We start from the raw sequence: 57,542 nt of genomic DNA, 5'->3' as shown, positions 1-57,542 counted from the left end.
TGAAGTTGGCCCTGTGGCTCACCTGTACTCCCGCGGTGGTCGTTTTGAAACCATGGAGAGCGCCTATGACAAGGATAAGCTCGGCCATGCCTGGAAGCGCCCCTTGTGCGTTTACAACGAGGCTGTGGGCACGGCAATTGACAGCTACAGTGGAAAGCGACTGGTGGGGACACCAACGCACCATGCGCCAAGGTTCTGGGATGGCTCTCTGTTAAGAGACCACTACCCCGAGAACGAATGGCCATTGCTGGCTTTCTCGTTCAAATCGAACCTGATGAACTCCTACGCCATTGGCCTTGAGCGCCTGCGCATGATCAAGCCTTATAACCCGGTGCTTTTGCACCGCAACGATGCTGAGAAGTTCGGTGTGAGTCACGGAGATACCATCAGTATTGAAAGCCCTGGAGGCAAGGTTCTCGCGCTGGCGTTGGTGGGGGATAACGTGCACGAAGGCGCACTCGGCATTGAGCATGGCTACGGGCATCGCGAACTGGGTGCTGCGAGCCATATCATTGATGGTGAAGAGCGCGCCGGGAATCCCTACCTTGCAGCGGGTGTGAACATTAACGATCTGGGCTTCTCGGACCCCACCCGCAAAGACGGCACAGCGACCTGGCTGGAAAACGTCAGCGGTGCATCTGTTCGGCAGGGATTGCCGGTACGGGTGCGTGTGGTAGAGGGTATGGCCTGATACTTGTGAGGGTAACGGCCCAGCAACGCTGGGCCAGAATCTCTGCATGGATCAGGGTTTCGGGCTGCCCATGATGGCTTCCATTTCATCGGAGCGCGGCGCACCCTGTTTCATCTGGATGGAGCCATCAGCTCCCTTGTAGTAGGTGCTTGGTGTAGCACTCAGCCCCAAGTCAGACATCAGTCGGTTGTTCTGTCTGATTTTTTTCGCATGCGCACTGACGATGTTGCGATCTACTTTAACGCCACCCTGAGCATGATTTTTCTGGTTTTCCTTCAGAGCTTCACCGGGGTTGTCTGAGCCCAGGATTGTCGCGGCCTTGGGCAGGCTGTCCTGTGCCAGTATGCCCACCATTACATGCCGGAGTTGCACCTTGCCCGCATCAATCCAGGGCTCCGCGGCTTGACGGAATCTGTGGCAGAACGGACAGTTAGGGTCGGTAAAGGTATAGACAATAATCGGTGCATCGGCATTGCCATCACGCACCCAATTGGCTTTCTCAATCTCACCCCAGGCTTTCTCGTTCTGAGGCCCCAGCACCAATTCCTGTATTTTCGGAGCCGTCAGGTTCTCGCCGCTACTATCCAGCATGTTGCCTACGATTACGTGTTCCTTGTCTGGCGTTAAATAAAACGCAACTGGGCCACCCTGCATGCTGCCAACATAACCGGTTATGCCTCCGGGGCCTTCAAAGGTCGCCTCGATAGTAACGCCACGGTCAACCAGAAGCTGAACCGGGTCAGGAAGTTTCTCTTGCGCCAGCACAGGAAGGCTTAACAGCCCACTGGTGATCAGCGCCGTTGCAAGCAGAGATCGCTTCTTAGAGAAATTTAACAAGCGCATAGTCGGTCTCCAGGTCAGGTTCAGTCCGCGCTAAAGCTTCGGAGATTGTGAGCAAGGGATGCTTTCGACAGCTCGCCCAAGTGGGCATTTACCTGCTTGCCGTCAGCATCGTAGAAGAGGGTTGTTGGTAAAGCCTGGCTCCCTGTTGTGCGGCCAAGGCTGGCGCCGGTGTCAGTCAGGACATTGTTCAGCGAGAGTTTGTGCTGGCCCATGAACTGAGTAATGGTTTCAGGGTATTCGCCCTGATTTACAAACACAAAGGTAATGTCCGGGTTTTCCTGCTGGGCTTGTTCAAGTACGGGCATCTCCCGGATGCAGGGTGGGCACCAGGTTGCCCACAGGTTGACCACAATGGGCTTGCCTTTGGCCATTTCCTGAAGCGTTACCGGCGTGCCGTCCATCAGGCTGAAACTACTTTGGGGCATGCTTCTGGAACTGCTTTCTACCAATGTGACCAGCAGGGATATGGAGCCCCAGGTTAGCATGCCGGTTGCTACAGCAATCGATAATGGTTTGCGGATACTGGCGTGTCGCCAGAGTTTCCAGGCAGTCAGCGCAATGGCGCCGAGCACGCCGGCGACAATATGAAAGCCGCCATCCCGAATATCGACGATGCCCCACAGGTTATCCTGATAGTACTCGAAGTACTGGATTACAAAGCCGACTCGCGCCGCAACCATGGAGGCCAGAAAAATATCAGATAGGGTTCCGGCGATAGGCACGCCATGTTTTCGCCCGCTGATAGCGCCAACAACCAGCGCAAGCACGAAAGCGCCAAGCAACAGAACATGCCCCAAAGACAGGCTTAGCGGGCCTAAACTAACCGATAGCATCATCGCTCCTTGTTTATAACTTTATAACTGGCGGGCATACGACCCGAAGATCTCCCATGAGTTCCTTTTTCAGGCTATTGTTAGGCTCAATAGTTTGTTTTTTAAGGATGACTGGATACAAGCATGTTGTTGAATTGCGATATTGGTGAGAGTTTTGGTGCCTGGACGATGGGGCTGGATGAGCAGGTTATGCCCTATATTGACCAGGCAAACATTGCCTGCGGCTTTCATGCCGGTGACCCCTTGGTCATGCACAACACCGTTCGCTTGGCGTTGCAACATAATGTGGCTCTGGGCGCTCATCCTGCTTACCCGGACCTTCAGGGTTTTGGCCGTCGCCCTATGGTATGTAGCCCGGAAGAAATCCACGCCATGGTGCTTTACCAAGTGGGCGCTTTGGGCCAGATAGCGGCAGCGCAGGGTGCCAAGCTCAGCTACGTTAAACCCCATGGTGCACTCTATAACGACATGATGCGGAATGAAGCGGTGCTCAGGGCAATTCTTGGAGCGCTTGGTCAGACTACTGGCAAGCTTGCACTCATGGCGATGACAACTGCTGACAATGAGCCGTTAAAGGTGTTGTGTGCGGAGTATGGCGTTGAGCTATTACTGGAAGCCTTCGCGGATCGTGCATACGACGAAAACGGCTACATTGTTCCTCGCAGCATTGCGGGAGCCGTGCATCACGATTCGGACGTTATTCTGAGCCAGGCAAAAGCGATTGCCGAAGGGGGGGTTATCCAGACGATTAGCGGGAAACCGCTTACTCTGGAAGCGGATACCCTGTGTGTTCATGGCGATAACCCCGAATCGGTTGCCGCCGTGCGAACTATTCGTCAGGCGTTGATGGCCTGACGAATAGCTCATGCAGGCAGGGCTGTGCACTTCCGGGAACAACCTTTACCACATCAGGTCGTCGGGAATTTCATAGCCTGCGTATGGATCATCGTCACCCACATCGTCTTTCTTGCGGTCGTGGAGTACGACTACTGCCTGGGCATCACGCTCGATAATTTTGCGCGCCACACCTTCAGCGACAATCTCATACTGATCATTTACTGCCACGATGGCCAAGCGGCCCCGGGAGAGTTGATCGGCCATGGTGTCGTCGACATACATTTTTTTGATCTTTTTATCGTGAACAAACTGGTATGAGGTTTCACCCCGGCTGCGGTCCAGTCGGTTGGTCTCCACCAGCTGGCGAATTTGGGCCTGGACGGCTTTCTTCTCGACTTCCTGTTGGCGTTTAAGGTTCAGCTGACGGTCGCGCTCGGCTTTTTCCTCACGGGCCTGGCGAGCACGGATCTCGGTCTCATTGACCTGCACTGCACCTTTTGGCTGCTGTTTGCGCTGCTTATGTTTTTCATTGCGAATAGCTTTGGCCTTTTTCTGATCGGCCAGGCCCGCTTTCAATAGCTGATCCTGCAGGGACGCCATGGGATAACTCCGTTAATTGGTCATGAATTCTGGTATTCTATGGCGCTAGTATACGCCCTCGTGCTTACCTTCTTAACCAGCAACCGCTGATTCCGGGATTTTCTTGTATGCCTTCCTTTAAAGATCTTGATCTGTCTGCAGCGATGCAGGCCAATCTCGCCCAGTTGGGTTTTTCACAACCTACGGACATTCAGGCAAGAGCCTTGCCTCATTGCCTGGCGGGACGGGATGTGATCGCCATGGCGCAGACCGGCAGTGGTAAAACCGCCGCTTTCGGTATCGGCCTGATTGAAGGCCTCAAGCCGAAACTGTTTGCGGTTCAGGGCCTGGTGCTGTGTCCCACCCGCGAGCTGGCAGATCAGGTAGCGAAGGCCCTGCGGGAAATGGCGCGGGCACAGGAAAACGTAAAAATTCTAACCCTCTGTGGCGGCGTATCCATTGGCCCACAAATTGGCTCTCTGGCCCACGGTGCTCATATCGTTGTAGGTACACCCGGGCGAATCGCCGACCATCTGCGCAAAGGAACCCTGGACCTGAAGCGTCTCACGACCCTGGTTCTGGACGAGGCCGACCGGATGCTCGATATGGGATTCCAGCCCGCCATGGAAGAAATTTTGAGTTACACGCCCAAGCAACGCCAAACGCTGATGTTTTCAGCTACCTGGCCGGATTCGATCCGTAAGCTCAGCGCAGGGTTTCAGCGGGAGCCGGTGGATGTGCGGGCGGAGTCGCAAAGCATCAATACCGACATCCGAGAGCTGTTTTACGAAATTCCAGCCCCGGAGCGTACTCGAGCCATAGTGAGCCTGTTGTCTGAGCATCAGCCTGCGTCCTGTCTGGTGTTCTGTTCCATGAAGCAGCAGTGCGACGAACTGGCGGCAGAGCTTGGCGCTCAGGGCTTCTCGGCGTTGGCGTTGCACGGAGATCTTGAGCAGCGTGAGCGCGACAGCGTATTGGTGCGTTTTGCTAACCAGAGTTGCCAGGTTCTGGTGGCAACAGACGTTGCAGCACGGGGTCTGGATATCAAGGCGTTGCCATTGGTGATTAATGCCGAGCCCGCGCGGGACCCGGAAGTGCACACTCATCGGGTAGGGCGCACGGGGCGTGCAGGTGAAGCAGGGCTGGCGGTTACGCTATGCAGCCCGGCGCAAGGTCATAAGATTAATCGTCTTGAGAGTGAACGGGGGCGCCCGGTTACCTGGGGGGACACCGAGATTCTGCTTTCAGTGCCAGTCGAGCCGGTTGCCCCTGCCATGAAAACTCTTTGTATCGCCGCTGGCCGCAAGGAAAAGCTCCGCCCGGGAGATGTGCTTGGTGCACTTACCGGAGAGGCCGGCCTGGATGGTAAATCCGTGGGAAAGATTGATCTGTTTGAGTTTCAGTGTTTCGTCGCTGTAGAGGCAGGACAGGCCAAACGTGCACTTAAGCGCCTTGAAGATGGGAAAATAAAGGGTCGCAAGCTAAGAGTCCGGATGGTCTGAGAGAGCGTTGCCGTGGGCTTTCCCTGTGGGTTGGGGAGGTGGCAAAACGCTCGGAAAGTTCGTATAGCCATTTTCGATTTGGTTGCTCAGCGCGTCCGAAACCGGTAAATTACGCAGGATTTTGCCTCCCGGTTTATTCCGGTGCCCCTTAAAGCTCAAGCTTTAGGCGCTTCGGTTCCCCGGAAAAATCCACAAATAAATCACAGGTAGCTATTCAATATGGATGACCTGATGTCACAAGCCGTCGATCTGATGGTTGCGGGTATGGGCTTTGTGTTCGTGTTCCTGATTATTCTGGTGTTCGCGACCATGCTTATGTCCAAACTGCTTATCCGGTTTGCACCGCCTGAGCCGGTAACCCCGGCCAAAAAGCCCCGTGCCAAGCCAAAGGCACCTGTTTCAGTTGATCCTGATACAGCAGAGGCGATTAAACAGGCGATTGCCAAATTCCGGTCGCGCCACAAGAAGTGAGCCGGTAACCGATTAGATAGAACCTTTAAACAGAAGGCTGACACGATGACTGACACAAAGAAACCGCTGGGGATTACGGACGTTATACTACGCGACGCCCACCAGTCCCTGCTTGCCACCCGTATGCGGCTTGACGATATGCTGCCCATTGCCGAGAAACTCGACAAAGTCGGTTTCTGGTCTCTGGAATCCTGGGGTGGAGCTACCTTCGACTCCTGCATTCGTTACTTGGGGGAAGATCCCTGGGAGCGTATTCGGGAACTGAAAAAAGTAATGCCCAACACGCCTCAGCAAATGCTGCTCCGTGGCCAGAACCTGCTGGGATATCGGCATTATGCGGATGACGTGGTAGAGCGTTTCGTTGATCGTGCTTCCGAAAACGGCATTGATGTATTCCGCATTTTTGATGCGATGAACGATCCCCGCAACCTGGCAACCGCCATCAAGGCCGTCAAGAAAACCGGCAAGCACGCGCAGGGCACCATTTCTTATACCACCAGCCCGGTGCACACCATCGAGATGTGGGTAGAGCTGGCGAAAGAAGTTGCTGACATGGGCGCCGATTCCATCGCGATCAAGGACATGGCCGGTATTCTCAAGCCTTATGTGGCTTTTGATCTGGTTAGCCGCCTGAAGAAAGAGCTGGATATCCCGATTCACATGCAGTGCCACGCGACCACTGGCATGTCTACCGCGACAGCTATTAAAGCAGCAGAAGCCGGTATTGATAACGTGGATACGGCCATCTCTTCAATGAGTATGACCTACGGCCATTCGCCCACTGAGGCGGTTGTTGCCATTCTTGAAGGCACCGAGCGCGACACCGGGCTGGACCTGGTGCTGCTGGAAGAAATTGCCAGCTACTTCCGTGAAGTTCGCAAGAAGTATGCGAAATTTGAAGGCAGTCTCCGTGGTACCGATTCCCGCATCCTGATTGCTCAGGTACCGGGTGGCATGTTGACCAACATGGAAGGCCAGCTCAAAGAACAGAATGCTGCGCATCGTTTTGACGAAGTGCTGGCTGAAATCCCCAAGGTTCGCGAAGACCTTGGTTTCATCCCGCTGGTAACGCCAACGTCGCAGATTGTTGGTACTCAGGCTGTTCTGAACGTTCTGACCGGCGAGCGTTACAAGTCTATTTCCAAGGAAACCTCTGCAATCCTGAAAGGTGAGTATGGTTCTGCGCCAGCGCCATTCAACAAAGAGCTGCAGGAACGGGTTCTGGAAGGTAAGGAGGCTATTACTTGCCGTCCGGCTGACAATATTGAGCCGGAAATGGACAAACTGACCGACGAGCTGAAAAAGCTGGCGGGCGAGAAGGGCATCAAGCTGGCGGATAACACCGTTGATGATGTTCTGACTTATGCTCTGTTCCCGCAGATTGGACTGAAGTTCCTGGAAAACCGTAACAACCCGGATGCCTTTGAGCCAGTGCCGACAGCTGAAGACGCGCTTCCGGCCAAGAAGGCCAGCGGCCCGGAAACTTACACCGTTGATGTTAACGGTAAAAAGTTCGTGGTTGCCGTTACTGAAGGTGGTGAAATCACTCAGATTCAGGGCGAGGGCGGTGCTGCATCTGCTCCTGCGGCGTCTGCTGCGCCAGCTCCAGCTGCCGGCGAAGGTGAGCCTGTTATCGCACCTCTGGGAGGCAACATCTTCAAGGTGCTGGTTTCACCAGGTGATGCCGTTGAAGAAGGCGATGTGCTGATTATTCTCGAGGCCATGAAAATGGAAACCGAGATTCGTGCACCAAAAGCCGGCACTGTCGGCGAAGTCTTCATCAAGGTCGGTGATGCCGTCTCCCCTGATGATGAAATGCTGACAATCGCATAAAGGGCCAGCATTCCATGGATAAGTTAATGACGTTATGGACAGGTAGTGGCCTGTTCAATATAGAGTTTGGTCAGGTGATCATGATCGCCGTTGGCCTGCTTCTTCTGTTCCTTGCGATTCGCAAGGGGTTTGAGCCATTGTTGCTGGTGCCTATCGGGTTCGGCGGTATTCTGGCGAATATTCCGGAGGCAGGGCTTGCTCTGACTGCGGCGGAAAATGCAATCCATTTCGCTTTGAATGGCGGTAAAGGTGAGCTTTTGGCTGCGCTTGCGGCGCCTTTGGATGTTGCCTATCAGGCTGGTCAGGCGATTACGCCTGAGCTGAAAGAAGCCTTCAAGGTAGCCGTGAAAGAAGCCAGCTATTCCGAAATGGCAGCAGTTAATGCGGTTGCTCAGGATGCCGGCTACGGTAACGGCATGCTGTATAACTTCTATTCTGTGGTTATCGGCAGCACCATTGGTCCTCTGGTGATTTTCATGGGTGTTGGCGCAATGACGGATTTCGGTCCGCTGCTGGCGAACCCGAAAACCATGCTGTTGGGCGCCGCAGCCCAGTTCGGTATCTTCGGAACGGTTTTGGGTGCCGCATTGCTTGACTGGCTTGGTATTCTGGACTTTACCATTCTGGAAGCCGCTGCTATCGGTATCATTGGTGGCGCTGATGGTCCTACGTCGATCTACGTTTCCAGTGTCCTGGCTCCGCATCTGCTGGGTGCAATTGCTGTCTCTGCGTACGCGTACATGGCGATGGTCCCAATGATTCAGCCGCCGATCATGAAAGCTCTGACGACTGAAAAAGAGCGGGCTATCAAGATGTCCCAGCTGCGCCCTGTCAGCAAGCGTGAAAAGATTGTTTTCCCGCTGGTTGTTCTGATCGCTGTGGTTCTGTTCTTGCCAGATGCTGCGCCTCTGCTGGGTATGTTCTGCTTCGGTAACCTGATGCGCGAATGTGGTGTGGTGGAGCGTCTGAGCGATACCGCGCAGAATGCCCTGATCAACATCACGACGATCTTCCTGGGTTTGTCTGTTGGCTCGAAGCTGATGGCAGACAAGTTCCTGGATGGCCAGACTCTGGGTATTCTGGGGCTGGGTATCGTAGCGTTTGGTGTGGGCACAGCGTGTGGTGTTCTCATGGCCAAGCTGATGAACAAGTTCAGTAAGGATCCGATCAACCCGTTGATTGGTTCTGCCGGTGTATCTGCGGTGCCGATGGCGGCGCGGGTTTCCAACAAGGTTGGTCTTGAGGCGAATCCGCAGAACTTCCTGCTGATGCACGCTATGGGGCCGAACGTTGCTGGTGTTATCGGTTCTGCTGTTGCTGCGGGTGTGATGATCAAGCTGCTTAGCTGATTGTTGCTCTTGTAGTGCTTTACAGAAAACCCCGCCTTTGTGTGGGGTTTTCTGCTTTTAGGGGCGTGACTTTGGGAGTATGAGCCGGCACGGGGCCGATTTTCAGGAACCGCTACGAGCACATCCCTGTGCGCTTGTCTCCGGCCGTCCATGGCCTCCGACATTCCTGAAAATCGGCCCCGCACCGACTCTATGAACTCCGGTGATATTTCCCTTTAATTCAGCGTTGGCAACACAAGCTTAGTGAAAATCCCGTGAGTTAACCGGAAGGGCCTGAATGAGGTGGCTCAGGTCCGAGAGTTTCCCCGCCATTACGTGAACAATCTCCCCCTCTCTTTCCAGAATGCCTTTTACGTGTAACAACCGTGCGGTGAGTAACGGCTTGCGCTGCCGGCGGGCGGTTTCCAGCCAGACGACTACGTTCACGTTGCCGGTTTCGTCTTCCAGGGTAACGAAGGTAACGCCGGAGGCGGAGCCGGGGCGTTGGCGGCCGGTTACCAGGCCGGCTACCTGTACCGGGATGCCGGCTTTGGTGGTTTTTAGTTGTTCGGCGCTTAGGCAGAACTGTAGGTGGCCTTGTTCCCGGAGCAGGGCCAGTGGGTGGCGTTGGAGGGTCAGGCCCTGGCTGGCGTAGTCGGCGAGGACGTTCTGGCCTTCGGTGGGTTCTGGTAGTTGGCTGCAGGTTTCCAGTTCGTAGTGTTCGTCTTCTTCTGCCGCAGCGAAGAGCTCTGAGGGCTTTTCGTGGCCCAAGAGTTGCCAGTAGGCCTGGTGGCGGTTAGCCGCGAAGGCGGGCATGGCGTTGGCGCCGGCGAGGAGTTCCATTTCGCGCTGGTTGAGGCCTGCCAGGCGGCGTAATTCGGCGGAGGATCGGTAGCCGGTTTCGGGACGGTTTTGGTGTAGGCGCTCGGCGGCACTGGCTGGGAATCCCTGGATGATTCTCAGGCCCAGGCGTAGTTGAAGGTCCGGGCCTTCCAGAGTGTGGTTCCACTGGCTGTTGTTGATGTCTGGAGGTAGTGTCACTACGTTGTGGCGTTTGGCGTCCTGTAGCAGTTGCGATGGGGAGTAGAATCCCATGGGCTGGCTGTTGAGTAGGGCGCAGTAGAAGGCGGCTGGGTAGTGGCGTTTTATCCAGGCGGAAACGTAAACGAGCAGGGCGAAGCTGGCTGCGTGGGATTCCGGGAAGCCGTAGCCGCCGAAGCCGCAGATTTGCAGGTATAGGCGCTCGGCAAAGTCCGCATTGTGGCCCCGTGCCAGCATGCCGTTGATGAGTTTTTCCCGGAAGGGGGTCATGTCGCCGTGGGATTTCCAGGCGGCCATGGCGCGGCGGAGTTGGTCGGCTTCGCCAGCGGTGAATCCGGCGGCCACCATGGCCAGCTTGATGACTTGTTCCTGGAAAATGGGCACGCCTAAAGTGCGTTCCAGTACGCCACGGATGGCGTCGTTGGGATAGTCCACCGGCTCAAGCCCGTGCTTGCGGCGCAGGTATGGGTGCACCATGTCACCCTGGATGGGGCCGGGGCGGACGATGGCCACTTCGATGACCAGGTCGTAGAAGGTTTCGGGTTTGAGCCTGGGCAGCATGTTGATCTGGGCGCGGGATTCCACCTGGAATACGCCGATGCTGTCGCCTTTTTGCAGCATGTTGTAGGTGGCCGGGTCTTCCTGGGGAATGTCCTGCATGCGAAAGGGCTGGCCTTTCTGCTGGCTGATCAGCTCCAGGGCTTTGCGGATGGCGGTCAGCATGCCCAGTGCGAGCACGTCTACTTTCATCAGGCCCAGGCTTTCAAGGTCGTCTTTGTCCCACTGGATAACGGTGCGGTCTGCCATGGCGGCATTTTCTACCGGCACCAGTTCGCTCAGCGGGCCCGAACTGATAACGAACCCCCCCACGTGTTGGGAAAGGTGCCGGGGGAAGCCGAGCAGGGTGTTTACCAGAGCAAAGAACTGGTCTGCCACTTTCGGGTTGCGGGTCAGGCGCTTGTCGAGAATCTGCTGACGCCAGTTGGTGGCTTTGTCACGCCAGTCGATGCCTTCCAGTAGTTGTTCCACCAGTGCAGGGTCAAACCCCAGGGCTTTGCCAACGTCGCGAATAGCGCTCTTTGGGCGGTAGCGGATAACGGTTGCGGCCAGTGCAGCCCGCTCCCGGCTGTAGCGTTGGTAGATGTACTGAATCACTTCTTCCCGGCATTCGTGTTCAAAGTCCACGTCGATGTCCGGCGGCTCGTTTCTGTCTTTGGAAATGAAACGTTCAAACAGCAGGTCGACCTGGGCCGGGTTTACTTCGGTAATGCCCAGGCAATAGCACACGGCGGAGTTGGCAGCGGAGCCACGGCCCTGGCACAGAATGCCCCGGCTGCGGGCGAAGGCAACTATGTCGTGGATGGTGAGGAAGTAGTGTTCGTACTTCATCTCAGAAATCAGCCCCAGTTCTTTGCGTATCAGGGCCTGAACAGACAGTGGTGTGCCTGCCGGGTAGCGTCGCCGTTCACCTTCCTGGGTCAAGCGCTTCAGATAGGCGGCCGGGGTGTCCCCCTTGGGTACGAGATCAGGAGGGTATTCGTAACGCAGGCTGCCGGGCTCAAAGGTGCACTGTTGAGCAATGTGTAAAGATTCTTTCAGCCAGGCTTCGGGAAACAACCGTTGCAGAACCGGTAGAGGGCGCAAGTATCGTTCACCGTTCTGAAACAGGCAGTGGCCGGCGTTTTCCAGGCTGGTGTGGTTACGCAGGGCAGTTAAGACATCTTGCAATGGCTGGCGTTGCCGGCTGTGCATGTGCACTGCGCCGGTGGCGGTTACCGGGCAGCGCAAATGCTCGCAAAGCCAGCGAACCCGGGCCAGTTGTTGCTCTTCACCGGACTCAAGGGTGCGGGCGGCGGCAATCCAGAGGCGGTGCTCAAACAGCCGGAGCAACCATTCGCCGCAGGCCAGCGCTTGATCTGCATCGGCTTCAGCCGGTGAGGGCGGTAACCACAGGCACAGGCAGTCATCCAGGGCATGGGTTTCCGCATCACTATGAAAAAGCTGATATTGGCCTTTTTCTGCCCGGCGCCGACCGGTGGTTATAAACTGGCAGAGCTGGCCATAGCCTTTGCGAGTGCGGGCCAGAAGAATAAATCGGGGTGTGCTGGCATCGGGTGGGCTGTCGGCCAGCTCAAACCAGCTCCCGGTAATCAGTTTAACCGGGCTTTCTTTCAGTGCTGCCCAGGCTCGGGGGATGCCCGCAACCGAGCAGGCATCGGTAATGGCCAGTGCTGTATACCCAAGCTCTGCGGCGCGCTCCGCAAGCTCATGGGGATGAGAGGCTCCAGTCAGGAAGGTGAAGTTACTGAAGCAGAACAGTTCGGCATAAGAAGATTCGCCCATCAGCCAAACCATCCGTGTATAAACCAGCCTTCCCGCATATCCCGGAATACCCAGGCCAGTTGTCCGCTGTTCAATTGGGCAATGTAATAATCCCGGTGTACTCGCTGGCCGTCCCACCAGCCCCCGCTAATCCGTTCCGGGCCGGTAAACCAGGCTTTGGGGGTTTCTGTTAGCGGCTGTGGGCCTTGCAGAAGCCACAGAGGGCGACGGGGCAGTTGGCCTGTCGCTGCTATGGTTGCGCGGTTTGATCGTCGCACGTCTGAGGTACTCCATGCCCGCTCGGGCCGGTGGTCATCCGTGGGTGCCAGCTGTTTAAGTGCATTCTCCCCAAGCCTTGCTTGCAGGCGGCTTATCAGGGTGTGCCAAGCTTCATTCAGGTCCTGGCTTTCGCCTAGCAAATCTTGCCCGCCGTGCATTTCCCGGCCTAGAAACCGTTTAACCGTCAGGCGCAACGATGCGACCGGAGCTTTAAGCGGCTGTTGTTCAAAGCGTAGGGTGATGAGGCTCAAAAATGCCTCCGCGCGGTGTTCCGGGCCGGATGTACGAATGCGAAGGTGCGTAGGTTCCCCGTTTCTGTGCTGAAGCACTAGCAGTAAGCAATCGGTATCCTGCTGGCGCCAACACAGATCTTTTTCCAGTTCAGAAAGCATGCGATGCAGTGGGAAAAGCAGCCCCTGTGACCGTTCAATATCCTGAACAAAGTCTGCTTGTTGCCGGAAGTGATGTGATGGTTGCCAAGGGGGTTGAGGATCGGCTCTTGACCCCTGAATTTTCTGGATAGTCGCCAGGGTTTCGGGGGATAGCCGCCGCGCCATCTCTGCCGGGGGTAAACCGAAGACTTCACCAAGGGTGCTCAAACCAAGCCGTTTCAAGCGTGTGCTGGTGCGCGTATCAAACTCCGCGGCTTGCAGGGGTATTCTGCCTAGAGTCCGGAGGATTTGGGCTGTATCAGATGTGCATTCACCCATGCCGTTGCGTGCGATAAGGCCCGCAGCCAAGGGGGTGTGGCCAATGCCCATCCAGGCAGTAAGCTGACGCTCGTGCAGTACTTCTTCTATTGTTCGCCAAGCTGCCGGAAGGCCGCCGTACAATCGCTGCAGACTGCCTATTTCAGCTAGCAAACCGTTAGGCGGAACCAGAACAATATGAGCCGCATAGCGGTACACCCAAAGGGCCTGGTCTTCCAGAATACGGGTTTCCTGTGCCTGGTCTGCTCTTACTATTCCCAGATCTGGCGCAAGACTAATGGCCGTTTTTAGCCGCATGCCAGCTTTCACGCCCAGATCCCGGGCAGCGGGGCAGGCCTGTATTACCTGTTGCCCGGAGCCCTCCACAATCGCCAGGGCAGCGACGTTTTCACCGGAACGGCGAATGTGATCCAGTAGCAGGTGAGGAAAGTGTAAATGCAGCCAAAGCATGGAAGTTACCGTGCCGCCGTAGGCCAGGGGCCTTGAACCACTCGGGGTGTTTCATGGTGGGACAGACTTGCCCGATGAGCTATGGCAAGCGAGCAGCGTTGCCCCGGCCAGCTACCGCGACGTTTCACTACATTCACTTTCAGGCTCTGCTGATGGTCAGGCTCCAGCTCAAGGCGCAAGGCAGCCGGGGAGTTTTGTTCGGCGTAATGGCGCTCACGAAAAAGCACGCAAACGTTGCTTCCGGCCTCAGCCGCCAACTGCAAGCGCCGGATTTCCCGGGCAGCCAGTTTGCCGGGCCAAGCCATTACCAGGCCGGTAACCGGGGAGCGCAGGCAGTTTTCCAGAGTCCATAGAAAATCGCCCTTGTCTTCAGTGTGGATCATGATGACCTGATCCAGGTTGATGCCTTCTCTCGCCAGCGCCGGGGCATAGGGCGTGTGTGGCGGGTTCAGCCAGAACACGGTTTTGCCATCTTGCGAAAGCCTCTGCATTAGAGGCACTAACAGGGTCAGCTCACCGATACCGGGCGCGTCCAGCAGGCACTCGCTCAAAGCACCACGGGGCCAGCCAAGTCCGCCAAGCTGGTTATCCAGAGCCTGGTAACCGGTCGGTTCTGCCGGTTGAGTGGTTTTGTTGTGCCTGTGTCCCTGCCAGACACGGGCGTCCTGCATTAGCGTATTAATAAGCTCGCTCATGGCATATTTCCGAAATACTGTTTAAATATACAGTATTCCGAAGAGAGGCTGATTTCAAGACGCCGGTTGATAAAATGAGTGAGCGGACCCATCTTGTATTATCTATAGCGGTAGGAAATTCGGATATCAGCTCGGAGGTTATGCATGAGTGGACTGGCTGAACAGCATTGTGAGGCGTGTAATGCTAGCGCCCCCAAGGTAACCGATGAGGAGAAGCGCTCACTGCACAAAGGCGTTCAGGATTGGGAAATCCTCAGCGTCGATGGCGAAGAGCAATTGCGCCGGGCATTTAAATTCAAAAATTTCGCTCAGGCTCTGGCGTTTACCAACATGGTGGGCGAGCTGGCTGAGGGAGAGAATCATCATCCGGCTATCTTGCTGGAATATGGGAAGGCGACAATAAGTTGGTGGACCCACTCAATCGGTGGGCTGCACAAGAATGACTTCATCATGGCTGCGAGAACAGACGCGGCTTACCACTGATCGTCTTTTTTTTCCTCGGCTTCAAGCTCTGCCTTGCGCTTACGGATTTTCTCCAGCTTGTCTTTCGGAATATGCATTTTGCTGGCTGAGTCCCGAAGCATGAACAGACTGCCCAATATCAGGCCCAGGGCAGCGAGTATAAAAATCCAGCCTATCATTGGCATACGCCAGGTTCCCTTTTGGTTGGTATCGTGTTGTTGAAGTGTTTTCTTCTATAGTGGAATGTCCTGGCCGGCTTGGCAGAACGTTCCATGTCTTATTAAGCATTATGGCAGCGTCTGCCGAAAACAGGAGTTCTATCAGATGGCAAAGTTATTACAGGTTGATTTTCCTTTTACTGGTCCTTTTGGTGCAGAAATGGCTGAGGCGCTAAAAGATCTTGCTGTTTCTATCACTGAAGAGCCCGGCTTTATCTGGAAAATATGGACAGAGAACGCATCTGAAAATGATGCTGGCGGGATTTACCTTTTTAAAACAGAAGAAACGGCTCAGGCTTATCTTGAAAAGCACACAGCAAGACTCAAGGGGCTTGGTGTTGAAAAAGTTCATGGCAAAATTTTTGATGTGAACCTGGACTTGTCGAAGATCACAAACGGGCCTGTTTAAGGTTCTGAAATCGGCGCAAAATACATTCATTAGCAAACAAACAGTGTTCAAGGAGCCCGTCATTATGAGCGATTCCAGCTACGTCCCGCCCAAAGTCTGGAAATGGGAGTCTGCAAGCGGTGGCGCTTTTTCAAATATTAACCGCCCCATTGCTGGCCCGACTCACGATAAAGAGCTGCCAGTTGGTAAGCATCCTTTTCAGCTTTATTCACTGGCTACGCCAAATGGTGTGAAAGTTACGATAATGCTGGAGGAGCTGCTGGAGCTGGGTATTAACGAAGCGGAGTACGATGCCTGGATCATCCGCATTAATGAGGGCGAGCAGTTCGGCAGCGGGTTTGTGGATGTGAACCCCAACTCCAAAATACCCGCGCTGATGGACCGGTCTCAGGATCCTGCTGTTCGCGTATTTGAATCTGGTTCCATACTGCTTTACCTGGCGGAAAAATTTGATCGGTTCCTGCCATCGGATATCAAAGGGCGCACCGAAACGCTTAATTGGTTGTTCTGGCAGATGGGCAGTGCGGCTTTTGTGGGTGGTGGCTTTGGACATTTCTTTGCCTATGCACCTGAAAAGTACGAGTACCCCATTAACCGCTACACCATGGAAGTGAAGCGGCAGCTGGATGTGTTGGATCGTCAGTTGGCCAATAACCAGTATATTGCCGGCGATGAGTACACCATTGCCGATATGGCAGCCTGGCCTTGGTACGGCGCCCTGGTGACTAACGCCGTATACGATGCCGCAGAGTTTCTTGAGGCGCACACCTACACCAATGTGATGCGCTGGGCACTGGAGATTAAAAAGCGCCCGGCTGTGCAGCGTGGGCGTATGGTGAATCGCGCTTGGGGTGAGCCAGAAACCCAGCTGCATGAGCGCCACGATGCGAGCGACTTTGAGTACAAAACCCAGGATAAGATTGGTGGGGTTTCCGAAGGCTCCTGATTAATTAATTCAGGCATTTTGATGATTTCTGACATTGCCTACATCGTTGGCCTGACTGCTCTTGCCGGTATCTGCATCCCACTTGGCGGATTACTGGCAAGGGTTGAACGCATCGGTCCCAACTGGCTGGAACAGGAGTTTCGGCACTTTCTGATCGCCTTGGGCGGGGGCATTTTGCTGGGTGCCGTGACCATTGTGCTGATACCGGAAGGGCAGTCGAGCATTGGCGATTCTTTCTGGGCTATTCCCGCCATTATTGCCGGTGGCCTGCTGTTTTTCTGGATTGAGCGGATGCTGGGCGTTCATCATCGGGAATCGCCGCAGTTGATAGGGGTGATGCTGGATTTCGTGCCCGAAGCCGCCGCCTTGGGTGGGCTGATCATCGTTAACCCAAGCCTTGCGCCCTTGATGGCTGTGCTGATTGCTATGCAAAACCTGCCGGAAGGCTTTAACGCCTACCGCGAATTTCTGGACAAACCGGGTTATACATCAAGGAAAACCCTGGCAGTCATGACTGGACTGGCAATGGCTGGGCCGGTTGCAGGGTTGCTTGGGTACTTCTTCCTGTCTGAGCAGCCCGTGGTTCTGGGAACCATCATGCTGGTGGCATCTGGCGGTATTCTGTACCTGATTTTTCAGGATATAGCGCCCCAGTCCCGATTGGACAAGCACTGGGGGCCTCCACTTGGTGCGGTGTTAGGGTTTTGCCTGGCATTGTTCAGCGATATGCTGGTTACGCAGGCTTGAATTACTTCGGCCTCCGATCACCCTCCATAATCTTGGCAACAAAAACCGACTTTCCGTAGGTCTCGAATGACCACCTCATGGCGTCTGAGAGTACCTTCATAACTTCGTCGTACTCGCCGAAGATTTCGGTGCTCATACGACCGGCGACAACTTGCAGGCCGGTCTCTTCCAGCCGGGCGATGAGGTCCCAGATGGGTTGTTTATAGTCATCCTTGAGGGGATAACAGCTCAGTTGTACAGACAGAAACATAATAGATGCCTCCAGTTTGTCTATTGAGTTAGTAGCCCATGGCCGAAGACGTGCTGCGCCTCGGGTCTGCTCCGCCATATAGCGTGCCATCTTCTCCAATCATAATACTCTGAATGGCACCCATAGCCGAGTTGGTGACCACCTTGTGCCCCCGGCTTTCCAGCAGGCGTATAGTGTCCTTGCTGATACCTTGTTCAATGCGAATTTCATCCGGCAACCACTGGTGATGTATGCGTGGCGCGTTGACGGCGGTTTGTATATTCATGCCGTGGTCAATCACGTTCATGATCACTTGCAGGGTTGTAGTGATAATGCGCGAGCCGCCAGGGCTGCCGGTGACCAGAAAGTTGCGGTCACCTTTGCGCACAATGGTGGGCGACATGGAGCTGAGCATGCGCTTACCAGGCTCCACTTTGTTTGCTGCGCCGCCAATCAGGCCGTAGGCATTGGGCACGCCCGGCTTGGCGCTGAAATCGTCCATTTCATTGTTGAGCAGAAAGCCGGCACCTTGTACGGTGATGCCTGAGCCATAACTGAAGTTGATGGTGTAGGTGTTTGATACCGCATTGCCCCACTTATCTACAACCGAAAAATGCGTGGTTTCAGGGCTTTCGTAGCTTGCTGGTTGGCCGGGACGAACCTCACTCGCCGGGCGAGCCTTGTCCATCTTGATGCCTTGCCGCAATTCGTCGGCATAAGATTTACTGGTCAGTCCTTTCAGTGGCACGTCTACATAATCCGTATCGCCCAAATATTCAGAGCGGTCGGCATAGGCCAGCTTCATGGCTTCGGCCATATAGTGAATCGTATCCGCCGAGTTGTGGCCCAGCTCTGAGATAGGGAAGCCTTCAAGAACATTCAGTATCTGCACAATGTGAGCGCCTCCAGAGGAGGGCGGTGACATGGAATAGATATCGTAGCCCCGGTAGTTTCCATGCACAGGGGCGCGCACAGCCGGCTGATAGTTTTCAAGATCCTGTCGGGTAATGAGGCCGCCGTGCCTTTCCATTTCTTCAACAATCAGCCGTGCAGTTTCCCCTTCGTAAAAACCTTTCACGCCATCATCTGCAATACGCTGCAGGGTGTCTGCCAGTTCCGGTTGACGAAAACGCTCGCCGGCTTGCCAGGCGGAGCCGTCTTCCTTGTAAAAAGTTGCCTGGGTTGCGGGCCAGCGCTGAAGCCGCTCGCGGGCTTGTTCAAGACCTTCGCTGAAGCGCTTAGGAACAATAAAACCCTCCCGGGCAAGTTTGATTGCCGGTGCCAGTGCCTGCTTCAGGGATATAGTGCCGTGGCGTTCCAGTGCCAAGGCAAGGCCGGCAACGGTGCCGGGGACACCCGCAGCCAGGTGGGTAAACCGGCTGCGATCCTTGACCACTTCTCCGGATTCATCCTGATACATGGTTTCAGTGGCGCCTGAGGGCGCTTTTTCCCGGTAATCTATGGCTTCCGGTTCAGAGCCATCGCCTTTTGAGATCAACATGAAACCACCACCACCGATGTTTCCGGATCTTGGCTGGGTGACGGCCAAGGCAAAACCGGCAGTTACAGCGGCATCCACAGCGTTGCCGCCGTTTTTCAGTACGTCCAGAGCTACCTCTGTAGCCAGGGTGTGGCTGGTTGCCACCATGCCGTTAGACGCGCTGGCGGGGTAAAAGCGCTCGCCCTCCAGAATGGCCTGGCTGAAAACCGGTGATGCCAGAGTTGCAAGGTATACAGTCAGGCTTGCCATCAGGGTGAGTGCGCGTAGCCTGCCTGAGGGTACAGTGAGTCGGGCTTTTCGAATTTGCTGGTGCGGGCCTCTGTCCATGTCTCCATTCCTCGTTTCTGATGTTCAGATAGGCTATAATAGCCCGTCATTTTATAGGGTGCGTACCGGCTAACCCTGGTTCCTGTTCGGGTTCCTGTTCGGGTTCCTGTTCGGGTTCCTGTTCGGGCTGCCGTTTCCGGCAAGAGTTTTCGTCGCATCCGCTTTCCCGTTTGTCAGTTAAGGAAAGGCTTTCATGGAGCATACCTACCGTCTTGTGATTTCCTGCCCCGACGGGGTTGGAATTGTCGCCAAGGTGAGTAATTTTCTGTCCACTTATAATGGCTGGATAACCGAAGCAAGCCACCACTCCGATACCCATAGTGGTTGGTTTTTCATGCGTCACGAAATCAAAGCTGAGTCTATCCCGTTTGGCCTTGAGCAGTTCCGTGCGGCATTTGCGCCGATTGCCCGGGAATTCAACATGAATTGGCATATCGCCGATTCGGCCCAGCCCAAAAAAGTGGTTCTGATGTGCAGCAAGGAGTCCCACTGCGTGGCTGACCTCCTGTACCGCTGGCACAGCAATGAAATCAACGCTGAAATTGTTGCTGTTATCTCCAATCATGATGATTTGCGTAGCATGGTGGAGTGGCATGGTATTCCATACCACCATATTCCGGTGAGCAAGGCTAATCGTGAAGAAGCGTTTGCCCAGGTCGACGAGTTTTTTGAAGGCTACAAAGCCGATGTGGTGGTGCTTGCGCGCTATATGCAGATTTTGCCTGCCGAGCTTTGTGCAAAGTACTCAGGCAAGGTGATCAATATTCATCACAGTTTTCTGCCGTCCTTTGCCGGGGCACGTCCCTATCACCAGGCATACAGCCGCGGCGTGAAGTTGATCGGCGCTACCTGCCATTACGTGACTCAGGACCTTGATGAAGGGCCGATTATTGAGCAGGACGTTATTCGCATCAATCACAGCGACACCATCGAAGACATGGTGCGTCTGGGTAAGGATGTAGAGAAAAATGTTCTCGCACGGGGATTGCGCTCTCATATCGAAGATCGCGTGATTACCCACGAAAACAAGACGGTAGTATTTGATTAAGGCTGACGCACAGTTGCCCCCAGCAGGGTGCGACTGTGGTAGAGTTGGCGGTTTGACGAAGAATAATTATGGGGCCGGGAAGCGGCCCTGAAACGACTTCCAGATAACGCAAAGGAACCTTTCTCGATGGGTGAATTAGCCAAAGAGATCCTGCCGGTCAATATTGAAGACGAACTGAAGCAGTCTTACCTCGATTACGCCATGAGCGTAATTGTCGGGCGAGCACTTCCTGACGTGCGGGATGGCCTCAAGCCGGTTCACCGTCGTGTTCTGTTCGCTATGTCCGAACTGAACAACGACTGGAACAAGGCCTACAAGAAGTCTGCCCGTGTGGTGGGTGATGTTATTGGTAAATACCACCCGCATGGTGACTCTGCTGTTTACGACACCATCGTTCGTATGGCCCAGCCTTTCTCTCTGCGGTATCCGCTGGTAGATGGCCAGGGCAACTTTGGTTCTATCGACGGTGATAACGCGGCAGCCATGCGTTACACCGAAATCCGCATGAAAAAAATTGCACACTCGTTGCTGGCGGATCTCGAGAAAGAAACCGTAGATTTTGTTGATAACTACGACGGCACAGAGCGCATTCCTGAAGTTATGCCTACCCGGGTTCCTAACCTGCTGGTGAACGGCTCTTCCGGTATCGCTGTAGGCATGGCGACCAACATTCCGCCCCACAACCTGACCGAAGTGGTTAATGGTTGTTTGGCGCTGATTGATAATCCGGATCTCACCTGCGATGAACTGATGGAGTTCATTCCGGGTCCGGATTTCCCGACAGAAGGTATCATCAACGGCCGTGCCGGCATTGTTGAAGCCTATCGTACCGGTCGTGGCCGCATCTACATTCGCGCCCGCCACGAAATCGAAACCGATAAGAAAACCAATCGTGACGCCATTATTATCACCGAGCTGCCGTATCAGCTGAACAAGGCTCGTCTGATCGAAAAGATCGCTGAGCTGGTGAAGGAAAAGCGACTGGAAGGCATCACCGAGCTGCGGGATGAGTCCAACAAGGAAGGTATTCGGATCTTTATAGAGCTGCGCCGTGGTGAAAACCCGGAGGTTGTGGTCAACAACCTGTTCAAGCACACCCAGCTGCAGACGGTATTCGGTATCAACATGGTTGCGCTGATCAACGGCGAGCCAAGAATACTTAACCTTAAAGAAATGCTGGATGCGTTCGTGCGCCACCGCCGTGAAGTGGTCACTCGCCGTACTATCTTTGAGCTGCGTAAAGCCCGTGAGCGTGGCCACATACTTGAAGGCCTGACTGTTGCGCTGGCCAACATCGATGAGATGATCGAGCTGATCAAGGCCTCCCCAAGCTCTGTGGAAGCCAAGGAAAAGCTGATGGCCCGTGGCTGGGCGCCAGGTGATGTAATGGCGATGCTTGAGCGTGCTGGCGAAGATGCCTGCCGCCCGGACGATCTGCCAGAAATCTATGGCCTGCGCGATGGCCTGTACTTTATGTCTCCGGAACAGACCCAGGCTATCCTGGATATGCGTCTGCACCGCCTGACGGGGCTGGAAACTGAAAAGCTCCAGAACGAGTACAAGGAAATCCTGGAAAAAATTGCTGGCTTGCTTGAGATTCTGGCTGACCCTGATCGTTTGATGCAGGTTATCCGTGAAGAGCTGGAAGCCGTAGTAGAAGAGTTTGGTGATGAGCGTCGCACTGAGATAACTAGCTCACAGCGTGACCTCACAATCGCCGACCTGATTGATGAAGAAGAGCTGGTTGTAACTATCTCCCATAGTGGTTACGCGAAGACTCAAGCAGTTGAAGATTACCAGGCTCAGCGCCGTGGTGGCCGTGGTAAGGCTGCGACCTCCATGAAAGACGAAGATTTCGTTGAAAAGCTTCTGGTGGCCAACTCCCACGATACCATTTTGTGCTTCTCAAACCGGGGCAAGGTGTACTGGTTGCGAGTGTTCGAGATTCCTCGTGCCAGCCGTGCGTCTCGTGGCCGGCCGATGGTGAACATTCTGCCGTTGGATGAGGGTGAGCGTATCACCACATTCCTGCCGGTGCGTGATTACCCCGAGAACCAGTTTGTCCTTATGGCAACGTCTGCCGGCGTGGTCAAGAAGACGGCTCTGCCCAACTTCTCACGCCCACGCAGCAGTGGCCTGATTGCCTTGTCTCTGGATGAAGGCGATACATTGATCGGCGCGGCAATAACCGAGGGCGATGCGGAAATCATGCTGTTTTCTTCAGCTGGCAAGGCGGTTCGCTTTAATGAAGAAGCCGTTCGTCCGCTGAGCAGAACAGCCCGTGGTGTGCGCGGTATCAGAATGCCAGAAGGCCACCAGGTGGTCTCCCTGATCATTCCACAGGAAGGCGGCGTTATTCTGACCGCGAGTGAGAATGGTTATGGCAAGCGCACTGCACTTGAAGAGTTCCCAACCTACGGCCGTGGCAGTCAGGGCGTTATTGCCATGCAGTGCTCCGAGCGTAACGGCAACCTGGTAACGGCACTGCAGCTGTTCGAAGGCGACGAAATGATGCTGATTTCCGACAAGGGCACGCTGGTTCGTACCCGTACGGATGAAGTATCGGTTCTCAGTCGGAACACTCAGGGTGTACGTCTGATCAGATTGAGCCAGGAAGACGAGCGCCTGGTCGGTGTGGAGCGGATAGCTGAAACCGACGATGACGACATCGAAGATGCTGATGTAGATGTTGAAGATACAGATATCGAAGGCGAAGACGTTTCAACCAACGAAAGCGAAACTAACAGTCCGGAACAGGATGCTGGCGAGGAATAAGCCAGCACTGCCGAACACCGAATCCGCAAGACGTGAGAGACCACAGGAACATGAGCAGGGCGTATAACTTTTGTGCAGGTCCGGCAACCTTGCCGGAAAGTGTGCTGGCACAGGCACGGGATGAAATGCTGGACTGGCGTGGCACAGGCATGTCCGTAATGGAGATGAGCCACCGTAGTGATGCGTTCGTTGAGATCGCCGAAACTGCTGAGCGAGACTTGCGTGAATTGGCTGGTGTATCAGATGATTACGCCGTACTTTTCATGCAGGGTGGAGCATCAAGCCAGTTCTCCACGATTCCTCTGAACCTGCTTGGTGACAAAACGTCTGCGGATTATGTAAATACTGGAATCTGGTCGAAAAAGGCCATTGATGAAGCCAGACGCTACGCCGGTGTGAATGTGGTTGCGAGCTCGGAAGAGGGCGGCTTCGTCAGCATTCCTGATCAAGCCGCCTGGCAGACCAGTGCCGATGCCGCATACCTGCATTACACCCCCAACGAAACTATCGGTGGACTGGAGTTTGATTTTGTTCCCGATAGCGCCGGCGTTCCATTGGTGGCAGACATGTCTTCTACCATGCTTTCGCGCCCGGTAGATGTTTCAAAGTTTGGTCTTATCTACGCAGGTGCCCAGAAAAACATAGGCCCCTCCGGCCTGGTTGTTGTCATTATCCGGAAAGACCTCCTTGGCAAAGCCCGCAAGGACACGCCAACCATGATGAATTATCAGGTGATTGCGGATAACGGCTCCATGTACAACACGCCTGCAACATACTCCTGGTATCTTGCGGGGCTGGTTTTCAAGTGGTTGAAAGCCCAGGGCGGCGTAACTGCCATGGGCGAGACAAACCGCAGGAAAGCAGAAAAGCTGTACGGCTTTATTGATGCTAATGAGTTTTACGCCAACCCAATCGACCCACGCTTCCGTTCCTGGATGAACATTCCCTTCACCCTTCAGGATGACGCCCTCAACGGTGCTTTCCTTAAAGGAGCCGATGCGCGGGGCTTGTTGAATCTGGCAGGGCACCGCTCGGTGGGAGGTATGCGTGCCAGTATCTATAACGCCATGCCTGAAGCAGGCGTAGATGCCTTGATCCAGTACATGACTGAATTTGCGAAGGAGCGGGGCTGATCATGAGTGATGAGCAGACTCGCTTAGGAGAATTACGGGTAGAAATAGACAGCCTTGATCAGCAGATTATGGAGTTGATCAGTGCTCGTGCGAAATGCGCACAGGAAGTGGCCCATGTAAAAATGGATGCCAACCCTGGGGAGGATGTGTTTTTTTATCGCCCGGAGCGTGAAGCCCAGGTGCTGCGCCGTATCAAGGAGGCCAACCCCGGCCCATTGCCAGATGAAGAAATGGCGAGACTATTCCGGGAAATCATGTCGGCTTGCCTGGCGCTGGAAAAGCCCATGCATATTGCCTTTTTGGGTCCTATCGGCACTTTTACCCAAGCTGCAGCGCTCAAGCATTTCGGTCACTCAGTAGTGAGTGTGCCTTTGCCGGCGATTGATGCGGTTTTCCGCGAGGTAGAATCCGGAGCTGCTCATTATGGCGTTGTGCCAGTTGAGAACTCCACGGAAGGCATGATCAACCACACCCTTGATATGTTCATGACATCTCCGTTGAAAATTTGCGGTGAGGTGCAGTTGAGAATTCACCACCATCTGATGGTGTCGCCGGAATTCCGGGATCAGGAAATTACCCGCATATACTCCCATCAGCAGTCTTTTGCCCAGTGTCGCCAGTGGTTGGATACCCATCGCTACGGGATTGAACGGGTAACCGTTTCCAGCAATGCTGAGGCGGCTCGCCGTGCAGCCAAAGAGCCGGGTACAGCAGCAATTGCTGGCGATATGGCCGCAGAGCTCTATGGCCTGGAAAAACTGGCGAACAGCATTGAGGACCGGCCGGACAACACCACCCGGTTCCTGATTATTGGCCGCGAAGATGTCCCTGCTAGCGGGCACGACAAATCATCCATTCTTGTCTCCATGAGAAACAAGCCGGGCGCTTTGTATCAACTGCTTGAGCCGTTTCACAGTCATGGTATCAGCCTCACGCGGATTGAAACCCGGCCGTCACCAAGTGGCACATGGGCCTATGTGTTCTACATCGATTTTGAAGGCCACATGAGCGATGAGCAGGCTCGCAAAGTGCTTGCCGAGGTAGACGAAGAAGCCGTCGAGCTCAAGCGCCTGGGTTCCTATCCCATCGGTGTTCTTTAGTAGATAGTTTTAAGGAAGGTATATGGCCATCGATTATCAGAGCCTTGCGGTAGAAGGCGTTCAGGCTTTGTCTCCCTATCAGCCGGGCAAGCCAATCAGTGAGCTGGCCCGTGAGCTGGGGCTGGACCCCGCCGAAATTATCAAGCTTGCCAGCAATGAAAACCCTTTGGGCCCCAGTAAAAAAGCAATTTCAGCGGCCGAAAACGCGCTGAAGGAACTTTGCCTGTATCCCGATGGCAATGGGTTTGAACTGAAGCAAAAGTTGTCTGCATATCTCGGTGTGAACCCGGGCCAGATTACGCTCGGAAATGGTTCAAATGACGTGCTCGAAGTGATTGCCCGTTGTTTTGCCGGTGCGGATTCGGAAATTGTATTTTCCCAGTATGCGTTTGCTGTTTATCCAATTGTTACTCAAGCTATTGGCGCCAAAGCGGTTGCCGTGCCGGCCAAAGACTGGGGTCACGACCTGGATGCCATGGCGGCGGCAGTCACAGAGCGCACTCGCCTGGTCTTTGTAGCCAACCCGAACAACCCTACGGGCACCGTGCACGATTCAGACGCGATTGAAGCATTTTTGGGCAAAATTCCGGCCGATGTGTTGGTAGTCCTTGACGAGGCCTACTACGAATACATGACCGGAGAGAAAGACCCGGATGGTGTTGCGCTACTAAGCCGTTTCCCCAATTTGATCGTGTGCCGTACCTTTTCCAAAGCCTGGGGCCTTGCTGCTCTGCGCGTTGGTTACAGCATCAGCTCACCGGCGATTGCCGATATCCTCAACCGCGTGCGCCAGCCTTTCAATGTAAACTCCACTGCTCTTGCGGCCGCCGCCGCGGTGCTGGAGGACACAGATTATCTGCAGCGCTCCCGCGCTGCCAACACCGCTGGCCTGAAGCAGTTGCAAGAAGCCTTCGATCAGATGGGTCTTCGGTATATTCCCTCATCGGGGAATTTTGTGGCCGTTGAAGTGGGGCCGCAAGCTATGGGGGTATATCAGGCATTACTGAGCCACGGAGTCATTGTGCGCCCTGTAACAGGCTACGGCATGCCCAATCATCTTCGGGTGTCCGTGGGGTTGCCTGAACAAAACGAACTATTTCTCAACGCCCTCGCAAAAGCGTTGGCGGCAGCAGGGCAGGGAGCCTGAGGTGCCAGTGCGCGAGCCGCTATTTCAGCGTGTAGCCATAATCGGGTTGGGCCTGATAGGTGGTTCGTTGGCGAGTGCCATCCGGAAAAACAACCTTGCTCGGGAAGTGGTTGGGGTGGATCAGCGCAAAGAGGATCTTCTGTTAGGTCAATCGCTGGGTGTAATTGATACGGTTGCGGAAACCACTGCAGAGGCAGTGCGGGGCGCAGACCTTATCGTACTGGCGGTGCCAGTGCAGGCGACCCGCAAGGTGTTAGAGGAGATACGCCCACACCTTGCAGCAGATGCCATTCTTACTGATGTGGGCAGTACCAAGTCTGGCTTTGTAAAAGATGTAGAGGCGGTATTTGGTGAGTTTTCGCCTCGCGTTATTCCCGGGCACCCGATTGCGGGATCAGAGCGAAGCGGCATTCGTGCGGCCAATCCGGATCTGTTCAGCAATCACAAGGTAATACTGACGCCTCCGGATAACGTCAGCGCCCCTCATCTGGAAAGGCTCCAGGCCTTGTGGGAAGCCTGCGGTGCCACTGTGCTCACCATGTCTGTGGCGTATCACGATGAAGTGTTGGCGGCGACGAGCCACTTGCCCCATCTGATTGCCTTCTCGCTGGTGGATACACTGGCTGGAGAAGACGAGAACATGGATATTTTCCGGTATGCTGCAGGCGGGTTCCGTGATTTTACCCGCATAGCCGCGAGTGATCCGGTTATGTGGCACGATATTTTTCTTTCCAACCGCGATGCCGTTCTCCGGGTTATTGACCACTTTACCCAGGATCTGGATCAGCTGCGCACAGCAATAGCGGATCAGGACGGCGCCACATTGCTGCGAGTGTTCGGCCGCGCCAAAGCAGCACGCGAACACTTTTCAAAAATGCTTTCAGGACAGGCTTACGTGACAAATAACAGTGAAAATCAGGTGACGTTCCGTCTTCAGCCCGGCGGCTCAGTAAATGGCGACATTCGGGTGCCCGGCGATAAATCCATTTCTCATCGCTCGATTATGCTCGGAGCGCTTGCAGAGGGCATAACTGAGGTAAAAGGTTTCCTCGAAGGAGAGGACAGTCTTGCAACGCTGCAGGCTTTCCGTGACATGGGTGTTGCCATCGAAGGGCCGGATAACGGCTTTGTGCGCATTCACGGCGTCGGAATGAACGGCTTGCAGGCGCCTCGTGGGCCAATATACCTCGGCAATTCAGGCACCGGCATGCGCTTGTTTGCGGGACTGTTGGCGGCGCAGCCATTTGCGTCCGAACTGACGGGTGATACCAGTCTTTCCGGACGGCCCATGAATCGTGTTGCCGATCCGTTAAGAGCCATGGGTGCTGTTATTGATACCGCCGAGGGCGGTCGCCCGCCTCTAAAAATTCACGGTACTCAGGATAAGAAGTTGACCGGTATTCATTACGATATGCCGGTTGCCAGTGCTCAGGTTAAATCCTGCCTGTTGCTTGCCGGCTTGTATGCCGATGGCACTACGTCTGTTACTGAGCCTGCACCAACGCGGGATCACACCGAGCGTATGCTGGCGGGCTTTGGCTACAAGGTAGAGCGTGAAGGTCCCACAGCCAGCGTTAAAGGTGGTGGCAAGCTGAAAGCCGGCGTGATTGATGTCCCGGCAGATATTTCATCAGCGGCCTTCTTTATGGTTGCCGCGAGCATTGCTCCGAATTCTGATCTGTTACTGCGCCATGTGGGCATGAACCCGACACGGGTAGGGGTAATTAATATTCTGCGCCAGATGGGTGCCAATATTGAAGTTATGGCCGAGCGTGAAATTGGTGGCGAGCCAGTGGCCGATTTGCGCGTTCGCTCAGCAGAGCTCAAAGGCATTGATATACCGGTAGACCAGGTGCCCCTGGCCATCGACGAATTCCCGGTGTTGTTTATTGCGGCTGTCTGCGCAACTGGCCGTACGGTTCTGACCGGCGCTGAGGAACTTCGGGTAAAGGAAAGTGATCGCATTCAGGTGATGGCTGATGGCCTTGCAACACTTGGGGTGGAAACCACGGTTACGGAAGATGGCATTATTATCGAGGGCGGGCAAACCATTAAAGGCGGCTCTGTTTACAGCCATGACGACCATCGCATTGCTATGTCTTTTGCAGTGGCCTCGTTGCGCGCCACCGAAGAGATCGAAATTAACGGCTGCGCGGTTGTGGCAACATCCTTCCCGGGCTTTGTGGAGCTTGCGAAGGAAACGGGTATCCAGATATCCGCCGAGGGGGCCGAAGGCGGCGCTGAACAGGGAGCACATTAATGTCGAAAGGCAAGGCACCAGTCATCGCAGTGGATGGCCCGGGCGGATCGGGTAAGGGCACAGTTACTCAAATGCTGGCCAAAAAACTGGGCTGGCATCTGCTCGACAGTGGCGCGCTATATCGGCTGACCGCGCTTGCTGCCATTCGCCAGAACGTGGCCCTGGATGATGAGGCACAACTGGTGCGCGTAGCGGCTTCGCTGGACGTTGCTTTCGAGCCCACCCCTGAAGGTGAGCCTGCGAAAGTGATTCTTGCAGGAGAGGATGTTACCTCGGAAATTCGTACCGAAACCTGCGGGGATAATGCATCGCGCATTGCTGTAATGCAGCCGGTTCGGGATGCACTTTTGCAGCGTCAGCGGGATTTTCAGCAAAGCCCCGGGCTGGTTGCTGACGGTCGCGACATGGGCACAGTGGTGTTCCCGGATGCCACCGTTAAAATTTTCCTGACGGCCAGCGCAGAGGAGCGCGCACGCCGGCGTTTCGGCCAGTTGAAGGCAGCGGGTGTCGATGTTAGTATTGACGCCCTTTTAGAGGAGATACGGGTTCGTGATGAACGGGATATGAACCGTTCCGCAGCCCCTCTCAAGCCCGCAGACGATGCGCAAGTCATTGATTCTACGGGGTTGAGTATACAGGAGGTGCTAGACAGGTGTATGGCCGCAGCAGGTCAGACCTGACTACACCTTTTTGTCGTTGAAATACCGGGAGCAGCGTAATCTGCCAGCCGCTGGCTGATTCCGGAATTTATTAACAGACCGTGTTGCTGGCGACACGGAGCATACTTGCATTGAACCTATAGGACTCATAATGAGCGAGAGCTTTGCGGATCTTTTTGAAGAAAGCCTAAAAGAAATTGACATGAAACCAGGTTCCATCGTCCAGGGAACCGTAGTTGATGTTGATAGCGACTGGGTCACAGTTAACGCCGGGCTGAAGTCCGAAGGTGTTATCCCCGCCTCCCAGTTCCTGAATGAAAAAGGCGAGTTGGAAGTAGCTATTGGCGACGTAGTCGACGTAGCACTGGATGCAGTGGAAGATGGTTTCGGTGAAACCCGTCTTTCCCGTGAAAAGGCCAAGCGTGCTGAATCCTGGAAGGTACTCGAGAAGTCCTTCGAAGCGGAAGAAGTCGTCAAAGGTATTATTAACGGCAAGGTTAAGGGTGGTTTCACCGTTGATCTGGCTGGTATTCGTGCGTTCCTGCCAGGTTCCCTGGTAGACGTTCGTCCGGTTCGCGACACTGCGCACCTGGAGAACAAGGAGCTCGAATTCAAAGTTATCAAGCTGGACCAGAAGCGTAACAACGTGGTTGTTTCTCGCCGCGCCGTTCTGGAAGCTGAAAACAGCGCCGAGCGTGAAGCTCTGCTCGAAACCCTGACAGAAGGTCTGTCAATTCAGGGTATCGTCAAGAACCTGACCGACTACGGCGCGTTCGTAGATCTGGGCGGTGTTGACGGCCTGTTGCACATTACCGATATGGCTTGGAAGCGCATCAAGCACCCGAGCGAAATCGTAAACGTTGGTGACGAGATCAACGTTAAAGTACTGAAGTTCGATCGTGAGCGTAACCGTGTATCTCTGGGTCTGAAGCAGCTGGGTGAAGATCCCTGGGTTGATATCAAAGGCCGTTACCCTGAAGGTACCAAGGTTACTGCACGTGTAACCAACCTGACCGATTACGGCTGCTTTGCCGAGCTGGAAGAGGGCGTTGAAGGTCTGGTTCACGTATCTGAAATGGATTGGACCAACAAGAACATCCACCCATCCAAAGTCGTTAATGTTGGCGACGAAGTGGGCGTGATGATTCTGGACATCGATGAAGAGCGTCGTCGTATCTCCCTGGGTATCAAGCAGTGCGTATCCAACCCATGGGAAGATTTCTCCGGCAACTTCAACAAGGGCGACCGCATCTCCGGTAAGATCAAGTCAATCACTGACTTCGGTATCTTCATCGGTCTGGACGGTGGCATCGATGGTCTGGTTCACCTGTCAGACATCAGCTGGAACGAAACAGGCGAAGAAGCCGTTCGTGAATACAAGAAGGGCGACGATGTTGACACCGTTATCCTGTCTGTAGATCCCGAGCGTGAGCGTATTTCCCTGGGTATCAAGCAACTCGAAAGCGATCCGTTCGCCGAGTTTGTTCAGCTGAACGATAAAGGCTCTATCGTCAAGGGCACTGTTTCCGCCATTGATGCCAAGCAAGCTACTATCGCTCTGAACGACGAAGTTGAAGCGATTCTGAAAGCTTCCGAAATCAGCCGTGACCGCGTTGAAGATGCGCGTAACGCTCTGAAGGAAGGCGAAGAAGTCGAAGCCAAGATCATCAGCATCGACCGCAAGAACCGCATCATCAACCTGTCTGTCAAGTCCAAGGACGTTGAAGACGACAAGCAGGCTATTGATACAGTGCGCAGCAAAACTGCAGAAACTTCCTCCGGTGCGACCACCATTGGTGATCTCATCAAGGAGCAAATGCAGCAGCAGAACGCCAACAAGGACTAATATCCGGTTGGTAAGAAAAAAACGGGCTCTAAGAGCCCGTTTTTTTTGTGTTTTTTTCTGATTTAGCTAAACTGAGGAAGTGGGAATTCGGCAATCATTGGCCGAATAAATAAGAAAAGAGGGAAGTGCCTCATGACGAAGTCAGAACTGGTCGAATTAATTGCCTCGAAACAAACGCAGCTCTCGGTTAAAGATGTTGAGTTGGCGGTAAAAACAATTATTGAGCATATGTCCCAGTCTCTTGCTAACGGACAAAGAATCGAGATCCGGGGGTTTGGTAGCTTCTCCCTTCACCATCGCGCCGCCCGTACCGGTCGGAATCCGAAAACCGGAGAGGCTGTGCAGTTGCCAGCAAAGTATGTTCCTCACTTCAAGCCCGGCAAGGAACTTCGTGAGCAGGTGAATGACAGTTTGAAGCAGGGTTTTTAGGCTTTTCATCTCTGAATTGAAACACCTATAATTCGGACACTTATCAGCGTTTGGGAGAGCTAAAGCTATGGCAGGATTACAGAAGATCCTCTTGATTCTGTTGGTACTGGTCCTGGTATTGCTGGCGCTTGTGTTCTCCCTGAATAACCAGATGGCGGTTGCTCTTAACTTTCTGGTATTTGAGACCAAGCCCCATGGTGTCGCCGTCTGGATTATCATGTCGTTTGTTATCGGTGCGCTGGTTGGAATACTGATCACCATTCTCGCCACATTCCGCACATCGATTTCCCGCAAGACTCTTCAGAAACGACTTGGTCGCGCCGAACAGGCATTGGAAAAATCCAAGGCCCAGAACGACCAGGCTATTTAATGGACATAGTGTTTCAGTGGCTACTGTTGACTGTTGCAGTTGCCGTTGGCTGGTTTGTCGGCCGGCTGGGTAATGGTCGTAGCCGGGCCCGAACAAAGATTGCCGATGAAGACTCTGTCAAAGATCGGTTGCAGTTTCTATTCACGAATTATTCAGATCAGGCCGTCGATAATTTTGTGCAGTCGTTGGCTGTAAACAAGGATACCGTAAGTCTCCACCTCTCTATTGGCAGGCACTTTCGCAACAAAGGCGAAACGGATCGAGCCATTCTCGTGCACCAGAATTTGCTCGCAAGGCCTGAACTGCACCCCCGGTTCTCCCCCCAGGTAACGCTTGAGCTTGCAATGGATTTCCTGAATGCCGGCTTGTTGGACCGAGCTGAAGCGCTATTGCAGCAGTTGATGGGAGATCGGGAGTACGGCCGAAAAGCTGCACAGCAACTCATCGAGCTTTATCAGCAAGAGCGGGAGTGGGGCAAGGCTGCAGATGTAGCTCGAGCCCTGACCAAAAATGATGCAGATCCCGGGATGTTCAAGGACCTTGCTTATCTTACCTGTGAGTTGGCGGAAAAGGCACTTGTGAAGGATGACCGCTGGGGCGCTCAGAAGCTTGCCAAAGAGGCGCTGGATTACGACCGCTCCTGTGTTCGCGCTACATTGATTTTGATGAAGATTCTGGTCCGGCAGGGCAGCTATCGAGATGCGGGTAACCAGGGGTTGAAAGTCTTTGATCAAAACCCGGATTTTGGGCCAGAAGCCATTGATCGCCTTATGAAGCTTGAACACGAGCATGGAGATATTGGCAGGCTGGTCAAGAAATTACGTAAATTATACGAGGCCTACCCGAGTACCAGCTTGCTATTGGCTCTGGTAGAGTCGGTAGAGCGAGTTGCAGGCCGCCCTGCCGCAATCGAGCTGCTGCGCATGGAACTGGAAATACGCCCGAGCATGAGAGGTCTGTTACGGCTTGTTGAGATGGCAGGCTATGAAAAGGGTATGACCACTGACGAAGGGCGCCTCGTTAGTCGTATCGGTCTCATGATTCTTGCCAACAGGCCGGTTTACCGTTGTGTAAGTTGCGGCTTCTCGGGGCAGCAGCTGCACTGGCTATGCCCCAGCTGTAAACAATGGGAGACAGTTCGTCCCATACAGGGCGTTGAGGCTGAGTAGCTTTGTTCCCTGTTTTCAGTTTTTAACATCTACCTTCATTCTTTATCAAAACCTCGCAGGACATACCAACGTGCAAACTTCGAACGACCCCAATATCATCGTTGCTCTGGACTTCCCCTCTGCAAACCCGGCGCTGGAGCTGGCAGATAGGCTGGATCCGGCAAAGTGCCGGTTAAAGGTTGGCAAAGAACTTTTTACACGCTCCGGCCCTCAGCTGGTTGAAAGCTTGCAGAAGCGCGGTTTTGATGTGTTTCTGGATCTGAAATTCCACGATATCCCTAACACGGCCTCGTCAGCTGTCGCTGCTGCTGCAGATCTTGGCGTGTGGATGGTTAATGTGCATGCGTCTGGTGGTGAGAAAATGATGTTGGCTTGCCGCGAACGTCTGGAGTCGTTTGGTAAGGATAAGCCACTGCTGATCGCTGTAACGGTTCTTACCAGTATGGACGCTGATGATCTTGCCGGTATCGGGATAAGCAGTTCTCCCGAAATCCAGGTTTCCCGCCTGGCAACCCTGACCCGTAACTGTGGTCTTGATGGTGTTGTCTGTTCTGCGCAGGAAGCAAGCAAGTTGAAAGCAGAGCAGGGTATCGACTTCAAGTTGATTACCCCGGGTATTCGGCCCTTAACTGCCGATAAAGGCGACCAGCAGCGCATCATGACCCCCAGTGATGCCCTCAAAGCCGGTTCCGACTACCTTGTTATAGGTCGTCCGATTACACAGGCTATGGATCCTCTGGCAGCGTTGGAGGCTATTTATGCTGAAGTGATGGGTCTTTAGGGTGTAAAACGAAAAAACCCGCTAACTCAAAGAATTAGCGGGTTTTTAAATAGTGGCTCCCCGAGCTGGGCTCGAACCAGCGACAAACGGATTAACAGTCCGTTGCTCTACCAACTGAGCTATCGGGGAACGTCGTCATGTGACGAGGCGCGTATATTAAGATTACGCCACGGCCTCGTCAACCCCTTACCGAAGTTTTTAGCCCAAAGCCTTCTGCAACCGCTCAATGGCCTTTTCCAGATTATCCATGCTCGTCGCAAAACTCAGGCGCATGTGGCCAGGGCAACCAAATGCAGAGCCCGGAACCAGCGCAACACCCGCTTCGCTCAGCAGCTTCTCTGCGAACTCCACATCGTTGCTGACACCTTCGGTGGCATCAATTGCTGCCTGGAAGCTTGGGAACACGTAGAAGGTGCCGTCGCCTTTCAGGCATTCAACACCCGGCAACTTGTTCAAAGCAGCTACCAGCCAGTCATGACGCTTTTCGAACGCCTTGACCATCTCACCCACGCATTCTTGCGGGCCATCCAGAGCGGCCTGTGCTGCGGCCTGGGAAATGGAGCAAGGGTTTGAGGTGCTTTGAGACTGAATTTTCTTCATTGCCCCAATGATTTTAGCGGGGCCTGCAGCATAACCGATACGCCAGCCCGTCATGGAATAAGCCTTGGATACACCGTTGAGAACAAAGGTGCGATCGTAAAGCTCGGGGCAAGCATTGAGAATGTTGCAAAATGGCTGACCCGTCCAGAGGATAGGCTCGTACATATCATCAGTAGCGATCATGATGTTCGGGTGCTTTTTCAGCACCTCGGCAATGGCCTTCAGCTCTTCCATGGTGTAAGCCATGCCACTGGGGTTGGAAGGGCTGTTGATCACGAACAAGCGTGTACGCTCGGTGATGGCACCTTCCAGTTGTTCCGCAGTGATCTTGAATCGGGTGTCTGCTCCGGTTTCGATGATAACCGGCTTGCCCTCAGCAACCAGAACCATATCCGGGTAGGATACCCAGTAAGGCGCGGGAATAATGGCCTCGTCGCCAGCATTCAGAGTCGCCAGGGCAAGGTTGAAAAAGCTCTGTTTGCCACCACTTGATACGAGTATCTGGTTGGCTTCGTATTCCAGGCCGTTGTCCCGTTTGAATTTCGCAATGATTGCTTTCTTTAAGGCTGGCGTACCATCAACAGCTGTGTACTTTGTCTGGCCACTTTTGATGGCCTCAATGGCTGCCTGCTTGATGTGCTCCGGGGTATCGAAATCCGGCTCGCCTGCACCAAGGCCGATGATATCCTGGCCCGCTGCACGCAATTCGGCAGCTTTGTTGGTGACCGCGAGGGTGGGGGATGGCTTGATTGCCTGTACTCGGCTGGAAAGTTGAAGGTCCAAACTTGCGCTCCTTAAAGCTGCATCTGATAGGTCCGTGACCGGCGGGGTGTCTGAATCCTTGCCTTATGGCGGCTGATTTTCGCCCAGCCGTCGATCGCGTTGATGGTACCATGAAGCTGGCGTAACAATAAATTTCTCTCTTGGGCCAAGTCTTGCAACCGTAAGATATGGCTGGGATTCGTAGTTTGTATGAGTGGAGGTTGTGTGCCGATTATGGGCAGTAATGATTCCAGCAATTCAGGTAAAGAAGGCGTCTTCATTGTTGACTCGCCATTTGAGCCCGCAGGCGACCAGCCAAAGGCTATAGAAGGCCTGATTGACGGCATTCATTCGGGATTGGCAAGCCAGACATTGTTGGGCGTTACCGGCTCGGGCAAGACGTTTACCGTAGCCAAGGTGATTGAATCGGTACAACGTCCGACCATTGTCATGGCTCATAACAAAACCCTGGCTGCGCAGCTCTACGGCGAATTTCGCGAATTTTTCCCCGATAACGCCGTGGAATATTTCGTGTCTTACTATGATTATTACCAGCCAGAGGCCTACGTTCCGTCATCTGATACATTTATTGAGAAAGATGCCTCTATTAACGAGCACATCGAACAGATGCGGTTGTCCGCCACAAAAGCACTGCTTGAGCGTCCGGATGCCATTATCGTGGCAACGGTATCTGCAATCTATGGTTTGGGTGATCCCAAGTCCTACCTGAAAATGATGTTGCATCTGGATAGGGGCGACAAGATAGACCAGCGGCATATTCTGCGCCGGCTGGCTGAGTTGCAATACACCCGCAACGACATCGAATTCCATCGGGCCAATTACCGGGTGCGGGGTGATGTTATCGATGTGTTTCCGGCGGAATCGGAAAAGGAAGCCGTGCGCATCGAGTTGTTTGATGAAGAGGTGGAAAACCTCAGTTATTTCGACCCGCTTACCGGCGAAGTGCTCCGACGGGTTCCCAGGGTTACGATCTATCCCAAGTCGCACTATGTCACACCGCGGCAGACGATTCTGGATGCCGCGGAGCGAATCAAGGTGGAGCTGGACGAGCGCCTGCAGCAGCTCCGGGACAACAACCGCCTTGTGGAAGCCCAGCGGCTCGAAGAGCGAACCCGCTACGATATGGAGATGATGAACGAGCTGGGCTATTGCAACGGCATCGAGAACTACTCTCGCTACCTTTCAGGCAGGGAGCCCGGCGAAGCCCCTCCAACACTGTTTGATTACCTGCCGCCGAATGCGCTGCTGGTTGTTGATGAATCCCACGTGACCATTCCGCAAATCGGTGCCATGTACAAAGGCGACCGCTCCCGGAAAGAAACCCTGGTGGAGTATGGGTTCCGCTTGCCGTCTGCGTTAGATAACCGGCCCATGCGGTTTGACGAATGGGAGCGCATCGCGCCCCAGATGATCTTTGTGTCAGCCACACCCGGCAATTACGAAGCCGAACATGCGGGGCAGGTGGTAGAGCAGGTTGTGAGGCCCACTGGCTTGTTGGATCCGGTGATAGAGGTTCGCCCGGCATCAACACAAGTGGACGACCTGCTTTCTGAAATACACTCCCGGGTAAAGGTAGACGAGCGGGTTCTGGTCACCACGCTGACCAAACGTATGGCAGAAGATCTGACGGACTTCCTGATGGAGCACGATATTCGTGTGCGTTATCTGCACTCGGACATAGACACGGTTGAGCGCGTAGAAATTATTCGTGACCTGCGCCGGGGTGAGTTTGATGTGCTAGTGGGCATCAACCTTCTGCGTGAAGGGCTGGATATGCCGGAAGTATCGCTGGTGACCATTCTGGATGCCGATAAAGAAGGCTTTCTGCGCTCTGAGCGAGCATTGATCCAGACCATCGGCCGGGCCGCCAGAAACCTCAATGGTAAAGCCATTTTGTACGGCGACCGCATTACCGGTTCCATGCAGCGTGCTATTGATGAAACGGATCGCCGGCGTGCCAAACAGCAAGAGCATAACGAGGCCCACGGCATCACACCTCAGGGTCTTAACAAGAAGGTTGCAGACATCATGGAGGGTGCCGGCGGCGGAGGTCGTGGCCGGCGTAAATCCAGCCGGCCCGGTGATATGGCGGCTGAAGAGGCTGAACAGTATCGAACCCGTGTTGGCAGCCGTTCGCCACAGGATTTGCTCAAGGAGGTGACACGCCTTGAGGACGAGATGTACAAAGCTGCTGCCGAACTCGATTTTGAGGCTGCCGCCCGCTTGCGGGATGAAATATCCGGCCTTAAAGAGGCAGCTCTGAGAACCGGTTAAACCGGTTCTCAGATAATATCAGCGCTTGGGGCCAACAATAACGGCGGCCCGAAGTGGCTGAACGCTGCCGTAGCGTGAAATTTGGCTGAATACCCGTTTATCCACCGGTAAATACTGTTTGTCTGCTACGGTTTCGCCGTCGTCTGCGTCTATTTCCGGATCGTGTAAATACACAAACTGGTCATCTATGGCGCATACCGTAACCCAGTGGGGCACGCGGCTGCGGTTCAGTTGCCAGGTACTGATCAATATGACTGGTATCTGGCCATTTAGCAGGGCCTGCTCCATGGCTTCCAGCGTCAGCGGATCGTGGTGTAACTGTATATCAGTTTGGCCAATATCGTGCAGGAAGCCTTCATGTACCAATTCCAGAACCCGCTTTTTGTCATCGTTGCGGACGGTGTCCCGGAATAGCGGGCCTTCCGTACTGATCCAGATACTGGCTTCAAAGCCGCGTTTCCATGCCGACAGCGCAAGACCATGGGGGCCGCAGCCGCCATGGCCAGCCAGCATGAAGATTGTGGTGGCCTCACGCCAGATTCTGAGTTCTTCCAGGGTGGTGAGTGATTGCTCCTCATCTAGCGCTGCCATGGCCATAATCAATGCGGCCGGGCCACAGGAAAAGTCAGTGGTTTGCGGATAATAGGGTACGGGCAGGAATTCCTGCGTGGGCTCATAAAACAGGATGCGGCGTTCAAAGCGCAGGGCCGTGCCCTGATCTTCGTAATAGTCCCGATAGGTACCAAACTGCCGATAGCCCAGGCGCTTGTACAGGGCAATGGCGCCGCTGTTGTCTTCCCGAACTTCCAGGCGCATGAGAATGCGGCCTGCTTCTGCTGCCTCTCGTTCTGCTGCCTTTACCAGCTTTTCACCAACACCACGACCGCGCGCTGCTGGCAGCACTGCAATAGAATAGATGCGGGCCATTCGGGTAGCTGCGCTCATCAGGACCAGGCAATAGCCCAGAAGCTCGCTCACGCCCTCATTTTTTGTTTCTGCAACAATCAATCTGTCCCGGGGCATGTCCAGAAAACGCCGAAAGCTTCGGCGGGATAACCTGTCTTCCGTAAAACAGCGATGCTCAAGCTGCAAAAGCGCATTCAGGTCATCACTTGTGGCTTGCCGGAGTTGCAAATCGGACATGTATAAAGCGGCCTTGAGAATATAGGCATGGGGCATGCTGGTAGGCTTCCCGTATGCAGCTATTATGATTGAGAGTAACGAATTGGAAAATACGCTTATTATGAGTAAAAGCACTCATTATCCGTGGATTGTTCCAGCGCCACTGGCGGCGTATTGTTGCGACTTGTTTTCCAGGCAATTATCTCCGGGGAGGAGCGCCTTTAATGTCTCGTTTGCTTATCGTTGTAGACCGCACCAAGGACTGGGCTCCATATTACCCCAGTGAGGATGTACTGACATTTGATCAGTACCTGCAGTTTTCTGCGCCGGCGAATAGCCGCGTGCGTGTAATAAACCTTTGCCAAAGCGCAAAATACCTGAGCCGTGGTTACTACTGTTCTCTGCTGGCTGAAGCCCGTGGACACCATGTGGTTCCATCAGTGATGACGTTGAACGATCTGAGCCGAAAGGGGTTGTTCTCTCTTGAGTTGGAAGAACTCGATGCCAGTGTCGTCAATTGGCTGGAAGCTGCTGGCTCAGCCATTGACCCGGCCAGCGACGAACGTAACGCTACCCATGAGGTCCGGATTCGCACCTACTTCGGGCAAACCGAACATCCGGATCTCAAGCCGGTGGCGCGGGCCTTGTTTGAGCGGTTTCCTTGTCCAATCCTTGAGATTGTGTTCCGGCGCAGGAAAACATGGCAGATAGAATCCATGAAGCCCGCCGCCCCTGCAGATCTTAATGAGGCTGATCAGGATGTTTTTGCCACTGCATTCGATCGCTTCAGCAGCATGGTTTGGCGAAAGCCCAGAACCCGCCGCCGCTATCGCTTTGACCTGGCGATTCTGGTGAATCCGGACGAAGAAATGCCGCCCAGTGATGCGGTGGCGCTGAAACGCTTTGAAAAAGCCGGGCGCAAGCTGGGTATTAATGTGGAGCAGATTACGCGTCGGGATTATATGCGCTTGCCTGAGTACGATGGCCTGTTCATCCGTGAAACCACTGCCATAGATCACCACACCTATCGCTTTGCCCGTAAGGCAGAAGCGGAAGGCTTGGTAGTGATTGACGATCCCGCATCGATCCTGAAATGTACCAACAAAGTTTTTCTGGCTGATTTGCTGAAGAACAATAAAATACCTACACCGAAAACGCTGATTCTCTCAAAAGATCAGAAAGATGCAGTGGAGCAGGTGGTTCAGGAGTTGGGCTTTCCGGCCGTTATCAAAATACCGGATGGCGCGTTCTCCAGGGGGGTGACCAAGGCCGAAGATGAGGCATCCCTAAGGGCAGGGTTGAAAGACTTGTTCCGTCAGTCAGCGTTGGTGTTGGCGCAAGAGTACCTGTACACAGATTACGACTGGCGTATCGGCGTACTGGGCGGGCGGGCTATCTATGCATGTAAATACATGATGGTGAAAGGTCACTGGCAGATCTATCAACATGGCGAATCAGCAAGTGAGAGCGGCGGGTTTGAAACCATGCCCACCTATGAAGTGCCGAGAAATGTTATTCAGGCGGCGTTGAACTCCACCCGACTGATCGGTAACGGGCTCTACGGTGTGGATATCAAACAGTCTGGAAACCGGGTTGCCGTTATTGAAGTTAACGATAACCCGAGTATTGATGCGGGTGTTGAAGACCTGTTTCTCGGCGGCGAACTTTACACGCTGATCATGCAGGAATTCCTTTCCCGAATGGAAGAGAATCGCCGCCGTTAATGGCCTTTAAAGTGAAGGATGCCGGGTGGCCCGTTTACAGGCCGGCCACCCAGATTCTTACACTGCCAAACCAGGGATAAGCTTCCAGATGCTGCCGGACGTTTTCAGGTGTGAAGACCGCCTCCGGGTCCTGCTCATCCAGAAAAATCTCCATATGCAGCTTGTTTCTCAGGTAATGAAGTCTTAGCCGGCTACGCTGTGGGATTTCCCCAAGGTGTTCCGCAATGATGCTTGCCACTTCTGCACGGGAGGGCAGTTGTTCTGTGGTTGCAAACTCATGATCTTCATCGTTCTCGGCATCAATATGAAAGTTGATGTCGAGAATGTTATCCAGAGCGTTGCGCATTCCGGCGACCACTTGCATGCCTATCTGATGGCCTTCGGACACGCTGATTTCAGGGCGCACCACCAAGTGAATATCCAGAAGAATATCCTGCCCCATGCGTCGACTGCGAAGTTCATGTACGTTCAGAACGCCGTCAGTCTCCCGCGCTATGGTTTTCAGCATTTCGGTATCGTCGGGCGATAATCCTGTGTCTACAAGCTCCTGAACGCTGTCCCAGGTAAACTTCCAGCCAATGTGAATAATGATTACCGCAATTGCCACGGCCGCGAGCATATCCAGCCATACAAATCCAAGCATGGCACCGGCGGTTGAAGCCAGAACCACCAGGGAAGAAAGGGCGTCGGTGCGGCTGTGCCAGGCATTGGCGATAATCAAATCCGAGCGGATGGCCAGGCCGACATGCTTGGTGTAGCGGAAAATCCACTCCTTTCCCACTACAGAAATAGCTGCGGCGACCAGCACCGGCCATTCGGGAATGTGGTCAACATCGCCTTCAATCAGCCTGAGGGTGTTTTCCCAGGCAAGGGCTGCACCCACTGCAATCAGGATGCTGCCGAGTACCAGGGTGCCAAAGGTCTCTATGCGCTGATGGCCGTAAGGGTGACAGTCATCGGGTTCCTGGCGGGAGACTTTCATTACGCCCAGCACAACAACGTCGGATGCTACATCCGTAAACGAGTGAATGCCGTCAACCAGAAGAGCTTGGGAATGAAAAAGGGTACCGCCGATGACCTTGATGATTCCAAGGAAGGCATCAAGGATCATTCCTATAATGGTAACCCGGGAAGCTGCTTTCACTTCAACCGCCAGGTTGTCGCGGTTGCGTTGGGCTGGTGAAACGGGCTGTTGCATTGAAAAAAACTCCGAAAATTTCCGCATTCCTGCTTGATTTATACACATCATAGCAGTAGTGCCTTTGAATGACAGTTTGTTCAGAATCTTTTCTATTTTAAGTGAAATTTAAATAACATGTTGAAAATAAAAGAAAAATAAACTGGTTAAAAAATGATCAATCTGTAGATGGGCGCAGGTTGCAAGGGGTAGGCAAGGATGCTCCGCAATTTTCAACAGGGTTATCCACAGATTCCGTGGAAAAGCTCCCAAGAGCCTAAGTATACAGATGTTTAGCACTGTTGTTTTATGTTACCGGGCCGCTGTGGAAAACTTCCGGTATACTCGCGAGCACGTTTTATTGAGGAGCTTTCAGATGTACGGCGTTATCCGCAACCTGCTTTTCCGGTTACCACCCGAACAGGCTCATGCTGTTGCATTAAATGGCCTGGATCTGGCGTATCGCCTGCGCCTGCTGGGTGCTTTTGCACCGAAAACAGAAGCGCTGCCAGTCAATGTGATGGGGCTTGATTTCCCCAACCCGGTGGGGCTTGCAGCAGGGCTGGACAAAAACGCAGATCATCTGGACTCTCTGGGCGCCCTGGGGTTTGGCTTTATTGAAGTTGGAACTGTTACACCACTGGCACAACCGGGTAACCCGAAACCCCGTATGTTCCGCCTGCCAGAGTACCAGGCCATTATTAACCGCATGGGTTTCAATAACGAAGGTCTGGCCCACATGCTGGAGCGAGTAGACAGGCGCAGCTATCGGGGCATTCTCGGGATTAATGTTGGTAAAAACAAAGATACGCCAAATGACGAATCCGAGTCGGATTATCGGAAGGGCATAGCAGCAGTTTATAACCGGGCAGACTACATCACGGTAAACGTATCATCACCGAACACGCCGGGTTTACGGGATCTTCAATTTGGTGATTCACTGAAAGGTCTGCTTCATGCTATTAAGGATGAGCAGCTAAAGTGTCAGAGCCAGCTCGGCCGTTACGTGCCAATTGCCGTTAAAATTGCTCCGGACATGGATGATGCAGGCATAAGGTTTGTGGCCTCCGCTCTGAAAGAAGCCGGGCTGGACGGTGTTATTGCTACAAATACCACCATAAGTCGCGACGCAGTGGCAGGTCATGTCTATGGGGCCGAAGCCGGTGGTCTTAGTGGTGCTCCGGTCAGAGAGGCATCTTTAAGAGTTATCAAGGGGCTGTATGCAGAGCTTGGAGATGACTTACCCATTATTGGTGTGGGTGGTATTACAGATGGTGAGAGTGCAGCTGAAAAGATCCGTGCGGGCGCTAAACTGGTTCAGTTATACACCGGCTTTATCTACCGGGGGCCTGATCTGATCGGAGAGGCTGTTGAGGCGATTCGAAAGCTCAAATAGATAGGCGGGTGCAGAAACGACAGGCGGAAAACAAGGAAGGGCCCGCAATGCGGGCCCTCACGGGGAGTTAACCCCGTTGCGCTCATCAGCGCATGAGACGGGGCGGGAGGCCCCGTATTGGTTGTGCTGAATACTGCGTCAAATTGTGTGACAAAAGATCAGATTAAGAAGTCGGGGTTTAGCAAATATCACGCGGTGGTGACGTTTGCCATTTTGTGGATACCAGAGACGCCAGTCATGCCATCCCATTGATCTGTGCGGCCTTCTCGCCACCCATTCAACCATTCCTGGCGGACTTCTGCCTGGTCGAGCGGACAGCTGTCTTTGGACTTTCCGGACACGCCAGCGAGGTAACCCCGCTTGAATGCACGAGCGTACATATCTCTTTTCTGTCTTTTCATGCCGTTCCTCACTAATGGATTAACAGAACAAGCGTGTACACTTCTGCAGTGGCTTTGGCATGTGGAATCCACTCCGGGATAACCCACTATTGCCAGCTCCAGCCAGAGCAGTCAGGATCCTGTTAACGAAAGGGAGTTACCCTTTCCGAACGACGCGTCACCTACAAGGTAAGCCGAAGTTCGAGCATAAGTACACTATCGTTTTGATCTAACGGTTCGCTTTTTTTGATCTAAATTGAATAAGCGATTATCTGAAACCTAAGAACGCTGCAATTCCCGTGACTTAGCGAGAGTTGCCTAAAGAACCTGGAGTTGAACTTGTCCAAATCTGTATTTTTTGTAAGTTGCCCAAAGGGTGTTGAGTACCTTCTGGCAGACGAGCTCGGCACATTAGGTCTCGGGCTGGTGAGAAACGCACCCGCTGGCGCATGGGTAGAGGGTACGCTTGAGGCCGGATACCGGGCCTGCCTGTGGTCGCGTTTGGCGAACCGGGTGATTCTCCATATTGATGAGGTAGCAGCTACCAGCGCTGACGAACTTTACGATGGCGTTGTCCACCTTGACTGGCAGCAGCACATCCCTGTGGATGGCAGCTTTCGAGTCAACTTCATTGGCGAAAACGAGGAAATCCGTAATACCCAGTTTGGTGCTCAGCGTGTCAAAGACGGAATCGTAGACCGATTTACTATGGGCGGCGGGAAACGCCCTGGCGTTGAAGCAAAAACACCGGATGTAACCGTGTCTGCCCGGTTGCATCGAGGTAAATTGGCATTGGGTATAGACATCAGCGGCCACAGCCTGCACCAGCGCGGCTACCGGACAGAGCAAGGCCTCGCGCCCCTCAAGGAAAACCTTGCTGCTGCTTTGCTGTTGCGTGCGGGCTGGCCTGAAATCGCTGCTGCAGGTGGCGATTTTGTTGATCCAATGTGTGGTTCCGGCACCTTGGTTATTGAAGCCGCCATGATGGCGCTGGATATTGCCCCTGGTCGCCGCCAGGAGCGTTTTGGTTTTGAAAAGTGGTTGGGTCACGAACCCGAAACCTGGCTTTCCCTTCGCCAGGAAGCTGAAAGGCGAGCCTATGAAGGAAAGCAGGGCAGAATACCGAAATTTTCAGGCTTTGATCAGGATGGCAGGGTCATCACGACCGCACGCAATAATGCTCAACGGGCAGGCCTTGATGGGTTACTTGAGTTTCAGGTGCAGCCGATTGAAAAGCTCTCGCTGGGTGAAGATCGGGCAGAAACCGGCCTCGTACTTGTAAACCCTCCTTATGGTGAGCGCTTGAGCGACAGGCAGGCACTGGCCGGTTTATACGAGTCATTAGGTGATGCAGTTAAAGCGGCCGCATCAGGATGGCGTCTGGGCGTGTTTACGGGTGCTCCGGAGTTCGGCAAGTCCATCGGCCTGCGCAGTTTCAAGCAGTACAAGTTGTTTAACGGCAAACTGCCAGCACAACTGCTTCTGTTCGCCATTGACGAGGCGAGTGTACGCACGCCTCGTGAGCCCGGATTACCGGGTGAAGTTCTGCCACGCATCGCGAATGAAGAGCGTGCAGCCATGCTGAGAAACCGCCTGAAGAAAAATATGAAGACCATTGGGCAGTGGGCTCGTAAGCAAAATATTGGCTGTTACCGCCTGTACGATGCGGATATGCCAGAGTATGCGCTGGCGATCGATATGTATGAGGGCAGGGTGCATGTGCAGGAATACGTTGCACCCAAATCCATTGATGAGCGTTCTGCGCGGGAACGCCTGGCTGAAGCACTGGCAGTGATTCCGGAGGCTCTGGGTATTGAGCGGGATCAAATGGTGTGCAAGCAGCGGCAGCGTCAGGCTGGCGTTAGCCAGTACGAAAAGCAGGATGCCAGCGGCGAGTTCTTTCAGGTGCAGGAACACGGTGTCACCCTCAAGGTGAACCTCAAGGATTATCTTGATACCGGGCTATTCCTCGATCATCGCCCTGTGCGCCATTGGATCCAGCAGAATGCTCAGGGTAAGCGTTTCCTGAACCTGTTCTGTTATACCGGTGCTGCGACTGTTCATGCGGTTGCTGGCGGTGCCAGTCGCTCCCTGAGCCTGGATTTGTCTAATACGTATGTTGGCTGGGCTCAGGACAATCTGAGGTTGAACGCGGCAGACCCAAGGAAGCACAAGGTAGAACAGACTGATTGTCTGGCGTGGTTGGCTGCAAAACCCAGACCCGATCAGGTTTACGATTTGATCTTTATGGACCCGCCAACCTTTTCCAACTCCGCCCGTATGGCGGGTGTATTGGATGTTCAGAAGGATCACGGAAAATTGATCCGGCAGGCCATGGCAAGGTTGAGTTCAGACGGCTTACTGATTTTTTCCAATAACTTCCGACGCTTCAAGCTTGATGAAAATCTGGCCAAAGAATTTGAGGTTGAAGAGGTGAGTGCCAGCACTCTGGATAAGGATTTCCAGAGAAATGCACGGATTCACCGGTGCTGGCATATTCGCCAAAGTGCTTAGTGTTTGCGGCCGGTCACGCTCTTACGCTTTAGAACTCGTATTTGAGGCCGGTAGAGAACTGGAAGATATTGGCATCGGTGCCAGTATCTTTTGACAGCTTTCCGCCTTCAAAAACAAGATAGGTATCGCTGAGTACTTCGACATCCAGGCCTACTACCCAGCCTATGCCAAAACTGCTGTCCGGGAAATCGCCCTCCAGTTCACGGAATTGGGCGTTGCGGGGATCGCCCGGATTGCGAAGCTCTGCGGTTCCTTGAATATACGAGAATCCCGCCTGGCCATAGATATTGGCGTAGCTGGTAACGGGGTAGTGCAGGCCAATATACCAACTGGCAAAGTAATCGATTGAAAGGCTCAGGTCACTGCCTGGCACCTCAGCATCCCGAAAGCCGCTCCCTGCCCGAACCTCTGCGTGAAACAAATCGCTGAGGTGGCCCCCGACTACCAGCGTTCCGCCGCTACCTGTGGCTTCCTCTTTGGATGTCGTGCCAATGGAACGATGATTGAACGCAGTTACCAGAAGGCCAACGTAATGTTTGTCCTCACGGGGCGTTTCCTGCGCCAGGGTAGCCTGGGTGTAGAGCATGCAAGCAGGCACCAGTGAGAGGATCAGATGCGATCGAACAACATTATTCATTAGTAACGGATTTCCTGACGTGAGCGGTTAGGGGCTGAGTTTGCCTTGTGTAACCGATTGTTACGTCGACCCGTGTCACAGTTTAGTCTTCCTCAAACAGGCCGTGTTCCTGAGCCATCAATAACAGGGCGTACACGCCGTTTTCCGGCAGTTGTGGCTCCAGACTTTCTTCAAACAGCAACTGGCGCCGGCGATCTTCCAGAGCGTCGCTGTCCATGCCAGTAATCAGGTCTGTAATCGGTGCGATCTCGAACGGGGCTTCTTGCTCCATCGCGGTAAAAATAAGATCAATCAGGATTTCGTCCGGATCCAGGCCGTCTACGTATACGGTCTGATCGGGCAAGTCTTGGTGCAGTTCATGAACAAGCTCGATTAATGGCACGCCCTGTTCTGCCAGGTAGTCCAGATCGATGTCGCCCAGGTCGCCGTCTTCCGGTAGCCATTCATCCACAGGAGCTATTACCACGGTCTTCATCTGACCATCTTCCAGCGACCAGGCCATTGCAATTGGAAACAGGGCATCTTCGGTCTGGCAGTACTCGATATCGAGAAATCTTGGTGTCGACATGGCAGGCTCCTTTTAGTGGCTGGCAATCAGTGGGTTCAAGGTTCTAGCGCAGGCGATTAATGTCTGTTGGTCAGGTATGAGGTATCAAGGCTTCATGCCATACTATTGCAATCCATACCATTCTATCAGGGACACCATGGAACAAGCTGAATTCAACAAAGATTTACTGAAATTTCTGAACGCCTCGCCGACGCCTTGGCATGCTGTGGCAACCATGAAAACAAGGCTGGATGCCGCCGGCTTCAAAGAGCTGGATGAAAAAGAAGACTGGTCTCTTGGCAGGAATTGCAGTTATTACGTTATCCGCAACGGGTCCTCTATTGTCGCTTTCCGCACCGGGGCAAACGATGCAGTAACATCGGGTATCCGCATGGTTGGCGCTCATACCGACAGCCCGTGCCTGAAAGTTAAACCCAACCCCGAGCTGCGCCGAAAAGGCTATTATCAGCTGGGTGTAGAGGTTTACGGAGGCGTTCTGATGAATCCCTGGTTTGACCGCGATTTGTCGTTGGCCGGCAGGGTGACGTTTCTCGATGGCCAGGGCAAGGTCGTGGATACGCTGGTAGATTTCCGCAAACCGGTGGCCTTTATTCCCAGTCTCGCAATTCACCTGGACAGAGAAGCCAACACCAAGCGCACGGTGAATGCTCAGACGGATCTTCCGCCGGTACTGATGCAGGTGGCTGAAGACGATGCTACCAGCTTTAACGAGCTGTTGGGGCAGCAGATAGCCAGTGAGTCCGGACTCAAGGTACGCAAGGTTCTTGGCTACGAGTTGGGCTTTTATGATGCCCAGGAAGCAGGTTTTGTGGGCCTCCGAGAGGATTTCATTGCATCCGCCCGGCTGGATAACCTGCTGAGTTGTTACATTGGCTTGCAATCGTTGTTGAACACCTCGGGTGATGAGGCTGCACTGCTAGTGTGTAACGATCACGAAGAGGTGGGCAGCGTATCCTCCGAAGGTGCTCAAGGGCCATTTTTGACTGCGGTTCTTGATCGCTGGTGTGGCGCCGGCAAGGCAAAGGCCATTGCACACTCCATGATGATTTCAGCCGACAATGCCCATGGTGTTCACCCCAACTTCATCGACAAGCACGACGAAAACCATGGCCCCATTCTGAACCAGGGCCCGGTCATCAAGGTGAACCACAACCAGCGTTACGCAACCAACAGTCGTTCAGCCGCCGTTTACCGGCATATCAGTGATGAGCTGGGTTTGCCGCACCAGAGCTTTGTGGTGCGCAGTGATATGGGCTGTGGCAGCACCATTGGTCCGCTGACGGCTGCAAACCTGGGCGTAACCACGCTGGATATTGGCGTGCCGCAGTTTGGCATGCACTCGATTCGTGAGCTGATTGGTACTGAGGATGGTTTTACACTGTTTCGGGTATTGACCGAGTTCATGCAGCGCAAGCAGGTATTCTGAAGATTTTTGTACGTCTGAAATGAAAAATGCCGCTGCTTCATACGAAGCAGCGGCATTTCGGAATAAGTGGCTCCCCGAGCTGGGCTCGAACCAGCGACAAACGGATTAACAGTCCGTTGCTCTACCAACTGAGCTATCGGGGAACAGCATCAAGTCGGGCGGCATAGTAGTCGCTTTGAATTACCGGGTCAACCCCCTGATATAAAAGGTCAAAATTTGTACCGCAGTATGGCTCACCAATACCGCCCTCCAGCCTGGCTTCGCAGTGGCCATGTTCAATCCGTGTGGCCGGCGTTGTTTCGCAAGGTACACCTGCAGGATCCGGTAGCGGAAGTGCTCGCAACGGATGACAAAGATGAGTTGCATCTGGACTGGTACCGACAGGGCAGCGGGCGCTTGGCTGTCATTTCACACGGCCTGGAAGGGCACAGCCGAAGGCCATATGTGAGAGGGCTGGCCAGGGCGCTTTTGGCCGAAGGCTGGGATGTTTTAGCCTGGAACTTCCGCTCCTGTGGCGGCGTGATGAATCATCAGCCAAGGTTTTATCACAGTGGTGCCACCGAAGACCTGCGACGGGTTGTCGATCATGGTCTGGCACAAGGTTATCAAACAGTGTTTCTTTCCGGTTTCAGTATGGGAGGTAACCTTACGCTGTTGTATCTGGGTGAGCAGAGTGAGCGCGTTGACAGCAGAATCTGTGGCGCAGTGGCGTACTCAGTTCCCTGTGATTTGGCGGGCAGTGCAGACAAACTGGCATTGCCCAGTCGGAAGATCTATATGCAGCGGTTTTTGAAGGATCTTCGCGTAAAAATGGCTGAAAAAGCGCAAAAGTTCCCCGATCTTATTGATGTGTCCGGTTTTGAATCAATCCGGAGTTTTCATGACTTTGATGAGCGCTATACCGCACCACTGCACGGATTCAAGAGCGCTGAGGATTATTGGGAGCAGTGCTCTGCATTGGGCAAGCTGAGGCATATCCGGGTGCCGGCGCTGATGATTAATGCCGCTGACGATCCGTTTTTATCACCCGCGTGTTTCCCGGAGTCGCCATCCGTACTTGGTGCCCACGTGAGCATGGACGCACCCAAGTGGGGCGGTCATGTGGGGTTCGTGGAGCATGGACATGGCGGCTTCTATTGGTCTGAGCGCCGGGCACTGGCATTTTTGCAAGGTGTGGTGTGAACTGCGTTACTGAAGCAAAGGTTTGAGCACCGGCCATACGTTGTCAAGGAGTATGGGTTGGGCTTCGGCGGTGGGGTGAATGCCATCGCGCTGCATCAGGTTCTTTTGATCGTAGATATTGTCGAGAAAAAAGGGAACCAGAGCGGTGTTGTAGCTGGCTGACAGCGCTGGGAAGATGTCAGCAAACATTTGTGTGTAGCGCTGGCCGTAGTTGGGAGGTATTTGTATTCCTATCAGAATGGCGCGGGCGCCAGCGTTCTGAACATGCCCAACCATGGTTGCGAGGTTGGATTTGATTACATTGGGTGGAAAACCCCGCAGGCCATCGTTACCACCCAGCTCGATAATCACCACGGAGGGGCTATTCTTTTCCAGCAGCTCAGGCAGGCGGCGAACACCGCCATCGGTTGTTTCGCCGCTGATGCTGGCATTTATTACGCGCCAGTTGCCAAGGCCGTTGTTTTGTAAGCGCTCACGCAAGAGTTGTACCCAGGCGGTTTCTGTTGGCACGCCGTAGGCAGCGCTGAGGCTGTCACCCACAATCAGAAGCGTTTGCTGGCTGGCCATCACAGGCACGGCAATGAATGCCAGCAGAATGAATACGATCGATCTTGAATACAGCAGCACTTTATACATAAACAATCCGTATACCTTGATAAATGAACGTGCTTTTTCCGGGAGCCCCGTAAACAAAATGCAGACTACAAACTCCGATAGCCAGCGCCCGATGTTGCGTGTTGAAAACCTGACTCACCGCGTAAGCCTGGAAACAGATACGCTGACGATATTGAAGGCGGTCAGCCTTGAAATCAATCGGGGAGAATCCGTAGCCATTGTCGGCCGCTCCGGTTCCGGAAAAACAACCCTCCTTGGACTACTTGCCGGCCTTGATACACCTACCGAAGGTACTGTGGAGCTCGATGGCGCCATTATAAGCCGGTTAAGTGAAGATGAGCGGGCCCAATTGCGTGCTCATCGGGTGGGATTCGTATTTCAGTCATTCCAGTTGCTGCCGGCGTTGACCGCTTTGGAAAACGTGATGCTGCCACTGGAGTTGGCAGGTATGGAAGCGCCGGAAAAGCGTGCCCGTGAATTGCTTGAGCGGGTTGGGCTTGGTGAGCGGCTTACCCATACCCCTCGGCAGCTATCTGGCGGTGAACAGCAGCGGGTGGCCATTGCCAGGGCCTTTGCCTCTGACCCGGCCATCCTGTTTGCCGATGAGCCGACTGGCAACCTGGATAACCGCACGGGGCAGGAAATCTCTGATTTGCTGATGGCGTTGAATCAGGAGCAGGGCACCACACTGGTGATGGTTACCCACGATGAACAGCTGGCGGCGCGCTGCTCCCGGCAATTTCATATTGAGGCGGGCGAGTTGACTGAGCCAGTTGCTCAGGTGGAGCTTGCACACTGATGGCTGCTGCAAAAAAGCTCATGTCGGTGCGCCGAGACTGGCGAGAGAGAGATGTGCGAGTGGTGCTTGCGGCGCTTATTATTGCCGTCGCTACGGTAGCCACCATTGCCCTGTTTGCCAGCCAGTTGCAACGCACCCTGGTGTCTTCTGCCAGTTCATTCCTGGCAGCAGACAGGCAACTCGAAGCTGAAAACGGCCGCCCCGTGCCCGAGCCCTGGATTACTGAAGCCATGGATCGCGGGTTGGAAACAGGCCGCATGGTGGAGTTCTCCACCATGGTGTTTGGTAGCGATGCCTTTCAGCTTGTGTCGGTAAAAGCGGTCAGCAACGAGTACCCGTTGCGTGGCGAGCTTGAGATCCAGGGGCCGTCAGAAGGTTCGCGGGTTCAAGTGCAAAATGGCCCGGCGCCGGGCGAAGTGTGGATCAACCCCAGGCTTTTGAGGCTGTTGGATATTCAGGTTGGCGATACCCTCGAAGTCGGTAGCCGCAAGCTGACAGTGTCGGGCCTGGTGCTGCGGGAGCCGGACGGCGGGTTTAGCCTCTCTGCACTGGCACCCCGAGTGATGATGCACGTGGACGACGTGGCGTCGACCGGCGTTCTGCAGGAAGGTAGCCGGGTAAAATACGTTTACCTCTTTGCCGGCGAAGAAGCATCTCTCGAACGCTATTATCAATGGCTGCAACCTCAACTGGAGCCCAGTCATGAGTGGGAAGGCGTGCGCGACGGTGAAACCTTTTCACGTTCGCTTGATCGCGCTGAGAGCTTCCTGCTGTTAGGCGGCAGCCTTGCGGTCTTATTGGCCGCTGTGGCGGTGGCTGTTGCCAGCCGACAGTACGCACTTTCTCAACGCGACACCGTGGCACTACTCAAAACCCTGGGCCTTGGCAGTTCCGGAATCGGCCGGCTTTACCTCAAGCGGCTTGCGCTCTGGGGTGTGACTGGTATGGTCGGCGGCCTTCTGGTGGCCTTGCCGCTGTTCTGGATACTCACCCGATTACTCAGTGAAGCATTGGAAAGGCCGGTGCCGTTTCAGCTGGATTCAGCGGCACTCACGCCAGCGCTTTTAACGGCGGTCGTTTCATTGTTTGCCTTTGCATACCCACCTATCAGGCGGCTCAGAAACGTGCCGGCCATGCGCGTATTGCGCAGCCAGCCGGGCGAAACAGGGCGCGAAGCACTGCCTGACATGCTGATTGCTATTGTGGCCGTGTTTGGCTTGGTGTGGCTGTATGCGGGTGAAGTGTCTTTGGTGATTTCCCTTCTGGGAGGCCTTGCCTTGCTGTTGGGTGCTTTGGGCGTACTGGGTTGGGTGCTTGTGGCAACCCTTAGAAAGGTTCGAGGTGGCGGGCATGCCTGGCGCCTGGCGTTGGTTGGATTGTACCGGCATCGCCGTGCCAGCTTGTCGCAAATTGCCGTATTTGCCATGACGCTCATGCTGGCAACAACACTGATTCTGGTGCGCACCTCCTTGCTGGACGACTGGCAAGCTCAGCTTCCAGACGATGCGCCAAATCACTTTCTGATCAACATTGCTCCAGAGGCAGTGGATGAGGTTGCCGCCTACTGGGAAGAGCGTGGTCAGCCTCTGGACCAGCTATACCCCATGGTGCGTGGGCGGTTTACCGAACTGAACGGTCAGCCGGTAAAAGAAGTTGTGAGCAAGGACCAGCGGGTAGGGGCCCTTAACAGGGAACTGAACCTTACCTGGATGCCCTCGCTACCGGCTGACAACGTTATTGTGGAAGGCAGTTGGTTCGAGGAAGGCCAAACCGACGGTGTCTCCGTGGAGGCAGATCTGGCGGCCGCGCTTGATTTGGCGCTGGGTGATGAACTCACGTTCACCATTGGCTCCGACAAGGTCAACGCAACGGTCACCAGCATTCGCACGGTTCAGTGGGACAGCATGAAGCCCAACTTCTATATGGCGTTTCCTCCGGGCGGGGCTCTCACCAATATGCCCGCCACCTGGATAACCAGCTTTCATCTGCCAAGAGACCGTAAAAGCGAGCTGAATGAGTTTTCCCGGCGTTTCCCGACAGTGTCGCTGCTGGAAATCGACAATATTATTGAACGCATACAGGAAATTGTGCGGCAGGTTACCCAGGCCATAGAGGCGATTCTGGTGTTGATACTGGCAGCAGCCCTGGTGGTGATGGCTGCGGTAGTCAGCGCTACGCTTCAGGATCGGCAACGGGAAGGCGCACTTTTGCGCACCCTTGGCGGTCGTCAGAGCCTGTTGGTGCGCAGCACTATGCTGGAGTTTGCCTTGCTTGGTGGCTTTGCAGGCATTCTTGGGGTGGCAGCGGCAGAAGCGGCGGTATGGGCGTTACAGTTCCGGATGTTTGAGGGCGCCTTCAGCTGGCACTGGCAAGTTGTTCTACCTATACCGATAATCAGTGCAGTGGTGCTTTCACTGTTTGGGCGCTGGCAACTTCGGCCAGTGTTGAGTGTTTCGCCTATGCTACTGCTAAGGCGCCTCGAGTGAGGTGATGCCTCCTGTACATGGATCTTTTGTTTCAGGGGGCGCACACAGGGAAAATAAATGCCTAAAAGACAAGGTTGGTATCGGCAGCCACCGCGGCTAAAAATAGCGGGGATGGTTGCAGGACTTTTTTCCCTGGTATTGATCGCTATGATCTGTGCCGTTTCCATTGTTCAGATTCAGGCTGCGATCACGGCCTATGCGGGTGGCGAAAGTATCTGGTCCAGATCCCAGCTTGCTGCAGTGATCTATTTTGATCGCTACGCCCTTTCTGGTGACCCTCAGGAATTGGAACAGGCCAGAAACAGGCTTTCTGTCCCGCTTGCCGATCGCGAGGCACGTTTGGCCATGGAGGCCGAATCGTTTGATAGAGGTGCGGCCAGAGCCGGACTTATTGCCGGCAATAATCACCCGGCTGATGTTGATGGCATGATCTGGCTCGTGCGCAACCTGTCTGATTTCGATGACTTCAAGAAAGCGATAGTTGCATGGCAAGAGACAGATCCCGGATTACTTGAACTTCGCGAAATTGGTAATGAACTGGAATTGGAATGGTCCCGAGCGCAGCCTGACCGGGAGAAACTGGCATTGCTGCGGCAACAGCTGGCGGAGGCAAACGACAAGCTGCAGATACATGCGGTGCGATTTCGCGAAGCTATGGCCAGTGCAACCAGAAGGTCAGCAAGCGTACTGTCTATTGTAAGCACAGTCTTTTTGTTGATCCTTGCGCTTGTGGCCTGGCAACTTAGTTCCCGCCTGACACGCTCGGTTCGGCACTCGGCACAGAATTTCCGCGCTATTTTTGAACAGGCAGCAGTTGGTATAGCTCAGCTCAGGAGCGACGGCCGTGTGCTTGATGTCAATGAAGCGCTCAGCGGAATTACCGGGTATTCCAAACCCGAGTTACTTGCCATGCGGTACGAAGACCTGTTGTTTCCCGAAGACTGGGAGTCCGGTCGCTTACAGCAGCAGGCAGTGATGCTTGGGGAATCTGCCAGCTATTCCTTTCAGCAACGCCTGAAGAATTCCAGCGGAGACGCACTCTGGGGAAGGCTCACTGTGTCTATGAGCGACTTCCCCAAAGATCGCACAAGCAATTATATCGTTGTACTGGAAGATATTTCCGACTCCTACCGCATGTCAGAGGAGTTGAGCTACCAGGCGAATCACGATGCCCTAACCGGGCTGATAAACCGTCGGGCATTCGAGCGTCATCTGGAGACAGTACTGAGAGAGGCGCGCTCAGAACACAGTAATCATGCCTTGTGCTTCCTTGATCTGGACCAGTTCAAAGTTGTTAACGATACATCCGGCCATTTGGCGGGTGATGAGTTGCTTCGGCAAGTTGCTGCCATTGCCCGCCACTCACTGCGGGAGAGTGACATTCTTGCACGACTGGGTGGCGATGAGTTTGGCATTATTCTGCGCAACCTCTCGGCAGATGCAGCGTCCGACATAGCGGAAAAACTCCGTGCGGCAATTGAGGATATGACGTTCACATGGGAAGGCCGAAGCCACAGTGTGGGTGGCAGTATTGGTGTTGTGCCAATAACCCCCGGGGTTACCGATGCCAGTTCGCTGATGCGTGCAGTGGATATTGCTTGCTACGTGGCCAAAAGCCGTGGACGTAACCGGACTTACCTTTCCGTTAAAGATGACCTTCAGATCACCGAGCAACGTACGGAAATGGAGTGGGTGAATCGTATTCATGAAGCTTTGCAGGAAAACCGCTTCTTTCTCGACGCCCAGTTTATCCTGCCTCCGGCGAATACAGACGGTCGGATAAGGTACGAGGTTCTGGTCCGGATGAAAGGCGAAGACGGGAAAACTGTTCCCCCGGGCGCCTTTCTTCCTGCTGCTGAGAGGTTTGGAATCGCCCCCAAGATCGATCGCTGGGTGATCGACGAAGCTTTCCGCCAGTTAGTGGCTCATCCAACGCACCTGAATGAACTTGATGCCTGTCATATTAACCTGTCTGGTCGCTCATTTGACCAGCCTGATTTTGCTGACTTCGTGATCGAACGGTTACAGCATTACGGGCTATCGGGCAGCAAAATCTGCTTTGAACTTACTGAAACAGCGGCCATGCATAACCTTGCAGATGCTCAGAGTTTCATGGAACGCCTGAAAGGCTCGGAGTGCAGGTTTGCACTGGATGATTTTGGAACCGGATTGTCGTCGTTCAGCTACCTTCGACGGCTGCCGGTCGACTATCTGAAAATTGATGGTGTATTCGTGCGGGACATAGTCACTGACCAAACGGATTTGGCGATGGTTCGGGCAATAAACGATATTGGTAAAACCCTGAGGAAAAAAACCATCGCCGAGTTTGTCGAGAATGACGACACACTGGAACTGCTCAAAGAAATGGGCGTGGACTATGTGCAGGGATACGGGCTACATCGCCCGTGTTTGTTCCAGGATATCCTTACCGGTAGTTTGCGAGGATAGCGGCCAGTTCGCCGCTCTTGCGGATACGTGCCAACTCAGCGTTGAATTGATCGGCAAAAGGCCGGGCTTCCTTGCGCAGCATTATCCGGAATCCGTAGGAACTGATATCCCCTGAAGAAACTGCAAATTGATCCTGCAAACCTTCGTTTTTCAGTATCCACTTGCCCACAAGCAAATCCACTACCGCAGCGTCAAAACGGTCCCCGTGAAGTAAAAAGTTAAACATGTCCCTGTCCTGGGACACATCAAAACGCTTGATAGCACCAGACTCAAAATGCGGTTCCAGTACAGGGTAGATGTAGCCTAGATGGGCAACGACCGTTTTTGAGAAAAGGTCTTCGGGGGAATGATAGGTCTCGCCAGTGCTTTTGGGTGTAAAGAAAACCTCTTGCACATCCACTACAGGCTCTGTGAACAGAAAGTCGTCGGGGTTTTGTGTCCATTCAATTGCTCGGGAGGTGCCATCGATATAGCCATCCAGCAGCATCTGGTCCACGCGTTTGCGAGGGATCTTTTTAGCGACTATTTCATAGCCCAGGCGCTCGGTAATCAGCGAAACCACGTCCCACATGATGCCGGAGGGCGCGTCCTGATCAACGATCATATAGGGCGGGTAGCCGTTTGGTGAAATATTGAAGCGAAACACCTTTGCATCGTTCGCAGAAGCGGTGTTTATGGCCAAGGCAAACATAAGCAGGAAAGGCAGGCAGACAAAGCGTCTTGTAAAAACTGTAATCCAGCCGAGTGTCGGGTGCTTCATCAAAAGGGGCTCTCTGGGGGTGGTGCTGTCCGTGAAAGAACTGACCCGGCTAAATCCCTGCCAGAAAGGAAGCAATTGTTACTCGTCTGTCTCCTTATTTCAATGCTGTTGGGTAATCTTGTGTTAACCGGAAACGGGGCCAGTATGCAGGCCCCGTTTCTGTGTGGCTGTTGTATCAGGCCCAAGCGCGTTGCAGCACGGCTCGCGCGTCCTTCAGAGTAACCTCTTTAGGATTGAACATGATAGAACCGTCGTCGAGCGCCATTTCTGCAATCTGGTCGAGCTGATCTTCAGTAACCTTGCCTGTTTCTTTAAGAGTGCGTGGCAACTTGCAGCGCTTGTAAAGCGCATCTCTGAGCTTGCGAAGCGCTGAAATACTGGCTTCTGCACGGCGGCTGGCAGGAGTGGCAGCGTAGACCTCCGGGCCTTCCAGGTGCAGTAGCAGTTCACTCAGTGGCTCGCGAATGGTTTCAAGGTTGTATTCAAGCACATAAGGCAGGTACAGGCTCATGCACAGGCCGTGGGGCAGGTGGCAGATAGCACCAGTAGCGTGGCCAAGAGAATGTACAAGCCCAACCATGGAGTTGGAAAACGCTATGCCAGCCATTGTGGACGCCTGCGCCAGCTCAAGCCTGCCATCGCTGTCTTTAGGGTTGTCCATTACCTGCAGCAGAGAGCGGC

Annotated in this window: 49 protein-coding genes and 2 tRNA genes (2 of these 51 cut by a window edge); 31 read left to right on the top strand and 20 right to left on the bottom strand. The window is 54.1% G+C overall.

Annotated elements, in window-relative coordinates; translation table 11 throughout:
• Nucleotides 1-691: the end of a molybdopterin dinucleotide binding domain-containing protein gene (locus RKA07_RS08645; RefSeq protein WP_200371050.1), read on the top strand. It extends 2,411 nt beyond the left edge of the window; 691 of the gene's 3,102 nt are visible here — the last part of the coding sequence; the start codon falls outside the window, past its left edge; its stop codon occupies nt 689-691.
• A gap of 51 nt (nt 692-742) precedes the next feature.
• Here RKA07_RS08645 and dsbG read toward each other — a convergent pair whose 3' ends face one another.
• On the bottom strand, nt 743-1,534 hold the full coding sequence (gene dsbG, locus RKA07_RS08640; protein ID WP_200204313.1) for a thiol:disulfide interchange protein DsbG: 792 nt from the start codon (nt 1,532-1,534) through the stop codon (nt 743-745).
• Between the two features lie 20 nt (nt 1,535-1,554).
• Entirely contained in the window at nt 1,555-2,367 is an 813-nt protein-coding gene (locus RKA07_RS08635; protein WP_310966122.1) for a TlpA disulfide reductase family protein, read from the bottom strand.
• A gap of 123 nt (nt 2,368-2,490) precedes the next feature.
• Here RKA07_RS08635 and RKA07_RS08630 point away from each other — a divergent pair, with 123 nt between their 5' ends.
• Nucleotides 2,491-3,222: a 5-oxoprolinase subunit PxpA gene (locus RKA07_RS08630; RefSeq protein WP_310966121.1), complete on the top strand. Its 732-nt coding sequence runs from the start codon at nt 2,491-2,493 to the stop codon at nt 3,220-3,222.
• 45 nt (nt 3,223-3,267) lie between these two features.
• Here RKA07_RS08630 and RKA07_RS08625 read toward each other — a convergent pair whose 3' ends face one another.
• The gene (locus RKA07_RS08625; RefSeq protein WP_310966120.1) at nt 3,268-3,804 is read right to left on the bottom strand and encodes a DUF2058 domain-containing protein; all 537 of its coding nucleotides are present in this window, start codon (nt 3,802-3,804) and stop codon (nt 3,268-3,270) included.
• 107 nt (nt 3,805-3,911) lie between these two features.
• Between RKA07_RS08625 and dbpA the strand changes: the two genes are divergently transcribed.
• From dbpA to RKA07_RS08605, 4 genes are all read left to right on the top strand, one after another.
• Nucleotides 3,912-5,285, top strand: a complete 1,374-nt coding sequence (gene dbpA / locus RKA07_RS08620; protein ID WP_310966119.1) for an ATP-dependent RNA helicase DbpA — start codon at nt 3,912-3,914, stop codon at nt 5,283-5,285.
• Between the two features lie 219 nt (nt 5,286-5,504).
• Nucleotides 5,505-5,756: an OadG family protein gene (locus tag RKA07_RS08615; protein WP_200204323.1), complete on the top strand. Its 252-nt coding sequence runs from the start codon at nt 5,505-5,507 to the stop codon at nt 5,754-5,756.
• A gap of 45 nt (nt 5,757-5,801) precedes the next feature.
• A complete protein-coding gene (gene oadA / locus RKA07_RS08610) occupies nt 5,802-7,589 on the top strand; it encodes a sodium-extruding oxaloacetate decarboxylase subunit alpha (RefSeq protein ID WP_200204325.1) in 1,788 nt (595 codons plus the stop codon).
• Nucleotides 7,590-7,603: 14 nt separating this feature from the next.
• Nucleotides 7,604-8,938: a sodium ion-translocating decarboxylase subunit beta gene (locus RKA07_RS08605; protein ID WP_227715361.1), complete on the top strand. Its 1,335-nt coding sequence runs from the start codon at nt 7,604-7,606 to the stop codon at nt 8,936-8,938.
• 240 nt (nt 8,939-9,178) lie between these two features.
• On the opposite strand, the gene RKA07_RS08600 is transcribed toward RKA07_RS08605, so the two are convergent.
• The 3 genes from RKA07_RS08600 to imuA are packed head-to-tail and all read right to left on the bottom strand — an operon-like array spanning nt 9,179 to nt 14,414.
• Nucleotides 9,179-12,301: an error-prone DNA polymerase gene (locus RKA07_RS08600; RefSeq protein ID WP_200204329.1), complete on the bottom strand. Its 3,123-nt coding sequence runs from the start codon at nt 12,299-12,301 to the stop codon at nt 9,179-9,181.
• On the bottom strand, nt 12,301-13,719 hold the full coding sequence (locus RKA07_RS08595; protein WP_310966118.1) for a Y-family DNA polymerase: 1,419 nt from the start codon (nt 13,717-13,719) through the stop codon (nt 12,301-12,303). The genes RKA07_RS08600 and RKA07_RS08595 overlap by 1 nt, the downstream gene beginning before the upstream one ends.
• A gap of 5 nt (nt 13,720-13,724) precedes the next feature.
• Entirely contained in the window at nt 13,725-14,414 is a 690-nt protein-coding gene (gene imuA / locus RKA07_RS08590; RefSeq protein ID WP_200204333.1) for a translesion DNA synthesis-associated protein ImuA, read from the bottom strand.
• A gap of 144 nt (nt 14,415-14,558) precedes the next feature.
• Between imuA and RKA07_RS08585 the strand changes: the two genes are divergently transcribed.
• The gene (locus RKA07_RS08585; RefSeq protein WP_200204335.1) at nt 14,559-14,897 is read left to right on the top strand and encodes a 4a-hydroxytetrahydrobiopterin dehydratase; all 339 of its coding nucleotides are present in this window, start codon (nt 14,559-14,561) and stop codon (nt 14,895-14,897) included.
• Here the strand turns inward: RKA07_RS08585 and RKA07_RS08580 are convergent.
• A complete protein-coding gene (locus RKA07_RS08580; RefSeq protein ID WP_265092138.1) occupies nt 14,888-15,055 on the bottom strand; it encodes a DUF2897 family protein in 168 nt (55 codons plus the stop codon). The genes RKA07_RS08585 and RKA07_RS08580 overlap by 10 nt on opposite strands.
• 145 nt (nt 15,056-15,200) lie before the next feature.
• Between RKA07_RS08580 and RKA07_RS08575 the strand changes: the two genes are divergently transcribed.
• From RKA07_RS08575 to RKA07_RS08565, 3 genes are all read left to right on the top strand, one after another.
• Nucleotides 15,201-15,503, top strand: coding sequence for a monooxygenase (locus RKA07_RS08575; RefSeq protein ID WP_200204341.1), 303 nt, complete (start codon nt 15,201-15,203; stop codon nt 15,501-15,503).
• Between the two features lie 64 nt (nt 15,504-15,567).
• The gene (gene yghU, locus RKA07_RS08570; protein ID WP_310966117.1) at nt 15,568-16,449 is read left to right on the top strand and encodes a glutathione-dependent disulfide-bond oxidoreductase; all 882 of its coding nucleotides are present in this window, start codon (nt 15,568-15,570) and stop codon (nt 16,447-16,449) included.
• Nucleotides 16,450-16,470: 21 nt separating this feature from the next.
• On the top strand, nt 16,471-17,196 hold the full coding sequence (locus RKA07_RS08565; RefSeq protein WP_310966116.1) for a ZIP family metal transporter: 726 nt from the start codon (nt 16,471-16,473) through the stop codon (nt 17,194-17,196).
• A gap of 1 nt (nt 17,197) precedes the next feature.
• Here RKA07_RS08565 and RKA07_RS08560 read toward each other — a convergent pair whose 3' ends face one another.
• Together RKA07_RS08560 and ggt are read right to left on the bottom strand one after the other, a co-directional pair.
• Entirely contained in the window at nt 17,198-17,446 is a 249-nt protein-coding gene (locus RKA07_RS08560; protein ID WP_200204346.1) for a YkoF family thiamine/hydroxymethylpyrimidine-binding protein, read from the bottom strand.
• Between the two features lie 28 nt (nt 17,447-17,474).
• Nucleotides 17,475-19,253: a gamma-glutamyltransferase gene (gene ggt / locus RKA07_RS08555; protein ID WP_310966115.1), complete on the bottom strand. Its 1,779-nt coding sequence runs from the start codon at nt 19,251-19,253 to the stop codon at nt 17,475-17,477.
• 193 nt (nt 19,254-19,446) lie between these two features.
• On the opposite strand from ggt, the gene purU reads away from it, so the two are divergent.
• The 12 genes from purU to pyrF all read left to right on the top strand — a co-directional run bounded on the left by purU (nt 19,447) and on the right by pyrF (nt 33,970).
• Nucleotides 19,447-20,301: a formyltetrahydrofolate deformylase gene (purU, locus tag RKA07_RS08550; RefSeq protein WP_310966114.1), complete on the top strand. Its 855-nt coding sequence runs from the start codon at nt 19,447-19,449 to the stop codon at nt 20,299-20,301.
• A gap of 126 nt (nt 20,302-20,427) precedes the next feature.
• The gene (gene gyrA, locus RKA07_RS08545) at nt 20,428-23,076 is read left to right on the top strand and encodes a DNA gyrase subunit A (RefSeq protein WP_200371084.1); all 2,649 of its coding nucleotides are present in this window, start codon (nt 20,428-20,430) and stop codon (nt 23,074-23,076) included.
• Nucleotides 23,077-23,126: 50 nt separating this feature from the next.
• Nucleotides 23,127-24,209, top strand: a complete 1,083-nt coding sequence (gene serC, locus RKA07_RS08540) for a 3-phosphoserine/phosphohydroxythreonine transaminase (protein ID WP_310966113.1) — start codon at nt 23,127-23,129, stop codon at nt 24,207-24,209.
• Nucleotides 24,210-24,211: 2 nt separating this feature from the next.
• Nucleotides 24,212-25,309 (top strand): prephenate dehydratase, encoded by a 1,098-nt coding sequence (pheA, locus tag RKA07_RS08535; RefSeq protein ID WP_200371086.1) that lies wholly within the window; start codon nt 24,212-24,214, stop codon nt 25,307-25,309.
• 22 nt (nt 25,310-25,331) lie between these two features.
• On the top strand, nt 25,332-26,456 hold the full coding sequence (gene hisC / locus RKA07_RS08530; protein WP_310966112.1) for a histidinol-phosphate transaminase: 1,125 nt from the start codon (nt 25,332-25,334) through the stop codon (nt 26,454-26,456).
• Nucleotide 26,457: 1 nt separating this feature from the next.
• Nucleotides 26,458-28,716 (top strand): bifunctional prephenate dehydrogenase/3-phosphoshikimate 1-carboxyvinyltransferase, encoded by a 2,259-nt coding sequence (locus tag RKA07_RS08525; RefSeq protein ID WP_310966111.1) that lies wholly within the window; start codon nt 26,458-26,460, stop codon nt 28,714-28,716.
• Nucleotides 28,716-29,396: a (d)CMP kinase gene (gene cmk / locus RKA07_RS08520; RefSeq protein ID WP_200204362.1), complete on the top strand. Its 681-nt coding sequence runs from the start codon at nt 28,716-28,718 to the stop codon at nt 29,394-29,396. The genes RKA07_RS08525 and cmk overlap by 1 nt, the downstream gene beginning before the upstream one ends.
• 130 nt (nt 29,397-29,526) lie before the next feature.
• The gene (gene rpsA / locus RKA07_RS08515) at nt 29,527-31,221 is read left to right on the top strand and encodes a 30S ribosomal protein S1 (RefSeq protein ID WP_200204364.1); all 1,695 of its coding nucleotides are present in this window, start codon (nt 29,527-29,529) and stop codon (nt 31,219-31,221) included.
• Nucleotides 31,222-31,353: 132 nt separating this feature from the next.
• Nucleotides 31,354-31,650, top strand: a complete 297-nt coding sequence (locus RKA07_RS08510) for an integration host factor subunit beta (protein WP_100640373.1) — start codon at nt 31,354-31,356, stop codon at nt 31,648-31,650.
• A 67-nt stretch (nt 31,651-31,717) separates the two neighbouring features.
• A complete protein-coding gene (locus RKA07_RS08505; protein WP_200204366.1) occupies nt 31,718-32,020 on the top strand; it encodes a LapA family protein in 303 nt (100 codons plus the stop codon).
• Complete coding sequence (lapB, locus tag RKA07_RS08500) at nt 32,020-33,189, top strand: lipopolysaccharide assembly protein LapB (protein ID WP_200371089.1); 1,170 nt, start codon at nt 32,020-32,022, stop codon at nt 33,187-33,189. The genes RKA07_RS08505 and lapB overlap by 1 nt, the downstream gene beginning before the upstream one ends.
• Before the next feature lie 70 nt (nt 33,190-33,259).
• Entirely contained in the window at nt 33,260-33,970 is a 711-nt protein-coding gene (gene pyrF, locus RKA07_RS08495; protein ID WP_310966110.1) for an orotidine-5'-phosphate decarboxylase, read from the top strand.
• 53 nt (nt 33,971-34,023) lie between these two features.
• Here pyrF and RKA07_RS08490 read toward each other — a convergent pair.
• Together RKA07_RS08490 and RKA07_RS08485 are read right to left on the bottom strand one after the other, a co-directional pair.
• Nucleotides 34,024-34,099, bottom strand: a tRNA-Asn gene (locus tag RKA07_RS08490).
• Between the two features lie 69 nt (nt 34,100-34,168).
• Nucleotides 34,169-35,353 carry a pyridoxal phosphate-dependent aminotransferase gene (locus RKA07_RS08485; protein WP_200204375.1) on the bottom strand — a complete coding sequence of 395 codons (1,185 nt, stop codon included), beginning with the start codon at nt 35,351-35,353 and terminating at the stop codon, nt 34,169-34,171.
• Nucleotides 35,354-35,566: 213 nt separating this feature from the next.
• Between RKA07_RS08485 and uvrB the strand changes: the two genes are divergently transcribed.
• Nucleotides 35,567-37,627 carry an excinuclease ABC subunit UvrB gene (uvrB, locus tag RKA07_RS08480; protein WP_200204550.1) on the top strand — a complete coding sequence of 687 codons (2,061 nt, stop codon included), beginning with the start codon at nt 35,567-35,569 and terminating at the stop codon, nt 37,625-37,627.
• Nucleotides 37,628-37,645: 18 nt separating this feature from the next.
• Here uvrB and RKA07_RS08475 read toward each other — a convergent pair whose 3' ends face one another.
• Nucleotides 37,646-38,770, bottom strand: a complete 1,125-nt coding sequence (locus RKA07_RS08475) for a GNAT family N-acetyltransferase/peptidase C39 family protein (RefSeq protein WP_200204554.1) — start codon at nt 38,768-38,770, stop codon at nt 37,646-37,648.
• A gap of 203 nt (nt 38,771-38,973) precedes the next feature.
• Here RKA07_RS08475 and RKA07_RS08470 point away from each other — a divergent pair, with 203 nt between their 5' ends.
• Nucleotides 38,974-40,473, top strand: a complete 1,500-nt coding sequence (locus RKA07_RS08470; RefSeq protein WP_200371097.1) for a RimK family ATP-grasp domain-containing protein — start codon at nt 38,974-38,976, stop codon at nt 40,471-40,473.
• A 34-nt stretch (nt 40,474-40,507) separates the two neighbouring features.
• On the opposite strand, the gene RKA07_RS08465 is transcribed toward RKA07_RS08470, so the two are convergent.
• Complete coding sequence (locus RKA07_RS08465) at nt 40,508-41,671, bottom strand: cation diffusion facilitator family transporter (protein ID WP_200204381.1); 1,164 nt, start codon at nt 41,669-41,671, stop codon at nt 40,508-40,510.
• Between the two features lie 355 nt (nt 41,672-42,026).
• On the opposite strand from RKA07_RS08465, the gene RKA07_RS08460 reads away from it, so the two are divergent.
• The gene (locus RKA07_RS08460) at nt 42,027-43,046 is read left to right on the top strand and encodes a quinone-dependent dihydroorotate dehydrogenase (RefSeq protein ID WP_310966109.1); all 1,020 of its coding nucleotides are present in this window, start codon (nt 42,027-42,029) and stop codon (nt 43,044-43,046) included.
• Nucleotides 43,047-43,234: 188 nt separating this feature from the next.
• On the opposite strand, the gene rmf is transcribed toward RKA07_RS08460, so the two are convergent.
• Nucleotides 43,235-43,447 (bottom strand): ribosome modulation factor, encoded by a 213-nt coding sequence (gene rmf / locus RKA07_RS08455; RefSeq protein ID WP_200204386.1) that lies wholly within the window; start codon nt 43,445-43,447, stop codon nt 43,235-43,237.
• A 318-nt stretch (nt 43,448-43,765) separates the two neighbouring features.
• On the opposite strand from rmf, the gene rlmKL reads away from it, so the two are divergent.
• Entirely contained in the window at nt 43,766-45,940 is a 2,175-nt protein-coding gene (rlmKL, locus tag RKA07_RS08450; RefSeq protein ID WP_310966108.1) for a bifunctional 23S rRNA (guanine(2069)-N(7))-methyltransferase RlmK/23S rRNA (guanine(2445)-N(2))-methyltransferase RlmL, read from the top strand.
• A gap of 28 nt (nt 45,941-45,968) precedes the next feature.
• Here the strand turns inward: rlmKL and RKA07_RS08445 are convergent, their stop codons facing one another.
• Nucleotides 45,969-46,577: an outer membrane beta-barrel protein gene (locus tag RKA07_RS08445; protein ID WP_200204399.1), complete on the bottom strand. Its 609-nt coding sequence runs from the start codon at nt 46,575-46,577 to the stop codon at nt 45,969-45,971.
• An 82-nt stretch (nt 46,578-46,659) separates the two neighbouring features.
• A complete protein-coding gene (locus RKA07_RS08440) occupies nt 46,660-47,145 on the bottom strand; it encodes a hypothetical protein (protein ID WP_200204402.1) in 486 nt (161 codons plus the stop codon).
• Between the two features lie 136 nt (nt 47,146-47,281).
• Here RKA07_RS08440 and RKA07_RS08435 point away from each other — a divergent pair, with 136 nt between their 5' ends.
• Entirely contained in the window at nt 47,282-48,571 is a 1,290-nt protein-coding gene (locus RKA07_RS08435; RefSeq protein WP_310966107.1) for a M18 family aminopeptidase, read from the top strand.
• Between the two features lie 67 nt (nt 48,572-48,638).
• Here RKA07_RS08435 and RKA07_RS08430 read toward each other — a convergent pair.
• Nucleotides 48,639-48,714 (bottom strand) — tRNA-Asn (locus RKA07_RS08430).
• A gap of 73 nt (nt 48,715-48,787) precedes the next feature.
• On the opposite strand from RKA07_RS08430, the gene RKA07_RS08425 reads away from it, so the two are divergent.
• A complete protein-coding gene (locus RKA07_RS08425) occupies nt 48,788-49,753 on the top strand; it encodes a YheT family hydrolase (protein WP_353962137.1) in 966 nt (321 codons plus the stop codon).
• A 6-nt stretch (nt 49,754-49,759) separates the two neighbouring features.
• Here the strand turns inward: RKA07_RS08425 and RKA07_RS08420 are convergent, their stop codons facing one another.
• Nucleotides 49,760-50,389: an arylesterase gene (locus RKA07_RS08420; RefSeq protein ID WP_310966106.1), complete on the bottom strand. Its 630-nt coding sequence runs from the start codon at nt 50,387-50,389 to the stop codon at nt 49,760-49,762.
• A gap of 58 nt (nt 50,390-50,447) precedes the next feature.
• Between RKA07_RS08420 and RKA07_RS08415 the strand changes: the two genes are divergently transcribed.
• The 3 genes from RKA07_RS08415 to RKA07_RS08405 are packed head-to-tail and all read left to right on the top strand — an operon-like array spanning nt 50,448 to nt 56,101.
• Entirely contained in the window at nt 50,448-51,167 is a 720-nt protein-coding gene (locus tag RKA07_RS08415) for an ABC transporter ATP-binding protein (RefSeq protein WP_265092139.1), read from the top strand.
• Nucleotides 51,167-53,653 carry an ABC transporter permease gene (locus RKA07_RS08410; protein ID WP_310966105.1) on the top strand — a complete coding sequence of 829 codons (2,487 nt, stop codon included), beginning with the start codon at nt 51,167-51,169 and terminating at the stop codon, nt 53,651-53,653. Before RKA07_RS08415 ends, RKA07_RS08410 begins: the two co-directional genes overlap by 1 nt.
• 57 nt (nt 53,654-53,710) lie before the next feature.
• Nucleotides 53,711-56,101: a putative bifunctional diguanylate cyclase/phosphodiesterase gene (locus tag RKA07_RS08405; protein WP_310966104.1), complete on the top strand. Its 2,391-nt coding sequence runs from the start codon at nt 53,711-53,713 to the stop codon at nt 56,099-56,101.
• Here RKA07_RS08405 and RKA07_RS08400 read toward each other — a convergent pair.
• Complete coding sequence (locus RKA07_RS08400) at nt 56,079-56,861, bottom strand: substrate-binding periplasmic protein (protein ID WP_200204430.1); 783 nt, start codon at nt 56,859-56,861, stop codon at nt 56,079-56,081. The two genes, RKA07_RS08405 and RKA07_RS08400, sit on opposite strands and share 23 nt — an antisense overlap.
• A 175-nt stretch (nt 56,862-57,036) precedes the next feature.
• Nucleotides 57,037-57,542, bottom strand: the final stretch of a protein-coding gene (locus RKA07_RS08395) for an iron-containing alcohol dehydrogenase (protein WP_200204433.1). Its footprint extends 682 nt past the window's final position; only the last 506 of its 1,188 coding nucleotides appear in the window; the start codon falls outside the window, past its right edge; its stop codon occupies nt 57,037-57,039.

The sequence above is a fragment of the Marinobacter xiaoshiensis genome, assembly GCF_031631795.1.
Taxonomy (GTDB): domain Bacteria; phylum Pseudomonadota; class Gammaproteobacteria; order Pseudomonadales; family Oleiphilaceae; genus Marinobacter; species Marinobacter xiaoshiensis.
This window is presented reverse-complemented; position numbering and strand designations above follow the sequence as displayed.

Excerpts from the sequence above, each read along its gene's own strand:
- dsbG (WP_200204313.1), bottom strand. The coding sequence starts at position 1,534 with ATGCGCTTGTTAAATTTCTCTAAGAAGCGATCTCTGCTTGCAACGGCG.
- RKA07_RS08635 (WP_310966122.1), bottom strand. The coding sequence starts at position 2,367 with ATGCTATCGGTTAGTTTAGGCCCGCTAAGCCTGTCTTTGGGGCATGTT.
- RKA07_RS08630 (WP_310966121.1), top strand. The coding sequence starts at position 2,491 with ATGTTGTTGAATTGCGATATTGGTGAGAGTTTTGGTGCCTGGACGATG.
- RKA07_RS08625 (WP_310966120.1), bottom strand. The coding sequence starts at position 3,804 with ATGGCGTCCCTGCAGGATCAGCTATTGAAAGCGGGCCTGGCCGATCAG.
- dbpA (WP_310966119.1), top strand. The coding sequence starts at position 3,912 with ATGCCTTCCTTTAAAGATCTTGATCTGTCTGCAGCGATGCAGGCCAAT.
- RKA07_RS08615 (WP_200204323.1), top strand. The coding sequence starts at position 5,505 with ATGGATGACCTGATGTCACAAGCCGTCGATCTGATGGTTGCGGGTATG.
- oadA (WP_200204325.1), top strand. The coding sequence starts at position 5,802 with ATGACTGACACAAAGAAACCGCTGGGGATTACGGACGTTATACTACGC.
- RKA07_RS08605 (WP_227715361.1), top strand. The coding sequence starts at position 7,604 with ATGGATAAGTTAATGACGTTATGGACAGGTAGTGGCCTGTTCAATATA.
- RKA07_RS08600 (WP_200204329.1), bottom strand. The coding sequence starts at position 12,301 with ATGGGCGAATCTTCTTATGCCGAACTGTTCTGCTTCAGTAACTTCACC.
- RKA07_RS08595 (WP_310966118.1), bottom strand. The coding sequence starts at position 13,719 with ATGCTTTGGCTGCATTTACACTTTCCTCACCTGCTACTGGATCACATT.
- imuA (WP_200204333.1), bottom strand. The coding sequence starts at position 14,414 with ATGAGCGAGCTTATTAATACGCTAATGCAGGACGCCCGTGTCTGGCAG.
- RKA07_RS08585 (WP_200204335.1), top strand. The coding sequence starts at position 14,559 with ATGAGTGGACTGGCTGAACAGCATTGTGAGGCGTGTAATGCTAGCGCC.
- RKA07_RS08580 (WP_265092138.1), bottom strand. The coding sequence starts at position 15,055 with ATGATAGGCTGGATTTTTATACTCGCTGCCCTGGGCCTGATATTGGGC.
- RKA07_RS08575 (WP_200204341.1), top strand. The coding sequence starts at position 15,201 with ATGGCAAAGTTATTACAGGTTGATTTTCCTTTTACTGGTCCTTTTGGT.
- yghU (WP_310966117.1), top strand. The coding sequence starts at position 15,568 with ATGAGCGATTCCAGCTACGTCCCGCCCAAAGTCTGGAAATGGGAGTCT.
- RKA07_RS08565 (WP_310966116.1), top strand. The coding sequence starts at position 16,471 with ATGATTTCTGACATTGCCTACATCGTTGGCCTGACTGCTCTTGCCGGT.
- RKA07_RS08560 (WP_200204346.1), bottom strand. The coding sequence starts at position 17,446 with ATGTTTCTGTCTGTACAACTGAGCTGTTATCCCCTCAAGGATGACTAT.
- ggt (WP_310966115.1), bottom strand. The coding sequence starts at position 19,253 with ATGGACAGAGGCCCGCACCAGCAAATTCGAAAAGCCCGACTCACTGTA.
- purU (WP_310966114.1), top strand. The coding sequence starts at position 19,447 with ATGGAGCATACCTACCGTCTTGTGATTTCCTGCCCCGACGGGGTTGGA.
- gyrA (WP_200371084.1), top strand. The coding sequence starts at position 20,428 with ATGGGTGAATTAGCCAAAGAGATCCTGCCGGTCAATATTGAAGACGAA.
- serC (WP_310966113.1), top strand. The coding sequence starts at position 23,127 with ATGAGCAGGGCGTATAACTTTTGTGCAGGTCCGGCAACCTTGCCGGAA.
- pheA (WP_200371086.1), top strand. The coding sequence starts at position 24,212 with ATGAGTGATGAGCAGACTCGCTTAGGAGAATTACGGGTAGAAATAGAC.
- hisC (WP_310966112.1), top strand. The coding sequence starts at position 25,332 with ATGGCCATCGATTATCAGAGCCTTGCGGTAGAAGGCGTTCAGGCTTTG.
- cmk (WP_200204362.1), top strand. The coding sequence starts at position 28,716 with ATGTCGAAAGGCAAGGCACCAGTCATCGCAGTGGATGGCCCGGGCGGA.
- rpsA (WP_200204364.1), top strand. The coding sequence starts at position 29,527 with ATGAGCGAGAGCTTTGCGGATCTTTTTGAAGAAAGCCTAAAAGAAATT.
- RKA07_RS08510 (WP_100640373.1), top strand. The coding sequence starts at position 31,354 with ATGACGAAGTCAGAACTGGTCGAATTAATTGCCTCGAAACAAACGCAG.
- RKA07_RS08505 (WP_200204366.1), top strand. The coding sequence starts at position 31,718 with ATGGCAGGATTACAGAAGATCCTCTTGATTCTGTTGGTACTGGTCCTG.
- lapB (WP_200371089.1), top strand. The coding sequence starts at position 32,020 with ATGGACATAGTGTTTCAGTGGCTACTGTTGACTGTTGCAGTTGCCGTT.
- uvrB (WP_200204550.1), top strand. The coding sequence starts at position 35,567 with ATGGGCAGTAATGATTCCAGCAATTCAGGTAAAGAAGGCGTCTTCATT.
- RKA07_RS08475 (WP_200204554.1), bottom strand. The coding sequence starts at position 38,770 with ATGTCCGATTTGCAACTCCGGCAAGCCACAAGTGATGACCTGAATGCG.
- RKA07_RS08470 (WP_200371097.1), top strand. The coding sequence starts at position 38,974 with ATGTCTCGTTTGCTTATCGTTGTAGACCGCACCAAGGACTGGGCTCCA.
- RKA07_RS08465 (WP_200204381.1), bottom strand. The coding sequence starts at position 41,671 with ATGCAACAGCCCGTTTCACCAGCCCAACGCAACCGCGACAACCTGGCG.
- RKA07_RS08460 (WP_310966109.1), top strand. The coding sequence starts at position 42,027 with ATGTACGGCGTTATCCGCAACCTGCTTTTCCGGTTACCACCCGAACAG.
- rmf (WP_200204386.1), bottom strand. The coding sequence starts at position 43,447 with ATGAAAAGACAGAAAAGAGATATGTACGCTCGTGCATTCAAGCGGGGT.
- RKA07_RS08445 (WP_200204399.1), bottom strand. The coding sequence starts at position 46,577 with ATGAATAATGTTGTTCGATCGCATCTGATCCTCTCACTGGTGCCTGCT.
- RKA07_RS08440 (WP_200204402.1), bottom strand. The coding sequence starts at position 47,145 with ATGTCGACACCAAGATTTCTCGATATCGAGTACTGCCAGACCGAAGAT.
- RKA07_RS08435 (WP_310966107.1), top strand. The coding sequence starts at position 47,282 with ATGGAACAAGCTGAATTCAACAAAGATTTACTGAAATTTCTGAACGCC.
- RKA07_RS08420 (WP_310966106.1), bottom strand. The coding sequence starts at position 50,389 with ATGTATAAAGTGCTGCTGTATTCAAGATCGATCGTATTCATTCTGCTG.
- RKA07_RS08415 (WP_265092139.1), top strand. The coding sequence starts at position 50,448 with ATGCAGACTACAAACTCCGATAGCCAGCGCCCGATGTTGCGTGTTGAA.
- RKA07_RS08410 (WP_310966105.1), top strand. The coding sequence starts at position 51,167 with ATGGCTGCTGCAAAAAAGCTCATGTCGGTGCGCCGAGACTGGCGAGAG.
- RKA07_RS08405 (WP_310966104.1), top strand. The coding sequence starts at position 53,711 with ATGCCTAAAAGACAAGGTTGGTATCGGCAGCCACCGCGGCTAAAAATA.
- RKA07_RS08400 (WP_200204430.1), bottom strand. The coding sequence starts at position 56,861 with ATGAAGCACCCGACACTCGGCTGGATTACAGTTTTTACAAGACGCTTT.